The sequence below is a fragment of the Micromonospora haikouensis genome (genome assembly GCF_900091595.1).
Taxonomy (GTDB): Bacteria; Actinomycetota; Actinomycetes; order Mycobacteriales; family Micromonosporaceae; genus Micromonospora; species Micromonospora haikouensis.
On record NZ_FMCW01000036.1, the window covers coordinates 1 to 56,994 of the forward strand.

Sequence of the window (56,994 nt, forward strand, 5' to 3'; positions counted from 1 at the left end):
AGGCCCCCGCCGCCGGGTCGTCCTTCCCCCGGACTTTTCTTCGCGGTGCCGCCGCGCGTATCCCCCTTTCGCGGTGCCGTCTCCCCCGAGCAGAGGAGCACGCTGACATGCGTACCGATCTGATTCGTCGTACCGCTCTGACCGTTGCCGGTATCGCTGCGACCGCTGGTGGGATCGCGGGTCCGGCGCTGGCCGCGCAGGCCACCCCCGCGGAGCGGGCCGCCGCGTCGGTGCAGGCGGAGCGTCGGCCGGCGGGTGAGCGCCAGCTGGACGTGCGCTACGAGGCGCAGCCCAACTTCTACTACTGTGGCCCGGCGGCGGCGCGCAACGCGCTGAGCGTGCAGGGCAAGAACATCGACGTGGACACCATGGCCAAGGAGATGGGCACCACCGAGGCCGGCACCAACTCCATCAACGACATCACCCCCGTACTCAACAAGGAGACCGGCAAGCCCGACGCCTACCGCAGCGTCGAGATCCGCACCCACAAGGCCGACGACAAGCAGACCGACACCCTGCGGGCCGACATCGTCCGCACCGTCGACAACGGCCGCGCAGTCGTCGCCAACATCGCCGGCACCACCACCGACACCGACGGCGTCACCCACTCCTTCGAGGGCGGCCACTACATCAGCGTCGTCGGCTACCGCGACAACGGCCACACCGTCAAGATCGCCGACTCGGCCAACCCCGACCAGGCCAGCTACTGGATCACCGTCGACCACCTCGCCGACTGGATCGCCACCCGCGGCTACGCCACCTCCTGACCCGCAACCACCAGAAAGGGCCGGCCCCACCGAGGCCGGCCCTTTCCGCACCACTACGGCAGGATGACCACGTGGCGAAACGACACCGCAACCCGGCAACCCACCCCTGCCCGTGCGGCACCGGCCAGCCCTACCCCGACTGCTGCGGCAAACTCCACCGAGGGCAAGCCGACGCCGCCACCGCCGAAGCACTCATGCGCTCCCGATACAGCGCCTACGCCATCGGCGACACCGCCTACCTGCTGCGCAGCTGGCACACCTCCACCCGCCCCACCCACCTGCACCCCGAACCCGGCCAACGATGGACCCGACTCGACATCCTCCACACCGAACGCGGCGGCCTGCTCGACACCACCGGCACCGTCACCTTCCAAGCCCACTACCGACAGGCCGGCCGACCCGCGACCCTCACCGAACACAGCCGCTTCACCCGCGAAAACGGCCGCTGGGTCTACCTCGACGCCCAACCCGACTGAACCGCACCACCCCGGCCGACGCCAACAGCCCCCACCTCACCGTCCGACACCCCCGTCCGGCCGAGGAATCACCACCGTCGCCTCATCGTCACCCACCACCGCCTCGCGCCCGCCACCACGCTGCGCCAACGGCGGAACCGGCCGCGTCACCTCCGACCCCGCATACGGACCCACCGGCTGAGTACGCTCCGACTCCTCACCCACCCGAGGCACCACCTGCGTCCGATCCACATCCTCCCCCGCCACCGGCGCAGCCGCCGCAGCCAACCGCTCCTCCACATCCCGCCGCCCCGCCCGATACGCCCGCGCGTGCGTCGCCACCACCCGCGACTCCCGCTCCGCCCGGCTCAACCACGACTCCCACCGACTCTGCATCGGACGCACCAACCCACCACCGACACCGACCACCAGAATCCCGCCCACCGTCGCCAACACCGCCACCAACACCGGCGTCGTCACCGCCGTCGCCACGCCCACCTGATTCAACGCCGCGATCACCCCCAACCCGACGATGAACACCGACGCCACACCCGCCAACACCCGCCCGTACGACAACCCACCCAACGCACTGCTGATGATGTCCTTCACCGCCCGAGCAATCGCGGCAGCCACCACCACGATCACGATCGCCACGAACGCCCTCGGCAACCAGGCCACCACCGCAGCGATCAGATCCGAGATCGGATTCGGCCCCCACAAACCGAACGCCACATGCAACGTCACCAACAGCACCCCGTAGTACGCCAGCTTCGCCACGATCTCACTCGCGTCGTACCCCGACCGCGCCAACGCCGTCTTGATCCCCCCACGCTCCACCGCCCGGTCGAACCCGACCCGCGCCAACACCCTGCCCACCACCCGCACCACAGCCTTGGCGACCAACCACCCGACCACCAGGACCACCACGAAACCCACGGCCCTGGGCAGGAAAAGCAACACCCCACGCAGCACGTCGCCCACCGCGTCACCGAAATCGTCTCTCATCGCACAGATCCTTCACACCAGGGACAGCGAACAACCCGTCCGCTCTACCCTGACCCACCCGCGCGAAAACGGCACCCCCGGCCGACCGTCAACGACGACGACAGGCGTACCGAACCTCCGTACCCGCCTGCGTCACCGACGGCTCCACGATGTTGACCGTCGCCGTCTCCCGAGCCGCGCCCACACCCGTGAACGACCACTTCAACGGCAGACTCACCGACCGCTGCCCCCGGCCGACCCGCTCGCTGACCAACGCACCGGGCGGCGAACCGGAACGCAGCCACTGGTAACGGATCGTCCCGGCGTTGCCGTTCGTCCGCACCGTCGCCGCCACCACCACCGTCACGTCACACCGGGTCCCGGCCGGCTCGACCACCGCCACCGTGACCCCCTCGATCTCCAACGGGCTCAGCCGCTGCCACAGGAACAACCCCACGGCCACCAGCAACACCACCGTCAGCAGAGTGGACAGCACCGAAACCACCCGACGCCACACCGACCGCGACCGCACCCCCGCGCCCGCACCCGACTGCGGCCACGCCGGAGCCGCCGGCGGCCCCACCGGCACCCCCGGACCAAACCGCGTCTCACCCCCGGCCGCGGCCACCGGCTCGGTGGAAACCCCGACGGTACGAGACGACACCGCCCCCGCCACCGTCGCCTCCGAACCGGCCCCGGACACCTGCGTACGCCCCAGACCCACGGTGCTACCCAGGTCCACGGTCGGCTCCCCCGCACCCGCAACCGGAAACACCTCCGTCGGCGCACCGTCGGCAGGCAGCGCCGCCGTCGGCTCGTTCGGACTACTCAACGCCGCCCCCCATCAACCTCGACCCCACCCGCTCGACCGCCACCCGCGATCAACCCGGCGTGCAGAACGACTGCAGGCTCACGTACACCGGCCCCACCGGCCCGGCCGAGTTCCCCGCGGCGTCGACAGCCGTGACGGACACCGGGATACGAACCGTCGTCTCCGGCGCCGCGAACGGACCCAACGTGCCCTGGAAGACGCCCTCCCCCACCGACTCCATGCCCACCGACGTGGACAACCGACCCACGGTGTACCGGAACGTCACCCGCAACTCCCCCGCCTCCGAACGATCGTCGGTCACCGTCACCGTCACCGACGTCGACCTCGGCCCGTACTTGCAGCCCTCCGGCTCCAACGTCGTCACCCCGGTGCTCGGCGACCCCACCGAGGGCGCGGTGACATCCGACGGCGGGGACGACGTGCTCGCACTCGGGCTGGGAGTCGCCGACGCCGTCCGGGTGGGCCGGCTCGTCGGCGTCGACGACGGCGGACGCGTCGTGGCCGGCGCACCCGTGGTCGGGGCCGCCACCGTCGGACTCGCCGACGTCGGCGCGGGCGTCGGGGTACCGCCCGACGGGCTCACCGTGACCTCCGGCGCGACCGACGCGGAACCACCGCCCGAAAACGGCGTCACCGCCCCGGTCGGATCCTTCGCCTCCACCGGCGCCGCGACGTCGGGCTCCGCACCCGAGGCGTACCGGTAACCGGCACCGCCGACCAGCACCGCCGCCACCAACGCCCCACCGACCAGGGCCGTACGCGCCCGCCCCGTCCGCATCCGCCGACCGGTGCGGATCTCCCGACCCCTGCCGAACCCGGCGTCCGACCCGAGGACCGTGCTGGCCACGCTCGTGCTGCCGCCCGAGGAATCCGGAAACGGGAAGAACACGGCCAGCAGGGCGGCCCGCCGGGCCAGCTCCCGCACCCCGCGCTCCTCCCAGTCCGGCCCGTACGCCCCGCCCGCGATCTGCTCCAGGAAGCCGAGAAAGACCTGCGCCGGCTGCGGCCGGTCGTCGGGCCGCTTGGCCATCCCCCGGCGCAACAGCTCGTGCACCGGCGGCGGGGCCGGATCGGTGGGCACCGGCGCGCTGGCGTGCTGGTCACGCAGGGCCAGCAGGCTCCGCCCGTCGTACGGGGGACGGCCCGTCAGGCACTCGAAGAAGGTCGCCGTCGCGGCGTAGATGTCGCAGGCCGGGGCCGCCGCCGCGCCGGTCCACTGCTCCGGCGCCATGTAGCGGGGCGTGCCGCTGACGATGGTGGTCGACTCCCCGCCGATCGGCATGGCGATGCCGAAGTCGGCGAGCTTGCTCTCCCCCTGAGCGGTGACCAGCACGTTCTCCGGCTTGTAGTCGCGGTGCACCACGCCCCGGTCATGCGCGGCCGCCAGGCCGGCCAGCGAACCCTTGAGGACGCAGAGCGCCGCCTCCGGCCCGGTGGGCCCGTTGGCCCGCAGCATCTGCCGCAGCGAGACGCCGTTGACCAGCTCCATGACGATCGCCGCCCCGGTGGGCGACTCGACGTACTCGTAGAGGCGGGAAACGTGCGGGTCGTCGATGTCGGCCAGCAGGCGGGCCTCGGCGCGGAAGGACTCACGGAACGACGGGTCACCGCCGAGGCCACCGACGAGGTACTTCACAGCGACCGGGGTGCCGGTCGCGTCGTGGGTGGCCAGCACCACCCGACCCGACGCACCCGAGCCCAGCTCACGGACCTCGGTGTAGCCGGACACCAGCCAGCTGTTGGCGCTCATTCGACGGTCTCCACCGCTCCCCCGGGCCGCTGGCCCGCCCACACCCGAATCCGACGCCGCTCATTGTGACCGGCGCCGTCCAGTGGGCCATCGGCGCAACGGCTGCATCCCCTTCCCCGGGCGTGCTTTCGTTCGTCGGTGTCGGTCGGCTGTGGCGACGTGGCGCACGTCGCGTAAGGCATCCTAGGAGGCTAGGTGAAGTGGGCCGGACCGTCGGGGCGGCGACTAACCCCTGGCGCGCGACCCGCGTTGGCAATATCCTCCACATCACGCGTTGCTCCTGGAGCTCCTTTTCACTCATGCGCCGCCGTCGGCCACAGAGGAGATGCCATGCACTTCGACCATCCGGAGCTCGACCGCCGCACCCTGCTGCGGGCCGGGCTCGGCGCGGCCACGGTCGCCGTCGTCGGCACGCAGCTCGCGACCCCCGCCTCCGCGCGGGCGGCGTCCGGTGCGGACCTCGACTGGATCATTGGCTGCGACGAGTGGGACGCCCGGCCGCCGGCCGATCCGCTCTCGGTCAGCGAGATCGCCACCAACAAGATCATCGTGCATCACATGGCGTTCCCGAACGTCACCGACTACTCCCGCGAGCAGGCCGTGAAGCTGGCCCGGGACTGCCAGGACCTGCACATGGACGGCAACGGCTGGTCGGACACCGGCCAGCACTTCACCGTCAGCCGCGGCGGCTACGTGCTGGAGGGCCGGCACGGCAGCCTCGAACGGCTGGCCGCCGGCGACCGGCAGATGGTCTCCGCGCACTGCCCGGGCGAGAACGGGCGCGCCATCGGCATCGAGAACGAGGGCACGTACGTCGACGAGACCCCGCCGGAGGCGCTGCTGGACTCGCTGGTCAGGCTCTGCGCCACGATCGGCCGGCAGTACGGCCTGCACGCCCACGACATCTTCGGCCACTGGGACTTCCGCACCACCGCGTGCCCCGGGACGGCGTTCTACCGGCAGTTTCCGGAGCTGCGCAGGCGGGTGGCCCGCGAGCTGGGCACCAGCCTCGGCGACGTGCCGGCCCGGCGCTGGCCGGACCTGTGGCGGTTCGTCAGCTCCCCCTCGGTGCGGGTGGTGCAGTACCTGCTCACCCACCGGGGCTACGCGGTGCCCGTCAACAGCACGTTCGACGCCGCCACCGTCGCCGCCGTGCAGGACTGGCAGGCCCGCAACGGCATCCCGGTCGACGTGGACGCCACCCTCACCACGCCCACCTGGGAGACCCTCGCCCCCGAGCTGGGCCGGGACGCCAGCGGCGCGCCGGTCAGCGCCGTGCAGTTCATCCTCAACTGGAAGGGCTACGCCGACGTAGCGGTGACCGGCGAGTTCGACCACGCCACCCGCCGGGCCGTGCAGGACGTGCAGCGGCTGCACGGCCTGCCGCCCAACGGCAAGGTCGGCACGGGCACGTGGTGCGCGATCGTCGGCGGAGTGGTCCGGCAGTCGTTCCGGCGACCCTGACGGACCCGGCCGGGCGGACCGGCGACGGCGGTCCGCCCGGCATCGTCGCGCCCGCCCAGAGCGGGTGCGCATACCGGCCTGTCGCTGCGCAAAACGGATGATTCCCTGCCATGATGGACTTCTGTCGCCCGCACCGCAGCCGGAGGTCCACCATGGCCGAGCCACCGCCGGGCATCGAGGACGAGGCGGTGGCGGCGCTCCTGGCCGCCAGCGGCGCCCTCGTCGGGCTGACCACCCGGTCGCTGGCCGGGATCGGCCCGGAGGTCACCCTGTCCCAGTTCCGCACGCTGGTCGTCCTGGCCGCGCGAGGGCCCCGACGCGCGGCGGAGATCGCCGCCGAGCTCGGCGTCGCCCCCTCCGCGGGCACCCGGATGTGCGACCGGCTGGCCGCCAAGGGGCTGGTCCAGCGGACCCGCTCGGCCAGCGACCGCCGGGTGGTGCGGCTGCGGCTGAGCGTCACGGGGGCCGGCCTGGTCGACGAGGTGTTCCGCCGGCGGCGGGAGGCGCTGTCCCGCATCGTCGCGCAGACGGCCACGCACTGGTGCCCGGAGGCGGTCGCGGCCCTGACCGCGTTCGCGGTGGCCGCGGACGAGACGCCGGAGCGGCAGTGGTGCCACGGCTGGTCGCTGGCGCGGGAGCACGCCCCGCGTCCCCGCGCCGGCCGCGTGCCGACCGGGCCGGAGGCGTCGACCACCTGAGCCGGTGCGGATCAGCCGCCCGCCGGGTACGCGCGGGTCTCGGCGGCCTTCACCGCCGCCCACACCTGCTGGCCGGGGCGCAGCCGCAGCGCGGCGACGGCCGCCGGGGTGACGTCGGCGGAGACCGGCAGCGGGCCGTCCAACTCGACCCGCAGGTGGTCCCCGTGCCGCTGCACCCCGGCCACCCTGGCGGGCCAGGTGTTGCGGGGGCTGCCGTCGGGCCGAGCCGGGTGCAGGGCCACGGCGGCGGGCGGGAACGCGACGAACGCCTCCCCGACGACGCGGTCGACGGCGGTCAGGGTCAGCGCCCCGACGCGCACCTGGTGGCCGTCGGCCTGGCCCCGGTGCAGGTTCAGCCCGACCAGGCGGGCGACGTAGTCGGTGCGGGGGCGGGCGGTGACGGCGGCCGCGTCCCCCTCCTGGACCACCCGGCCGCCCTCCACGATGACCAACCGGTCGGCCAGCACCAGCGCATCGAGGGGGTCGTGGGTGACCAGCACGGTCGCGCCGGGGTGCGCGCCGAGATGGCGGTGCAGCTCGGCGCGGGTGTCCACCCGGGTGCGGGCGTCGAGGGCGGCGAGCGGCTCGTCGAGCAGCAGCAGGGTCGGCTCCACGGCGAGGGCCCGGGCCAGCGCCACCCGCTGGGCCTGGCCGCCGGAGAGCTCCCGGGGACGGCGGCGGGCGTAGCCGGCGAGGCCGACCCGGTCCAGCCAGGCGTCGGCGCGGGCGCGGGCGGCGCGCCGGTCCGCGCCGCGCCGGCGGGGACCGAAGGCGACGTTGTCGCGGGCGCTCAGGTGCGGAAAGAGCAGGTAGTCCTGGAAGACGACGCCGACCGGGCGGCGCTCCGGCGGGACCCACACCCGCCCGTCGGGGCGGTCGAGGTCGGCCCCGTCGAGGGTGAGGTGCCCGGCCGCCAGCGGGTGCAGGCCGGCCAGGGCGCGCAGCGCGGTGGTCTTGCCCGCGCCGTTGGGCCCGAGCAGCGCGACCACCTCCCCCGCCCGCACCCGCAGCGCCACGTCGAGGTGGAATCCGCCCCGGTCGGCGACGAGGTGGGCGTCGAGCAGCGGGGTCCCGGCCGCCCGGCGGCGCGGCCCGGCGGCGGTCACGGGCCGGTGACCCAGCGGTCGCGCAGGCCGGCGAGGATCGCCACGGAGACGGTGAGCAGCACCAGGCTCAGCACGATCGCGGCCTCCAGGTCGGTCTCCAGGGCCAGGTAGACGGCCAGCGGCATGGTCTGGGTGCGGCCGGGGAAGTTGCCGGCGAAGGTGATGGTCGCGCCGAACTCGCCGAGGGCGCGGGCCCAGCACAGCACCGCGCCGGCCGCCACACCGGGGGCGACCAGCGGCAGCGTGACGTGGGTGAACGTCGTCCACCGGCCCGCGCCCAGGGTGGCGGCCGCCTCCTCGTACCGGCTGTCGGCGGCGCGCAGGGCGCCCTCGACGGCGATGACCAGGAACGGCATGGCCACGAACGCCTCGGCGAGGACCACCCCGGCGGTGGTGAACGGCAGGGTGACGCCGAAGGTCGCGTCGAGCCAGCCGCCGAGCAGCCCCCGGCGGCCGAAGACCAGCAGGAGGGCCACCCCGCCGACCACCGGCGGCAACACCAACGGCACCGTGACCAGCGCCCGCACCAGCCGCCGGCCGGGGAACCGCACCCGCGCCAACACCCAGGCCAGTGGTACGCCGAGGGCGAGGCAGAGCAGCGTCGCTCCGGTGGCGGTCAGCAGGGACAGCCGCAGCGCGGTGAGCACCCCCGGCGCGGCGAGCCGCTGCGGCAGGGTGGCCCAGGGTGCACGGGCGAGCAGCCCGGTCAGGGGCAGCACCAGGAAGGCCAGCCCGAGGCCGGCGGGAACGAACAGGGCGACGGGCACCCGCCGGCCGGGGACGCGGCGGCGCGGGGCCGGGCCGGGTGGGCGTACCACCGGCGGTCAGGCCCGGGGCGGCTGGAACCCGGCGGCGGTCAACGCGGCCCGGCCCCGGTCGGACAGCACGTACGCGACGAAGGCCCGCGCGGCCGTCGGGTTGCCGGCCTGACGCAGCACGACGATCGGGTAGTCGTTGACGGCCCGGGCCGACTCGGGAAACTCCACGGCGTCCACCTGGGACGCGGCGGCGGTGGCGTCGGTGCGGTAGACCAGTGCGGCGTCGACCTCGCCGAGGCGCACCTTGGCCAGCGCGCCCTTGACGTCGGATTCGAGGGTGACCGGGGTGAGCGCCACGCCGGCGGCGTCCAGGGCGGTGCGGGCCGCCGCGCCGCAGGGCACCTGCTCGGCGCAGAGCGCCACCTTCACCCCGGGCCGGGTCAGGTCGGCCAGCGCGCCGACGCCCCCCGGGTTGCCCTTCGGCACGGCGATGACCAGCTGGTTGCGGGCGAAGGTGGCCGGCTCGCCGGCGGCGTTGCCGGCGTCGGTGACCGGGCGCATGGTGGCCGGGGACGCGGCGGCGAACACGTCGGCGGGGGCGCCCTGGTTGACCTGGGTGGCGAGGGCCGAGCTGCCGGCGAAGCTGAAGGTGACGGTGGTGCCCGGGTGGGCGGCCTCGAACTCGTCGCCGAGCCGGTGGAACGACTCCGTCAGCGACGCCGCGGCGAGGACGGTGACCGGGCCGCGCACCTCGGCGCCGCTCTCCCCCGGCGCCGGCCGGTCGGACCCGCCGGCGCAACCGGCGAGGGCGAGGGCCAGGGCGAACGCCCCGGCGAGGGCGGTGCGGGTCGTCGTTCCGGTCACGTGCCGGTCCTGCCTTTCGCAGCGGACGGCCGCTCCACCACGACCGTCGTCGACTTGATCACCGCAACGGCGATCGCACCGACCTCGAGGCCCAGGTCGTCGACCGCCTCGCGGCTCATCAGCGACACGACCCGGAACGGCCCGGCCTGGATGTCGACCTGGGCCATGACGGTGTCCTTGACCACCGCGGTGACGATGCCGCGCAGCCGGTTGCGCGCCGAGGACAGCTCGGCGTGCTCCTCGGGCGCGGCGGCCGCGGCCCGGACGAAGGCGGCCAGGTCCACGCCGTCGAGCACCCGGTGGCCGTGCGCGTCGCGGGTGGCGGCGAGGCGGCCGGCGTCGACCCAGCGTCGCACCGTGTCGGTGCTGACGCCGAGCAGTTCGGCTGCCTCGCCGATCCGGAACATCGCCACGCCGACACCCTACCGTGCCGCGCCTGCGGGGAAACCTGCGGGTTATGCGTGGCATCAGCAAGCCGACACGGGCCCTTCCCATTGCAGGTGCAGCAGGCGGCGGGGCGCGGACGAACCGTGCGGCGGCCGGCGGGTGCGGGGAGACTGGCGGCATGAGATGGGCCCGCCGAGTCGTACCCGCCGTCACCGCCGCCGTCGCGGCCCTCGCCGCCCGCGACGTCCTGCAACGCGACCACGCCCTGCTGCGCAACTTCCCCGTGCTCGGGCGGGCCCGCTACCTGCTGGAGTCGCTCGGCCCCGAGCTGCGGCAGTACATCGTGGTCGGCAACAACGAGGAGCGGCCGTTCACCCGCGACCAGCGGCGCTGGGTGTACGCGTCGGCGAAGCAGGAGAACAACTACTTCGGGTTCGGCACGGACAACGACATCGAGTACACGGCCGGCTATCCGATCATCAAGCACCGCACCACCGGCGCGGCGGGGAGCTGGTGTTCCAGCTCGGCACCGCATACTTCGGCTGCCGCGACGAGCGCGGCCGGTTCGACCTGGCCCGGCTCAAGGACCTGGTCGCCGGCGCGCCGGTGCGGGCGCTGGAGGTGAAGCTGAGCCAGGGCGCGAAGCCGAGCCTGGGCGGGCTGCTGCCGGGGGCGAAGGTGTCGGCGGAGATCGCCGCGACCCGGGGCGTCCCGCAGGGGCGCGACTGCGTCAGCCCGTCCCGGCACGCCGAGTTCGCCGACAAGGTGTTCGCCGAGCGGGGGCTGCACGAGCAGGTGGTGTTCGTCGGCGCCGGCAAGCTGGGCCTGCCCGACAACGCCGTGGTGGCGTTCGCCCTCGGCTGCGACATGGTCAACGTGGGCCGGGAGGCGATGCTGGCGATCGGCTGCATCCAGGCCCAGAAGTGCCACACCGACACCTGCCCGACCGGGGTGGCGACGCAGCACCCGTGGCTGGCCCGGGGCCTGGACCCGGCGCGCAAATCGGTGCGGGCGGCGAACTACCTGCGGACCCTGCGCCGGGACCTGGTGAAGGTCGCCGAGGCGTGCGGGGTGGAGCACCCGGGGCTGATCGACGCGGACTCGGTGGAGATCCTCGACGGGCGCACCTCCGCCACGCCGCTGCGCGAGGTGTACGGCTACCGTCCCGACTGGGGTCTGCCCTCGGCGGCCGACCAGGCGGAGATCGTCCGGCTGATGACCCCGCAGGCGCCCCGGGGCGGCACCGCGACGCCCTCCCCCACCGCCGTGTGCTGACGCCGCGCCGCGCCGGCGCTCCCAGCGGCGGTGGTGGGAGCGCCGGCGCGGTGGTCGGGCGTCACATGTAGAGGGTGTTGGGCTCCAGCCCGCACAGCACCCGGCCGTACAGCTCGGTGTTGACGTCGGGGACGACGAGGCCGTGCAGCGCGGCGGAGGTGATGTCCCGCACGATGCGCTGGATCGGGACGTCGCTGTAGATGGAGGTGCCGCCGCTGGCCATCTGGAAGGTGTCGGCGACCTCCTTGGCCAGGCGGGCCGCCTCGCCCTGGTCGGCGCGCACGCGGACCCGCTCCTCGACGGTCCACGCCTCGCCGCTGAACGCCTTGTGGTCGACGACCTCGGCGATCCGCCGGGCGTGGAACATCGCCTGGTCGATCTTGTGGGCGGCGGCCCCGACCCGCAGGTGGGTCAGCGGGGCCTCGGCCTGGCTCGGGTAGTCGGTGTAGATGATCTTCCGGTCGGGCAGCCGGTCGAAGAAGGTGTCCCACGCCGCCTTGGCGATCCCGACCAGCATGCCGACCCCGGAGACCGCGGCGACCAGCGTGGCCGGGGTGGAATAGATCGGGATGTTCCGGTTGGTCTCCGACAGAGTGTTCGGGGCGAGCGCCGCGCCCAGCGGAATGACCCGCTCGGCGGGCAGGAAGACGTTCGTGGCCACCGTCGTGATGCTGCCCGAGCCGCGCAGCCCGGTGGTGTGCCAGTCGTCGACGAGCTCCATGTCGGACATCGGCACCATGGTCATGACCGGCTCCGGCTCGGCGCCGTCGCGCAGGATCACGGCCGCCGCCTCCATCCAGTGCGCGTGGTGCGCCCCGCTGACGAAGGGCCACCGGCCGTTGAGGAGGTAGCCGCCCTCGACCGGCACCATCGTGCCCTTGGGGGCGTTGGTCCCGCAGACCCGCACGTCGGGGGTCGAGAAGACCTCGTCCTGCACCTGGTCGGGGAACATGCAGACCAGGTAGGTGGGGATCCAGTTCACCATCGCGACCCAGGCCACGGAGGCGTCGATGCGGCCCAGGGCCGCGCCGACCTCGACCAGCGTCGCGCCGTCGCACTCGTAGCCGCCGTAGCGCTTGGGCACCCGCATCCGGAAGATGCCCGCCTCGGCCATCGCCTCGACTGTCGCCTCGTGCAGCCGGCGGTTCTCCTCCGACCAGGCCACGTGCTCCCGCAGCACCGGCTCGGCCTTGGCGACGCGGCTGAGGATCTCCTCGCGCGTGGGGGTTTCGGTTACAGTCACCAGTCCTCCTTGGGAAGGCTCTCCGGTCTTGTGGACCTTGTCCGTCCCACGGTCGCACCCGTCGCCGTGCGGGCACTTCTTCCGTGTTGCGCCCCGCGCCTCCCGCCGCCGGCCGGCCGTCGTCCGCCGGCACGGCCGCCCGTCCCGGGGGCCGGCAAGGGCGGCGGCCCAGGTCAGGACGGCAGGCGCATGGTGCGCAGGAAGACCGGCAGCAGCCAGGGCCGGCGGCCGCCCACCCACAGCTTGCGGGCGAGGACCGCGCGCGGCCGGGACACCCGGCCGAACAGCATCAGGGTGAACACCGCCGGGTCGAAGGAGAGCCGGACGTCCGGACGGGACTCGGTCGGCGCCACCGTCACCCGGCCATCGGACAGGGCCATCGTCACCTCGGGGCCGAAGCGGTGCCGGAAGTTCACCGAGATGGTCCCCGGACGCACCGGGCCGTCCCGGTCCAGCAGCCGGCCGTAACCGCGCCTGGTCATGCCCACCATGAACAGGTCCACGAAGAGCGCCGCGTCGGCGGGATCGACGACCCAGCGCCGGCCGATCGCCCGGGCGATGTCCCAGGCGTGCAGGTTCAACTCGTTGAGCAGGTGGGCCAGCAGGCCCGTGACCGGCAGCCGGGCCCCGCCGAGCCAGGACACCTCGTGCTCCGGACCGGCCTCGTCGACCGCCCGCAGCACCTCCTCGACGTCGGCGCGCAGCCGGCCGGCCAGCACCGGCAGCCGCCGCTCGGTGAAGTGCCGCAGCACCTCGGCGTTCATCACCGAGATCGTGTCGACCGTGGTGCGCCGGCGCAGTTCGAGCAGGTCGGGCACCGGCAGGTCGGGCGGGCCGCCCCGGACCAGGGCCAGGCCCATCGCGGCGACGCCGCACAGGTGCGCCATGGTGTCCGCCACCGTCCAGTGCGCGGTGGCGGGCCGGTCGGGCGGGGCGTCGTCGACGAGGTCGAGCAGCCGCCCGAGGACGACGGGCACGGAGGTGCGGACGCGACGCCACTGGTGCGGGTTGACCGACATGTGTCCACGATGGAGGATGCGGGTGCGCGAACACTTGTTCGAGGTTGCCGTCCTGCCGGGGCGGATCGGGCAACCTCGAAGAAGTCGATGCAGTCACCCGTCCCCACAATCCATCCATGGCTGTCACCGAAAGAGGACGCGCGGTCCACCTCTCCGCGCACACCCACCCGCGCTCGCGCGGGATCGTCCTGGGCGGCGTCGCGGCGGGCGTCCTGCTGGCGGTGCTGTGGTCGTACGAGTTCGTCGACCACGTGATCGGCGACAACGTCGCCAACACCCTGCTGGGCCACGACGCGAAGAGCACCGCCATCGGTGGCACCGTCGCGGGCCTGGTCTTCGCCTTCGTCTCCGGCCTGGCCGGCACGTTCACGGCATGCAACATCGCGATGGCCGCCGCCGTCGGCCCGATGAGCCAGGCCGGCGGGGCGGGGGCGACCCGGGCCGGGCTGCGCGTCCTGCTGCGGCCGGTCGGCTGGCTCACCGTCGGGATGGTGGCGGTCGCCGCGACGTACGGCTTCGTCGGCGTGCTGCTCGGCGACCGGCTGCCGCAGCTGTCCACCGGCACCGTCGGCGGGCTGCCCGTGCGCCTGGTCCAGTCGATGGTCGTCTTCGGCGTGATCGGGCTCGCCTTCGTCTACCTCGGCCTGGCCGCCCTCGGCACGCTGCCGGACCCGTTCGCGCACCGCCCGGTCGCCCGGGTCGTGGTGCTCGGCGCGCTCGTCGGCGGGTTCCTCATCGGCCGGCCGTACCCGCTGTTCAACAAGCTGTTCCACTGGGCGGTGGACACCGGCAACCCGCTGTACGGCGCGGGCGCGTTCGTGCTCCAGTCGCTGGGCAACATCGTCATCGTCGCCGCCCTGTTCGCGCTGGTCATCGTGGTCACCCGGGGCCGGTTCGTGCAGTGGCTCGCCGCCAGCCCGGCGCGCACCGCCGCGGTCACCGGGGCGCTGCTGATCGCGCTGGGCGTGTTCATGGTCGTCTACTGGGACGTGCGATTGCCCGCCATGTTCGGCTACGGCTGGTTCCCCACCATGCCGTACAACGGTTAGGACGCGGGTCGTGCCGGCGGGCGCGGGGCCGCGCCCGCCGGGCCGGGGCCGCTCGGGCCTAGCCGACGTACCCGCCGACCTTGATCCGCTGCGCGGTCTCGGTGTAGGCCGACGGGTCCTCCGGCAGCCGGGTGCCGAGCCCGTCGACGTAGCGGTTGAACATGCAGAACGCGGCGGCGATCAGCACCGTGTCGTGGATCTCCAGGTCGGTCGCGCCCTCGGCGCGGGCCGCGTCGACCAACGCGGCGCTCACGGTGCGGCCGCCCGCCTGGACGGCGGCGGCGATCCGCAGCAGGCCGCGCAGCTTCGCGGAGACCTCCGCCGTGTCCGGGTCCGTCCGGACCTGGGTCACCAGCGGCATGCCGCCGTCGAGCTGGGCGGCGGCGAACGCCGAGTGCGACGAGCAGCAGAACGTGCACTCGTTGAGCCCGGAGACGTACGCGGCGATCAGCTCCCGCTCGCCGGCGCTGAGGGTGGGGTGCGGGGCGTGCAGCAACGCCTCGGCCAGGGCGTTGAGCGCCACGGCGGTCTCCGGCCGGTAACGCATCAGCCCGCTGATGCCCGGGTACTGCGTCTCGTCCAGACCCAGATCGATGTGTGCCACGTGTCTCTCCTCGGCGTGACAGGCCGCGGCCGGCGGCGACGCGGTCCTGCTGCGCATGGTGCCGGCCCCGCCGCCGGTCCGCTTCTTCGACCGTGCCCACCCCGACCGGCGTCCGCGGCCCGCGATCTCTTCGAGAATGCCGTCCGCGGGGCCGGCACCTGCGCCGACACGGAGGGCGACGAGCAGGGCACGGATGCGTATTGCCGCTGCACAGCAGCCGCTGCCACGATCGGCACCATGGTCGACACGACGCACATACGGCAGGGGGCCCGGGCGCAGTCCGGGACCATGGTGGACCGACTTCGCCAACTCGTACACGCCGAATCCCCGCCCGGGGCCGTGCGGCGCCTGCATGCCTGCGCCGACCTGCTGGAGAGCTGGATCAGCCCGCTGCTGGGCCGGCCCGCCGTGCGGGTCACCCGCGACGGGCTGCCGCACCTGCTCTGGCAGGCCGAGGACCAGCGGGTGCTGCTGCTGGGGCACTACGACACGGTGTGGCCGGAGGGCACCACGCGGGACTGGCCCTTCGCGCTCGCCGAGCACATCGCCACCGGGCCCGGGGTGTGCGACATGAAGTCCGGCATCGTGCAGCTGGTCACCGCCCTGTCCCTGCTGCCCGACCCCTCCCGGGTGGGGGTGCTGCTGACCTGCGACGAGGAGAGCGGGTCGCCGACGTCCCGGCCGCTGATCGAGCAGCAGGCCCGCCGGTCGCGGGCCGTGCTGGTGGGCGAGCCGTCCACCGAGACGGGCGCGCTCAAGGTCGCCCGCAAGGGCGGTTCGCGGTACGAGATCACCGTCCGCGGCCGGGCCGCGCACGCGGGCGTGGAACCGCACCGGGGGGTGAACGCGGCCGTCGAGCTGGCCCACCAGGTCCTCGCCGTACGCGCGTTCGCCGCCGAGGGCACCAGCGTCACACCGACGGTGCTCAGCGCCGGCAGCATCAGCAACCAGGTGCCCGAGTCGGCGACGTTCTGCGTCGACGTGCGCGCCTGGACCCGGGAGGAGCTCGACCGGGTGGACCGGCAGATGCACGCGCTGACCCCGCAGCTGGCCGAGGCCGCGCTCGTGGTGGGCGGCGGGATCAACCGCTACCCGCTGCAGGAGGCGGTGGCGATGCCGCTGCTGGAGGTCGCCCGCCGGGCGGGTCGCGAGCTGGGCCTGCCGCCGCTGGAGGCCGCGCACGCCGCCGGCGCCTCCGACGCGAACTTCACCGGGTCGCTGGGCGTGGCCACCCTCGACGGCCTGGGCGGGGTGGGCGGCGGGTCGCACGCCCGCAGCGAGTGGGTGGACGTCAGCCAGATGCCCGACCGGGCCGCCCTGCTCGCCGCGACCGTCGCCGGGGTGCTCACCCGGCAGCGGCGGGGCCCGACGCCCGCGGCCCGGGGCGTGCCCGCGCGCCTGTGAGGCGCGTCGCTGCTGTCCACGGGCCCGCACACCGTCCATAATGGTGTGTCATGAGCCGCAGCACGCGCCGGTCCCCGGCCCCGCCCCGTTTCGGGGTGGAGGAGGAGTTCCTCGTCGTCGACGCCGCCACCCGGGCCCCGGTGCCCCGGGCCGCCGAGGTCGTCGCGGCGGCGTCGGCGTCGCTCGGGGAGCGGGTGTCCGGGGAGATCACCACCCTGCAACTGGAGACCAGGACCCACGCCTGCGGCACCCTCGGCGAGCTGACCGACCAGCTCGGCGAGGCCCGCAAGGTCGTCGCGGACTGCGCCCGGGCGGCGGGTCTGCGGGTGGTGGCCGCCGGCACGGCCCCCGTCGCCGGGGCGGTGCCGCCGCCGATGACCGTCGGCCCGCGCCAGACCCGGGGCACCGAGACCTTCCGGGGGCTGCACGACGAGCTGGCGCTGTGCGCGCTGCACGTGCACGTGGAGATGCCGGACCGGCAGCGGGCCGTGCTGGTCGGCAACCACCTGCGGCCCTACCTTCCGCTGCTGCTGACCCTCACCGCGAACTCGCCGTACTGGGACGACCGCGACTCCGGCTACGCGAGCTGGCGCACCACGGTCTGGGGCCGGTGGCCGGTGGCCGGCCCGCCGCCGGTGTTCGACTCGGCGGAGCACTACGACGAGGTGGTGGAGCGGCTGTTGGACGCCGGCGCCCTCGTCGACCGGGCCACCATCTTCTGGGACGTGCGCCCCTCGGAACGGCACCCGACGCTGGAGGTCCGGGTGGCCGACTCGGCCCTCACCGCCGAGGACGCGGCGCGCTACGCGGCGCTGGTGCGGGCGCTCGTGGCGCACCTGTCGGCGGCGGTGGACGCTGGCGAGCCCGCCCCGCACGTCGCCGGGGAGCTGCTGCGGGTGGCCTACTGGAGGGCCGCCCGCGACGGCCTGGACGGCGCGGGTGTGGACCCGCGCACGGGCCGGCTCCGGCCGGCGGCCGAGCTGGCCCGCGAGCTGCTGGCCACGGTGGAGCCGGCGCTGCGCGCCCACGGCGACCACGACCCCGTCGCGCGGTGGCTGGAGCAGCTCGCCGCCGACGGCACCGGGGCGCGGCGGCAACGGGCGGTCGTGCACGCCGGCGGGACGCTCGCCGACGTCGTCGACCGGCTTTCGGAGTGGACGGCGGGCTGACCTGCCGCAGACCGGCGGGCCACCCGTCCCCCCGGCCGGACCCCGCGAATCTGGGCAATCGCGCACAACCGGCGGCGGGTGGCGTGGGTGATGCTGGAGGGGCCCGACCTGCTGATGGAGGCCGTTCATGGACCAGATCGCGACCGTCCCGTTCCACCTGCACCGGCTGGAACCCACGCTGATGAACCGCACCGCCCGGGCGTTCGCCGACCGGATGGCGGCCCGCCGGTCGGTGCGGCACTTCTCCGACGAGCCGGTGCCGCTGGAGGTCGTCGAGGAGGCCGTCCGGGCCGCCGCGACCGCCCCCAGCGGCGCGAACCTGCAACCCTGGCGGTTCGTGGTGGTGACCGACGCCGACCGCAGGCGGCGGCTGCGCGAGGCCGCCGAGGCCGAGGAGATCGAGTTCTACACCCGCCGCGCCTCCCGGGAGTGGCTCGACGCGGTGGCCCCGATGGGCACCGACTGGCAGAAGCCGTTCCTGGAGACCGCCCCGGTGGTCATCGTGGTGTTCGAGGTCCACCAGGGGCCGCAGACCCCGAAGCCCTACTACGTCAAGGAGTCGGTCGGCATCGCCGTCGGCGTGCTGATCACCGCCCTGCACCTGTCCGGGCTGGCCACGCTCACCCACACGCCGAGCCCGATGCGGTTCCTCAACGAGATCTGCGACCGCCCGGCCGAGGAGCGCGCCTGCCTGGTGATGCCGGTCGGCTACCCGGCCGAGGGGGTCACGGTGCCGGAGCTGACCCGCAAGTCGCTGTCGGAGGTCATGGTCCTGCGGTAGGCCTCAGCGCCCCAGGTCCGCGGTGAAGAACTCGCGCAGGGGCTGCACGTGCCGGTCCTGCCGGCGCCACTCGGCCAGCAGGTCCTCCAGCAGGTGCAGCTCCTCGACCAGTTCCCCGCCCCGGTAGCGGCGCACCACGGGGTGGATGAAGGCGCTCTCGGCGGCCCGGTCCGGCTGCGGGTGCCGCTCGATGGCGAACACGTCGCCGTACTCGTCGCGGCCCCAGCGCAGCGAGAACGTGTAGTAGTGGCTCTCGCCGCCGAACCGGGCGACCGCGTGGTCCTCGGGCAGGTCGTGGTAGTGGCGCACCACCCCGGCGGCCGCGTCGACGACGAGGACGTCGCAGAGGAACTCGAACTGCGTCCACAGCGCCGAGCTCCAGTTGACCCGGTCCAGCACCGCCTCGGTGAGCGCCTCGGCGTCCGCCGCCACCTTCTCGTACGCCAGCGGCGCGCCCTCGTACCGCTCGCGCAGCAGGGCCGTGAGCGTCCGCAGGTTGTAGCGGAAGCCGTCGATGAATGCGGACGACGCCTTCTTGAAGTCGCGGTCCTGGGCGAGCGTGCCGGCGAAGTAGAGCCCGTCGACGTCGACCGACTGCCAGTCGGGGCGGGTGGCGGGCAGCCGCCCGCTGGGCACCATGCCGGGGCGGCAGTTGTCGGCGAAGACCGAGGTGTCCATGGCGAAGCCGGTGCAGCGCAGCACCGACTCGTACTCCATCACGGCGGTCTCGCCGTCGGCGTGGGTGTAGGTCAGGTGCACCTCGTACTTGTCGCCCACCGGGCGGATCTCGTCGATGACGCAGTCGAGCACGGAGTGCAGGGTCTTGAACTGGTAGCTGTCCAGGACCGCGCCGTGGTGGCCGCGTACGTCGCCGGGGTGCTTGGTGTTCCAGGCCAGCCGCAGGGGACGCGGGCTGGCCAGGTGGATCATGGCGGCGTGCCCGAGGATCGCCGAGGCGGTCTCGAACGCCGAGTTGCCCTTGCCGAGGATGAGCACCCGCTGGTCGGCGTAGTCGGCCGGGTCGGTGGACATGTCCTCGTAGCCGATCGCGTGCTCGATGCCGCGTACGTCGGGGACGTTGGGCCGGCCCCAGCCGGCGGCCCACACCACGCAGTCGGCGTGCAGCAGCCGGCCGCCGGCGTGCACGAGGAAACCGGCGTCGGTCTTGGTGACCAGCTCGACGCTCGTGTCGTAGCGGACGGCGAGCCCGTGGTGGCGGGCGAAGTCGCCGAGGTAGCGGACCATGTCGTCGGCGGAGGGGAAGTATTCGCGGCTGTAGTCGGCGAACGGCAGGTCGGCCGGGGTGTGCAGCAGCGAGTTCCAGTCCCAGCGCAGCCGGATCTCGGGGTCGGTGCTGGTGGTGTGCACCTTGTTCAGGGAGATCAGCTTGCGGTGGCGGGGGAACCGGCGGAAGAACTCGCCGGGTTCGGCCGCGCGTTCCAGCGTCAGGTAGTCGCTGCCGGCCTGCTGGAGGTAGTAGCTCAGCTGAAGGCCGGCCGGGCCGGCGCCGATGATCAGGTAACGGTGGTGCTCGGTGCCCTCTGGCAAGTCGGTCATGGCTGCTCCCGCGTCGAGTACCCATGACCATTGTGGATAAATGCACTTAAGTCAATACATATCCGGGTTGGATGGTGCGGCCGAAGGACGGAGATCGACGGTCGGCCGCCCCCGCCGCTGCGGCGGGGGCGGCCGGCGCGCGGGCGGTGCGCTCAGGCGGGCTGGGCGGCCGGCTCACGGTGGCCGCTGACCTTCGCCGCCGGCATCGGTCCGCCCTTGGCGGTGCCGGTCATCTCGTCGCCGTCGATCGTCACGTCGAAGGCCAGGTCCATCCGCATCGGCTTCTTGATCGACTGGTACCAGGACAGCCGGTTGCCCTCCAGCGTGAGATCGTTCAGGGTGAGCGTCTCCTTCTCGCCGCGGGAGATGCCCTGCAGGACACCGTCCTTGCTGAACAGCTCCAGCTCGGTGCGGCGGACGCCGAACGGGGTGGACACGGCCACCTTCCAGAATCCCTCGACAGACACGGCGGCTTCCTCTCTTGCCGGGGTCCCGGGCGCGGGCGGTCCCGCGGGACGACGCCCGGGCGGCGCCTCGGGCAGCGCCGCCACCCACGCTAGCCATCGTGCCGACGACAGTTAGTCGCCATATTGCCGTCTTGGGCCGACGGGTGGACACAGCGGGTCAACGCGGTGAGATCGACCAATAGGGATCCGACGCGTCAAATCGTCCGCTATACGCGAACTAAACCGGCCGCATGCTGCGAAAACGTCGGGAGCAATGTGAAAGAAGCGCGCCCCGGCGCCACCGTCGCACGATGAACCTGGCCTGATCCGGTCGCCGAGCATCCACTTTTCCCGCCCGCCGCAGGAGGAAACCAGGCACGCCAGAAAGAAGATTCGCCGCGCCGACGGAAAATAGCTGGAGAAACGCCTTTCCCCGGCCGACCCGTCGCGCCGCGAAGCCCCCGACGTCAGGCGAAACTCCCCCACCCCTTACCGCGCAGCACCCCGGGACCGCCCGTGGAACACCGCCGCGGTGATGACGTCTGCCCTGTTCACGCCATCGGCTTTGGCAGAAGCCGATGGCTCTGTTGTAAGGAGACCGTACCGTGCTGGGTCAACGCGCACGCTCGTTCAGCCCCGGAATAGTCGCGATTCTACTCGCGGCCTCGCTCTTTTTCATCATCGACAGCCGAGTGTCGGTCGCCGGCGCCGACGAGGCCGCCACACGATACCGCTTCACCGAGCAGCCGATCGCCTACCCGGACGGCTACGACCAGCTGCCCAAGAAGACGATCCGGGACGTCAATCCGACGTACCACAAGATCCGGGCCTGGATCTCGTCGGTCGGCGCGAGCATCGCGCTCAACGACCTCACCGACCACGGTCGCGCCAACAGCATGTGCTTCGTGGACACGCGCACCAACCACGTGGTGGTCACCTACGCGCCCACGGCGCCGAAGGAGGACCAGTTCGCGCCGTTCATCCTCGACCCGGCGCCGCTGCCGATCGACGACACCATGGCGCCGATGGCCTGCGTGCCGGGCGACTACAACCTGGACGGCCGGATGGACCTGATGGTCACCTACTGGGGCCGGGTGCCGATCCTCTTCCTGCGCAAGGCCGGGGCCACGACGGTGTCCAACGCCACCTACCAACGCCAGGAGATGCTGCCGCAGAGCTCGCCGGACGGCCGCTACCACGGGCCCAAGTGGCACACCAACGCCTCCCTGGTCAGCGACCTCGACGGCGACGGCAAGCCGGACGTGGTGATCGGCAACTACTTCCCCGAGTCCGACGTGCTCAACACGCGGGGCCAGGACAACGTCGAGATGAACGACACCCTGTCCAGCGCCACCAACGGCGGCGGCCTGCACGTGCTGCGCTGGCACTCGGCGACCACCGGCGACAACCCGTCGGTGAGCTTCGTGGCCGAGCGCGGGGCGGTCCCGTTCAAGAAGTCCACCGGCTGGACGCTGGGCCTGGCCTCGGCCGACCTGACCGGTCGCGGGCTGCCGGACGTCTACGTCGCCAACGACTTCGGCCACAACCACCTGCTGCACAACGTCTCCTCCCCCGGCCACATCAAGTTCAAGGCGGCCATCGGCGAGCGCACCCCCACCACGCCCAAGTCGTTCGTGCTCGGCAACGGCTCGTTCAAGGGCATGGGCATCGACTTCGGCGACCTGGACCGCAACGGCAGCTTCGACATGATGGTCTCCAACATCACCACGGCCTGGGGCCTGGAGGAGAGCAACTTCGTCTGGATCAACCGGGCCCGCGACGAGCGCGACATGCTCGCCAAGCTGGGCAAGGGCGTCGCCCCGTTCACCCAGGAGGCCCGCCCGCTGGGCATGGCCTGGAGCGGCTGGGGCTGGGACGTGAAGTTCGGCGACTTCCTCAACAGCGGCGACCTGGAGGTCGTGCAGACCCTCGGCTTCGTCAAGGGAAAGATCAACCGGTGGCCGTGGCTGCAGGAGATGGCCATGATGAACGACGACCTGCTGTCCAACCCGGCCATGTGGCCGAACCTGCAGCCCGGTGACGACATCGCCGGCGACCAGCCGCTGGCGTTCTTCGCCCGCACGGCCAGTGGCGAGTTCGCCAACATCACCAAGGAGATCGGCCTGGACGTGCCGATCCCCACCCGCGGCATCGCCACGGCCGACACCCGCGGCACCGGGGCGCTGGACCTCGCGGTGGCCCGGCAGTGGGGCGCCCCGGCGTTCTACACCAACGACGCGCCCAGCAAGGGCAACTTCCTGAACCTGCGGCTCTACCGGCCGGCGGTCGGCGCCCCGGCGGGCCAGATGCTCTGCACCCCGGCGTACGGCGCCACCGTCACGGTGACCACGCCGGACGGCCGCAAGCAGATCTCCCAGCTCGACGGCGGCAGCGGCCACGCCGGCAAGCGCAGCTTCGAGGTGCACTTCGGCCTCGGGGACAGCAGCGGTCCGGTCACCGTCGACCTGCGCTGGCGCGACCTGAACGGCCAGCAGCACGCCACCAGCCAGCAGCTCACCGCCGGCACGCACACCCTCGTGCTGTCCGACCGCGTCGAGGAGGTTCCGAACCGATGACCACGATCGCCCCGCCCCCCAGCATCAGCACCGCCCCCGCGGCCCCCGCCGTCCCCGCGCCGGCCAAGCCCGAGCCCGACCGCCGCTACCTGGCGCTGCGCAACTTCGCCATCTCGATCAGCGTCTTCAACATCTTCGGCTACACGCTGCTCGGCTTCGAGCAGCCGTGGCTGTGGCCCATCCTCGCGGTGCTCACCGGCTATGCCACCGAGCTGACCTTCGAGCTGATCCGGGCTCGGGCCAAGAAGGAGACCCCCCGGTTCCTCGGCGGCGGCGGCCGCCGGGTGTACGAGTTCCTGCTGCCCTCGCACATCACCGCGCTGGCCTGCAACATGCTCCTGTACGCCAACGACATGTTCCTGCCGATCGCCTTCGCCGTGATCGTCGGCGTGACCGGCAAGTACGTCCTGCAGGCCCCGGTCTACGGCCGGATGCGGCACTACATGAACCCGTCGAACTTCGGCATCACCATGGCGCTGGTCTGCTTCGGCTCCTGGATCTCCATCGCCCCGCCGTACGAGTTCACGGAGAACGCCAACACCTACTTCCGGGTGATGATCCCGATCATCATCGTGACCGCCGGCACCGTGATCAACGCGCTGCTGACCCGCAAGGTCCCGCTGATCGTGGGCTGGCTCGGCGGCTTCGCCATCCAGGCGTTCCTCCGGCACTGGATCTGGGACGTGGCGCTGTTCTCCGCGCTGGGCGTGATGACCGGTGTGGCGTTCGTGCTGTTCACCAACTACATGATCACCGACCCGGGCACCACGCCGGTCAAGCCGATGAACCAGTTCATGTTCGGCTCCGGCGTGGCCATGACCTACGGCGTGCTGATGCTGTTCAACGTCGTCTACACACTCTTCTTCGCGGTGGTCGTCGTCTGTGGCATCCGTGGCATCGGCTGGTGGATCGCGGACATGCGCAAGAAGTCCCGGGCCGCCGCCAAGCTGACCCTCGACACCCCCAGGAGCATCGCGTGAGCGACCGGATAGCCGTCGTCGGGATCGCCTGCCGGTATCCCGACGCGGAGGACCCCAACCAGCTGTGGGAGAACGTGCTCACCGGCCGCCGGGCGTTCCGCCGGCTGCCCGACGAGCGGATGAACGCCGAGGACTACTACTCCCCCGACCCCACCGCGCCCGACCGGTTCTACTCGGCCAAGGCCGCCGTGATCGAGGGCTTCGAGTTCGACCGGGTCAAGTACAAGATCGCCGGGAGCACCTTCCGGTCCACCGACATGACGCACTGGCTGGCCCTGGACACCGTCGCCCGGGCCCTGGCCGACGCCGGCTTCGCCGACGGCGAGGGGCTGCCGCTGGCCACCACCGGCGTGGTCATCGGCAACACCCTCACCGGCGAGTTCAGCCGGGCCAACCTGCTGCGGCTGCGCTGGCCGTACGTGCGGCGCACGGTCGGGGCGGCGCTGCGCGAGCAGGGCTGGGACGACGCCGCGGTCGGCGCGTTCCTCGACGAGCTGGAGCCGCGCTACAAGGCGCCGTTCCCGCCGATCGACGAGGACACCCTGGCCGGCGGGCTGGCCAACACCATCGCCGGGCGGGTCTGCAACCACTTCGACTTCAAGGGCGGCGGCTACACCGTCGACGGGGCCTGCTCGTCGTCGCTGCTGTCGGTCGCCACCGCCTGCAACGCCCTGGCCCGGGGTGACCTCGACGCCGCCGTCGCCGGCGGCGTCGACCTGAGCATCGACCCGTTCGAGGTGATCGGCTTCGCCAAGACCGGCGCGCTGGCCACCGGCGAGATGCGGGTCTACGACCGCAACTCCAACGGGTTCTGGCCCGGCGAGGGCTGCGGCATGCTGGTGCTGATGCGCGACGAGGACGCCGTCGCGCGCGGCCTGCGCCGGCACGCCGTCATCGCCGGCTGGGGTTACTCCTCCGACGGCAAGGGCGGCATCACCCGGCCGGAGGCCAGCGGCCACCGGCTGGCCATCCGCCGGGCGTACGAGCGGGCCGGCTTCGGCATCGACTCGGTGTCCTACCTGGAGGGTCACGGCACCGGCACCGCCGTCGGCGACGCCACGGAGCTGACCGCGTTCACCGAGGCCCGGCAGGAGGCCGACGCGGCGGCGGCGCCCGCCGCGATCAGCACCGTGAAGGGCAACTTCGGCCACACCAAGGCCGCCGCCGGGGTCGCCGGGCTGCTCAAGGCGATCCTCGCCGTACGCCAGCAGGTCATCCCCCCGGCCACCGGGCACGTGGACCCGCACCCGGTGCTCGACGTGGCGGAGCCCGCCCTGCGGGTGCCCGCCACGGCGGAGCTGTGGCCGGCCGACAAGCCGATCCGCGCGGCCGTGTCGTCGATGGGCTTCGGCGGCATCAACGCGCACGTGGTGGTCGAGAGCGCGGAGAGCGGCCGGCGCACCCGCATCGGGGCGTCGACGACCGCGCTGGTGCGCTCCCGGCAGGACACCGAGCTGCTGATGTTCGACGCGCGTACCCCGGAGGAGCTGGGCTCGCGGCTGTCGGACCTGGCGCCGTGGGTGGGCCGCCTGTCGTACGCGGAGCTGGGCGACCTGGCGGTGGCCCTGGCCGGGAAGCTGGCCGGGCGACCGGTGCGGGCGGCGGTGGTCGTCGCCTCGCCCGAGCAGGCGCGGCAGCGCCTGGAGCGGCTGGTCGAGCTGGTCGACGCGGGCGAGCAGCGGGTGATCGACGCGGCCGGCGGCGTCTTCCTCGGCGCGGCGGGCCCCGCCCCGCGGATCGGGTTCCTCTTCCCCGGTCAGGGCGCGGGCCGGCGCGCCGACGGCGGCGCGCTGCGCCGCCGGTTCGAGGAGATCGACGCCCTCTACCAGGCCCACCAGCCGCCGCCCGGCGCGGACCTGGTGGCCACGGCCGTGGCGCAGCCGCGGATCGTGACCGGATCGGTCGCGGGCCTGCGGGCGCTGTCGATGCTCGGCATCCGGGCCACCGGCGCGACCGGGCACAGCCTCGGCGAGCTGACCGCCCTGCACTGGGCCGGCGCGATGGACGAGCAGACGCTCATCGCGACCGCCGGCGCGCGCGGGCGGATCATGGCCGACGCCAGCGCCGGGGACGGCACGATGGCCAGCATCTCCGCCGCCCCTGAGGTGGTGGAGCCGCTGCTGGCCGGCACGCCGGTGGTCATCGCCGGCTACAACAGCCCGCAGCAGACCGTGGTCTCGGGGCCGGTCGACGCGGTGCTGCAGGTCGGCGCGGCGGCCGAGCGGGCCGGGCTGTTCTGGACCCGGATCGCGGTGTCGCACGCCTTCCACTCCGAGGCCGTCGCCCCGGCGGCGGTCGCGTTCGCCGAGCACCTGCGCGGCGGGACCTTCGCGCCGCTGGCGCGGCCGATGGTCTCCACGGTCACCGGGGACGTGCTGCCGGCCGACACCGACGTGCCGGAGCTGCTGCGCCGGCAGGTGCTGGACCCGGTGCGGTTCACCCAGGCGGTGCGCCGCCTCGCCGACGACGCCGACCTGCTGCTGGAGGTCGGCCCGGGTCGGGTGCTGCGCGGGCTGGCCGCCGACATCGCCCCGCAGGTGCCGACGGTCTCGCTGGAGACCGACAGCCTCTCCCTCGCGGGCCTGCTCAACGCCGTCGGCGCGGCGTACGCGGCGGGCGCGGCGGTGAACCACGAGGCGTTGTTCCAGGACCGGTTCGCCCGGCCGCTGGAGCCGGGCCGGCCGCTGCGGTTCTTCGCCAGCCCCGCCGAGTCGGCCCCCGCCGGGGACTTCGCGGTGGCCCGTACCGCGCAGGAGCTGGCCGCCGTCGCGGCCACGCCGAGCGGCACGTCGGTGGCGGTGTCCGGGCCCGGCGCCACCCTCGACAGCCTGGAGCTGCTGCGCCGGCTCGCCGCCGAGCGGGCCGAGCTGCCGCTGGAGGCGGTGCGGCCGGACAGCCGGCCGCTGGACGAGCTGCACCTCAGCTCGATCACCGTCGGGCAGATCGTCAACCAGGCCGCCCGGGAGCTCAACGTGGCCGCGCCGACGCTGACCTCCAGCTACGCCACCGCCACCGTGGCGGAGATCGCGCAGATCCTCGACGACGCCGCCGGCGGTGCGGCCGGCGGCGACGAGCAGGAGGCGTCGATCGCCGGGGTGGCCCCGTGGGTGCGGGCGTTCGCCGTCGACCTGGTGCCCACGGAGGTGGGTCCGCGCGTCGGCGCCCCGGTCGACGGGGGGTGGCAGGTGTTCACCGCCGGGCACAACCCGCTCGCCGAGCCGCTGCGCACGGCGCTGCAACAGGCCCGGGTGGGCGACGGGGTGCTGCTGTGCCTGCCGCGCGACGGCCAGCCCGAGCACATCCCGATGATGCTGCGCGCGGCCCGGTCCGCGCTGGCGCAGGGCGGCGCAGGGCGGTTCGTGGCGGTCGGTGACCGTCGCACCGCCGCCGGCCTGGCCAAGACGCTGCACCAGGAACACCCGGAGATCGTCACCACGGTGGTCGTCCTGCCGCTGGTCGACGAGCCGGCCGAGGAGGCGCTGGCGGCCACGGTGGCCCGGGTGGTCGCCGACGTGGCGGCCACCGCCGGGTTCAGCGAGGTCCACTACGACCGCGACGGCAACCGGCACGTGCCGGTGCTGCGGCCGGCGGCCCTGCCGCCCAACGGCGGGCCGGGGCTGGGCGTGGAGGACGTGCTGCTGGTCACCGGCGGCGGCAAGGGCATCACCGCCGAGTGCGCCCTCGCGCTGGGCCGGGACACCCTCGCGGCGGTCGGCCTGATCGGCCGCTCCGACCCGGCGACCGACGCGGAGCTGGCGGCCAACCTCGACCGGCTCACCGCCGCCGGGGTGCGCTTCCACTACGCCCGCGCGGACATCACCGCGCTGGACGAGGTGAAGGCGGCCGTCAACGACATCGAGCGGGTCCTCGGCCCGGTCACCGGCGTGCTGCACGGCGCCGGCCGCAACGAGCCGACGGCGGTGGCCAACCTCGACGAGGCGACGTTCCGGCGGACCCTCGCCCCGAAGATCGACGGGCTGGAGGCCGTGCTCGCCGCGACCGACCCGCACACGCTGCGGCTGCTGGTCACCTTCGGCAGCATCATCGGCCGGGCCGGGCTGCGCGGCGAGGGGCACTACGCCACGGCCAACGACTGGATGACCGACCTGACCCGCAAGGTCGGCGAGGACTACCCGCACATCCGGTGCCTGGCGCTGGAGTGGTCGGTGTGGTCCGGGGCCGGCATGGGCGAGCGGCTCGGGGTGCTGGAGGCCCTCACCCGCGACGGCATCGCGCCGATCCCCGTGGAGGCCGGCATCGCCACGCTGAAGGAGGTGCTGGCCAGCCCGGCCGCGCCGCAGGCGCTGGTGGTGATGGGCCGCGCCGACGGCCTGGCGACGGTCACGCTGGAGCGGCGCGAGCTGCCGCTGCTGCGCTTCGTCGACCGGCCGCAGGTGCACTACCCGGGCGTGGAGCTGGTCGTGGACGCGGACCTCACCGCCGACGACGACCTCTACCTGGCCGACCACCTGCTCGACGGGGACCTGCTCTTCCCCGCCGTGCTGGGCATGGAGGCCATGGCGCAGGCGGCCTCGGCGCTCACCGGGCGCACCGAGGCGCCGGTGCTGGAGGACGTCGAGCTGCTGCGGCCGATCGTGGTGCCGCCCACCGGCAGCAACACGATCCGGATCGCGGTGCTCGCCGCCGCCGACGGCACGGTCGAGGCGGTGGTGCGCAGCAGCGACACCAACTTCGCCGCCGACCACTTCCGGGCCCGGCTGCGCTGGGACCGGCCGCTGCGGGTCGAGGCCCGGGCGGGCACCGCCGCGGCGGGGCTGCTGCCGATCGACCCGGCCCGCGACCTGTACGGCCCGGTGCTGTTCCAGGGGCGGCGGTTCCAGCGCCTGCTGGGCTACCTGGACCTGGCGGCGACGAGCTGCACGGCGCGGGTGTCCAACCGGCCGGTCGACGCGTGGTTCGCCCGGTACCGCCCCGGCGACCTGGTCCTCGGCGACCCGGGCACCCGGGACACGGTGATGCACGCGTTGCAGTGCTGCGTGCCGGACGCGACCCTGCTGCCGGGCGCGATCGAGCGGCTGCACCTGGCCGACCCGAAGGTCGCCGCGACCCTGGACACGGTCACCATCCACGCGGTGGAGCGGCTGCGCCAGGGCGACACCTACCACTACGACGTGGACGTCTGCGACGCCGACGGCAACCTTGTCGAGCGGTGGCAGGGGCTGCGCCTGCACGCCGTGCGCAAGCAGGACGGCACGGGGCCGTGGCTGCCGGCGCTGGTCGGCCCGTACCTGGAGCGGCGGGTCGGCGCGTTCCTGCCCGACGAGCTGCGCGTCGTGGTGCGGCCCGACGACTCCGCCGCCACCGGCACGCAGGCCCGCCGCCGGCAGACCGCCCGCGCGGTGAGCTGGGCGCTGGGCACGGAGACGACGGTGCGCTACCGGCCGGACGGCAAGCCGGAGGTCGACGCCGACGTCCGGATCTCCGCCTCGCACGGCGCCGGGGTCACCGTCGCCGTCGCCGGCGCCTCCGCGGCGGTGGGCTGCGACGTGGAGCTGGCCTCGGCCCGCTCCGCCGACGAGTGGGCCGGCCTGATCGGCGCCGACGGCCTCGCCCTGGCCACGCTGCTGGCCCGGGAGCAGGGCGAGGACCTGTCGGTCGCCGCCACCCGGGTCTGGGGCGCGGTGGAGTGCCTGCGCAAGAACGGCCACGCCCGGGTCGACCTGGTGGCCGAGCCGAACGGCACGGCCGGCTGGGTGGCCCTGCGGTCGGGGGCGGCGCGCGTCGCCACCTTCGTCACCGCGCTCAACGACGTCGCCGACCCGGTGGTGTTCACGATGCTGGCGGAAGGAAGCAGGTGAAGTCATGGAGTCCTACTACGAGTACCGGCACCTGGTCGGTTTCGAGGAGACCAACCTCGTCGGGAACGTCTACTACGTCAACTACATGCGCTGGCAGGGCCGGTGCCGGGAGATGTTCCTGCGGGACCAGGCGCCGGAGGTCCTGGCGGACATCCGCGACGACCTGAAGCTGTTCACCCTCAAGTGCGAGTGCGAGTTCTTCACCGAGATCACCGCGTTCGACGAGCTGTCGATCCGGATGCGGCTGGAGGACCTCACGCAGACCCAGATCGGCTTCGCCTTCGACTACGTGCGGCTGCGCGACGGGTTCGAGGAGCTGGTGGCCCGGGGGCGGCAGCGGATCGCGTGCATGCGCGGCCCGAACACCGACACCCGGCCGACCCGGGTGCCGGACACGCTGCGGGCGGCGCTGTCGCGGTACGCGGTGGCCCCCACCGCGGGCGGCCAGCGCAAGGTCCTCGAAGGCGTCGGGGAGGGCTGAGCGGTGACCAGAGCGGACCAGCGGCCGGCCGCCGGCGCGGTGACGGTGCCCCCGCCGGCGACGGCGGCCAACCACGCCGAGCTGCGGGCGGTGATGGGCATGTTCGCCACCGGCGTGACGGTGGTGACGTCGGGCCGGGACCTGCCGCACGGCATGACCGCGAACGCGTTCACCTCGGTGTCGCTGGACCCGGCGATGGTGCTGGTGTGCGTGAAGCGCAGCTCGGTCATGCACGACACCGTCCTGGCGCAGGGCTCCTTCGCGGTGTCCATCCTGGCCGCCGGCCAGGAGGGGCTGGCGCGCTACTTCGCCAGCTCCCGCCGGCCCCGCGACGAGCGGGAGTTCGAGACCGTGCCGTGCGAGGCGGGGCCGCACACCGGGGCGCCGATCGTGTCCGGGAACGTGGCCTGGGTGGAGTGCAAGCTGGCGGCCGTGTACGACGGCGGCGACCACTCCATCTTCCTCGGCTCCGTGCTCGGCACCGGCCGGGGTGACAGCAGCGACGCGCTGCTGTTCCACGGCGGCCGGTTCTGCGAGGTCGGCAAGGGTTGACCGGGTCGGCCCGGCGCCAGCCAGGGCCGACCACCCGACGGCCGGGCGGCCACGCACCCCGCGTGGTCGCCCGGCCGTCGCCGTGTCGCCGTCCGCCGCTGCCGCCATCGTCGTTGGCCGTTGGCCGTCGGCCGTCGGCCGTCGGCCGTCGCCGGGCGCTGCCGGGCAGCTCCACAAAGGGCGGCAGGGCCTGACGGGGGCGCGGTAGAGCCCCTACGAGTGCTGGAGTCCGGCGGGGGCTGGGGTTTGGCGGGGTCCTGGGGTCCGGCGGGGGCTGGGGTCCGCCGGGGTCCTGGGCACACGGCGAGGCGCAACCGGCCGGGGAGCACCGGTTGCGCCAGGTTCGCCGGGCAGGCGGGTCAGGCCTCGTGGACGTGCATCGGCAGGCCGCCGCGGACCCGCAGGGTCAGCATCGGCTCCGGCACCACCGGGTAGCCGGGCTGCAGCGACAGCCGCAGCTGCCGGGTCACGCAGGCGAGGACGAACACCGCCTCCATCAGCCCGAGGTTGTTGCCGACGCAGAAGCGCGGGCCGGCGCCGAACGGGATGTAGGCGTACCGCGGCCGGTCTGCGCGCCGGTCGGGGTCGAAACGGTCCGGGTCGAAGCGGTCCGGGTCGGGCCAGAACTCCGGGTGCCGGTGCAGGGTGTACGGGCAGAGCACCACGTCCGCGCCGGCGGGCACGTGCCAGCCGCCCACGACGTCGTCGCCCTGGGCGATGCGGGGCAGCAGCCACACCGGCGGGTACAGCCGCATCACCTCGTCGACCACCATCGCGGTGTACCGCAGCCGGTGCAGGTCCTCGTACGTCGGGTTGCGGTCGCCGAGCACCTCGACGGCCTCGGCGTGCATCCGCTCCCACACCTCGTGGTGCCGGTCGAGCAGGTAGAACGTCCAGGTCAGGGTGCTGGCGGTGGTCTCGTGCCCGGCCAGCAGCAGGGTGACCAGCTCGTCGCGCATCCGCTGCCGGGCCACCCGGGGGTCGGTCTCCCGGCTGGTCGACTCGATCAGCCGGGACACCACGTCGTCGCGGCCGGCGATCCCGCCGGGCTGCGCCCGCCGGTGCGCCACCAGCCGGTCGACGATCTCCTGCAGCTCGGCGCGCGCGCGGCGGAAGCGCCGCTGCCGGGGCAGCGGCACCCACGGCGGCACGGCGCCCAGCGACATCATCTCGAAGATCGCCTGGTCCTGCACCGCCTCGAACGCCGCGCCGATGCCGCCGAACTCGCCGAGGTCGGCGTCGAGCAGCGTACGGCCCAGCACGCCGAGGGTCAGCTCGGTCATCTCGTGGCGGATGTCCACCGGGCCGGCGCCGACGGCGCGTTGCAGCCGGGCGGCCATCCGCACCGACTCCTCGGCGACCGCGTCGGCCTGGCGGGCGATGCGGCGGGCCTGGAACACCGGCTGGATCACCTTGCGCTGCTTGGTCCACAGCTCGCCCTCGCTGGTGAGCAGGCCGTCGCCGAGGGTGCGGCGGGCGTGCACCAGCCCGATGCCCTTGTGGTAGTTGCCCGGGTTCTCGGCCAGCACGTGCTTGGCGTGGTCGGGGTGGTTGAAGAACCAGAGCGTCTTCGGCCCCAGCGGCAGCCGCACCGCGTCGCCGTGCCGGGCGGCGACCGTCCGCATGACGTCGAGGCGGTTGCGGGCCATCCGCCCGAGCAGCACCGGTGCGGTCCACGGCGAGGGGCCCGGCGGGCGCACCCGGGCGGGGTCGGCGACCGCGGTCACGGCTGCACCCGGGCGTCGGCCCGGAACCGCGCGGCCACGGCCCGCCGCCACACCTCGTACGCGGGCAGGCCGGAGGCGTCCGGGCCGGCGGGGATCAGCTCGTCGGTGACCCGGCCCGCGTCGGCGGCCGACGCCCGGCAGAACACCTGCGTGGCCAGCTCCGTGTGCGGCACCAGCAGCCCCGCCCGGATCCGGGCCTGTGCGGCGAACGCGCTGGCCTGGGCGACGAACGGGGCGTGCTCGCCGGAGCGGGCCAGGAACAGCCGCAGCTCGTCGGCGGTGCACCCGCCCGCGTACGTCGCGGCGAGCCCGGCCCCGCTGTAGAGGTCCTCGTGCCGCGCCGCCGGGAACCGGTCGATCAGGTCGGCGGCGACGGTCGGGTCGCAGCCGGCGACGAACCAGGTGGCCCGGCCGATGCCCTGGTCGACGGCGCGGGCGGCGTACGCGGTGGGGCCCTCGGGCGGCCACGGGAAGTCGGTCACCGCGCGCTGGCCGTGCACGTACTCGGCGGTGTGGAAGTACGCCTGGTGGAAGCCGTAGCCGTCGTGCACGAGCCAGCGCAGCAGCGGATCGGTGGCCCCCGCCAGGGCCCGCCGCCACAGGAGCTTCGGCAGCCGCGCCAGGGCCCAGCCGATCCCGACGTACGCCATGTAGACGTGCCGGTCGCCGGTGCCGGCGAGGAACTCGGCGCTGCGCCGGGGCGCGCCCGGGGTGAGCGCGTCGACCAGCGCGAAGCCCATGGCCGCGCCCTCGTAGGCGAACCCCTGGAAGCGGGTCGGCAGCGGGGCGAGGTCGGTGTCGACGTCAGTCACCCGGCGGGCGCCGGCGGCCGAGGAGAGCCCGGTCAGGAACGACGAGCCGACCGTCTCCAGGATGGTGCGTGACTCCGGGTTCTTGACGTGGAACCCCCGGGTGGAGACGAGGGTCTCCTTGACGTCGGGGGTGAGGACGCGGCGCCTGAGCGCCCTGATGGTGCCGGCCACCTGCTGCTCCCATTCATCCAGATTCGACGATTCAACTGCCCCATCCTCCCGGCCACCCGACGCCCGCAGCCACTTCCCGATTGCCCTCTGACCTGCGGCGAAGCGGCCGGGACAACGGCACGCTGGGAGTAGTGCGCCGACGCCACGCGGGACACGATCGAGCCGCCCGCCACCTCGGCGGCGGCGTCGCGCCGCGCGGCACGCGCCGGTCGCGGGCGGAGAGGAGCTCGCGATGTTGGTGCTCGTGACGGGCGGTACGGGCTTCGTCGGCGCGCACACGGTGGCGGCGCTCGTCGCGGCCGGGCACCGGGTGCGGGTGCTGGCCCGCGACCCGCGCCGGGTCGCCCCGGCCCTGTCCCCGCTGTCCGTGCCGGACGACGCGGTGCAGGTCGTCGACGGCGACGTCGTCGACGAGACGGCGGTCGCCCGGGCGGTTCGTGGCGTGGACGCGCTGGTGCACGCCGCGTCGGTCTACTCGTTCGACAGCCGGTCGCACGAGGCGACCCGGCGGACCAACGCCCGGGGCACCGAGGTGGTGCTGGCGGCGGCCCGCCGGCTCGGGGTGGGGCGCTCGGTGCACGTGTCGACGTTCGGCGCGCTGGAGCCGTCCCCGGCCGGGACGGTGGGCCCGCAGTCGCCGCCGACCACGGCCCGGGAGACGTACCTGGCGAGCAAGGCCGCCGCGGAGCGGGTCGCCCGGGGCCACCAGGCGCACGGCGACCCGGTGGTGATCGCCTATCCGCCCGCCCTGCTCGGGCCGCACGATGCGAAGCTCGGCGACCAGAACGCCCGGCTGCGCAACGTGCTGCGCGGCCTGATGCCAATGTGGCCCACCGGCGGCTTCCCGGTCGGCGACGTCCGGGACACCGCCGCGCTGCTCGCGGAGCTGGCCACCGCGCCGGGCGAGGACGGCGGGCGGCACCTCGGCCCGGGCCGCTACCTGAGCACCCGCGACTACGTGCGGGCCGTCCGCGAGGCGACCGGCCGCCGGCTGCCCACGTTGTTCCTGCCGGCCCGGGCGATGCTGCCCTTCGCCTACGCCACCGACCTGGTGCAGCGGGTCTGGCCGTGGCACATCCCCGCCGAGTACGGGGCCTGCTACGTCTGCGCCACCGACGCCCGCCCGCAGGACGTGGCCCGGTCGGCGGGGCCGGCGCCCCGGCCGATCGGCGAGACGCTCGTCGACACCGTGCGTTGGCTGCACCGCACGGGGCGGCTCACCGCCGGCCAGGCCGGCAGGGCCGGCACACCTGTCGTTCCCGTCGCGTCCGCGGCGGGTCCCGTCGAAGCCGCGGCGCCGCCGCGCAGGGAGGCACGATCATGACCATCGTCGAACCGCACCCGTCCCGGCCGTCCGGGACCACCGCCGTGGCGGCCTACCGTCAGGTCCGGGTGGCCACGGCACAGCTGCTGGCCGAGGCGCCGCCCGGAGCCGACGCGCTGCCGGTGGCGCACTGTCCGGGATGGACCGTACGGGAGCTCGTCGCGCACCTCGTGGAGGTCTGCGCCCGGGTGCACGGCCGGGTCACCGGCGACGTCCCCGGCCCGGCGCCCGACGGCGGGGTGCCGGAGCTGCTCGCCGAGTGGGAGCGGCTGAGCGGGCCGGTGGAGGGGTTCCTCGCCGGCCCGGGCTCGATGGACGGGCACATCCTGGTGATGGACGCGTTCACCCACGAGCTGGACCTGCGTCAGGCGCTGGGCGTCGCGCCGCCGGTCGCGCACCCGGCGCTGCCGGTGGCCTCCGGCGTCCTGCTGAAGGGGTTGTCCGCCTCGCTCGACGGCCACGGCCTGCCGCCGCTGACGGTGCGGACCGAGCACGGCGACGCGGTGGCGGGGACGGGCGAGCCGACGGTGACCGTGGCCGGCCCCTGGCACGAGGTCTATCTGGCGCTGGCCGGTCGGCGCAGCGCGGAGCAGATCCGGTCGCTGCGGTGGAGCGACGATCCGGGGCGCTGGCTGCCGGCGTTCACCTGGGGGCCGTTCCGGGTGCCGGAGTCGCCCGTCGCCGGCGCCGGGGGCTGAGCCTGCCGTACCGCTGTCGGCTGCCGGCCGGTGCCCCGGGGCACCGGCCCGCCGCCTTCTTGCAAGAGGGATCGATCTGGGCGCATCGCCGGGTCCCGTTCGGCGCGCGCCCTCATCCCCCGGTGGCGGCCGTGCCGCCCGATCCGCGGCCCCGTCGCGCCGGGCCGGGGCCCGGGGTCGGGGGTCGCCGCCGCCCGGGGGCGGCGGTCACGACTTGGCCCGGTGCAGCACCCGTGACGGCCGGGCGGTACGCCGGTCGTTGCGGGCGAAGCCGCGGCGATTGCGGGCGGCCGGGTCGGTGCTGTCCAGCTCGGGCAGCGCGATCAGGATGGGCAGGTCGAACACGCCGGTGTGGTGCAGCTCCAGGTCCACCGTGAGGTTGACGCCGGAGCCAACGGTGAGCGCGTCGTACGCGCCGACGGCGAGGGGGCGGCGCATGGACGGCCGGGCCGCGATGTCACCGAGCGCGATCGCCGCGGCGCGCAGGTACCACTCGCCCTCCGGCACGTCGCGCAGCACGTACTCGCCGGAGGCCTCCAGGATGTCGCAGGAGGCGGGCAGGCCCTGCACGATGGGGCTGTCGAAGACACCGACGTACACCTTGACCGGCACGTCGACCGGGGGCAGGACGAGGCGTCCGGAGATGGTGGCCCGGCGGCGCGGGCCGGTCGTGCGGGTGCGGGAGAGCTGCGGGATGCCGTTCTCGGCGAGCCAGCGGTAGCGGGCCGGCGAGATGCCCACGCTGCGGGTGAACCGGCTGATGAAGGTGCCCAGGCTGTTGTAGCCGACGGCGTAGGCGATGTCGGTGACGCTCATGTCGGTCTCGAGCAGCAGGTTCTTGGCCTTGTAGAGCCGGATCGCGGTCAGGAAACGGCCCGGCGAAGTGCCCGTCTTGGACCGGAACAGCCGAGAGAAGTAAAAGCGGCTGAGAAAGGCTGAATCGGCCATTGCATCGAGTGACAGAGGTTCGTGGTAACGATCCCACATGATCGAGATGGCTCTTTCGACGGCGTTGTGCACGGCCAATCACTCCATTCGGTGAACACGTTGGGGACACTCCGGCCACATCCGGGCACGACCTGCCCGGGTATGGTGCCGCCGGTCGCGGGGGTCCCCCGCGACCGGCGACGTTGCCCTGTCCTGGTCGCCACGACTCCGTTGTCGCACCGTGACGGAACAGGTGTTCGATCACCAGGCTTGAATTGTGGAGAAATGCCAGTCCACCGGCCTTGCCGGGTGGCGCGAGTGCGGACCGAAACACATCGGGCCGCGCTTACTGTGAGTGTCCTAAGTGGTCCGGATGGAGTAGGACGATACCATGTATGGAGATCAATCAATACGGAAGTTTCGAATGTTCCCAGAGGCGGCGAGGCGATTTAATCTGACAGACGCAGCGATTATCCGAATTGGTCGGCGATGCCAGCCCTGTCCGCAGTTTGATCACCGCGGGGCCGTGAGCTGGCCACCCAGCCAGCGGGCCGCGGCCATGGCCGACCAGGCGGAGACCTCGACCAGCGCCCGGTCGTCCAGGCCGGCCAGCCGGCAGCCGCGCACGACCGTCGCGTCCACCTGGTAGGACGCGAAGGCGACCAGCAGGGCCAGCCGGGCGACGGGCCGCTGGGGTTCGGACAGCCCCTCGACCAGCCCCTCCACCCAGGCCCGGCTGATCCCCCGCGGACCGCCGTGCCAGCCGACCAGGTTGACCAGCACCAGGTCGCGGACCGCCTCGGGCACCGAGCGCCGGCCCGCCTCCTCGATCGCGGCGCAGGACCGGCCGAACGCCTCCGCGATCGTCGGGCTGCCGGCCGCCCAGGACAGGTCCGCCGGCAGCGACGCGGCGGGCAGCAGGTCCAGCGAGAGACCCGGACCGTGCTGGTGTCGCGACGCGCTCATCATGGCCCAGCCGAGCACCCGCAGCACCATGGGCAGCGCCATCTCCGGCACCCCGGGCGGCAGCGGCACGTCGCGCAGGAACACGTTCACCACCCGGTTGAGGTAGTGCAGCAGCACCGCCACCCCGACCAGCTCCGGCGTCTGGGCGGCGGGGAACGGCGGCGGCTGCGGGGGGTTCCCGCCGGCCGGCATCGCCCAGCCGACGATCCCCTCCAGCTCCGCCGCGCCCGGGCCGGACCCCGGGTCGGGCCGGGTACGGCCGTCCACGCCGACGCCCACACCGACGCCGGTGAGCAGACCCAGCGCGTTGTTGTGGATGGTGGCGCAGTAGGGGCAGGTGTTGCCCAGCGAGACCGCCGTCGCCACCGCCTCCTTGGCCGCGCGCGAGGCGGCCCCGGGGACGACCATCGTCTCCCGCAGCAGCAGCCACGCGGCGGCCAGCACCTCCGGCGCCGGGGCGTGCAGGGCCATCGGTGGGGCCAGCACACCGAAGTCCCTTTCCACCTGCCTGTACACCTCGGCCACCAGACCGCTGGCCCGCCCCCGCCGCACCGGGTCGACGTAACGGATCTGCGTCAACCCGAGCGCGCCCAGCACCGGTCGCAGAACACTTGCCGGCATCACGTACCTCATCCGTCTCTGTGAATTGAAAACAGGTTATCGGCGAAAAGTGCCTTCAGCCAGTAGGCAGTACGGTCCAACCGCGCCGTCGGTTCAACCGCAGGACAGTTCCCGCAGTAGGCAATCTGGGAGAGCACTCCAGCAGCGACGACGTGCCATCATGGGCCAGCGGAATCGCTGCCCGACCGCCGTCGCCAGCGTTTCCGTGTCGCCCCGCAGCCCCGTCGGAGATTGCTGCGGCCAGCACCGACAGCGGCCCTACTTCGTCGTGGAACGCACCGTCGTCCGCCTGGCCTCAGATCGCCCGAGCAACGAGGAGATGGCTCATGGAAACGACGACGAGACAGCCGGGAATCAGAGTCCCGATGATTGACGAGGATCAGGCGCAGGGCCGCACCGCCGAACTCTACGAAGAAATCAAGGCGGTTACCGGGTTGCCATTCGTGCCCGACATGTTCCGGCTCACCTCCACCAATCCGCGGCTGCTCGCGGTGGTGCTCGCCGGCTACGGCGGCATCTTCGGCGGGGACACCCTGCCCCGGCAGCTCAAGGAGCTGATCTCGGCCTGGACGTCCAAGCTGAACGGCTGCCCGTACTGCGTCGGGACGCACAGCTGGTTCCTGAGCCAGTTCGGCGGCAGCGACGAGCTGCTGGAGGCGGTGTCGGACGCCGACAGCGTCGAGGACCTGCCCGTCGACGAGCGCACCATGCCGCTCATGCGGCTGGTGACGAAGGTGAGCACCGGCGCGTACAAGATCACCGACGCGGACTGGGAGCAGGCCGCCGCCGCCGGCTGGAGCGACGCCGAGATGCTCGAGGCGGTCTTCTGCGCCTGCCTGTTCGCGTTCATCAACCGGCTGGTCGACGCCACCGGACTGGGCTCCTCGGTCGACCGCAGCCGCATCGCGCGGCTGGGCGACGAGTGACCCGCGGCCGGGAAGGGACGCCATCATGACCCAGTCACGCGCCATCCTGCTGACCGGCGCCTCGTCGGGCACCGGCATGTCCTCGGGCAGCGGCAAGGCCACCGCGCTGCGGCTGCACCGGGCCGGCTGGCCGGTCTACGCCACCGGACGCAACGTGGAGGCCCTGGCCGACCTGGCCGACGAGGGCATCACGGTGCTCTACCTCGACGTCAACGACGAGGAGTCGATGACCGCCGCGGTCAAGCGGATCACCGACGAGCACGGCGCGGTCGGCACGCTGATCAACAACGCCGCGTACAGCCTCAACGGCACCATCGGCGAGACCCCGATGGACGAGGTCCGCGCCCAGTTCGAGACGAACGTCTTCGGGCTGTGCCGGCTCACCCAGCTGGTCCTGCCCGGCATGCGGGAGCAGGGCGGCGGCCGGATCATCATGATGTCGTCGATCTTCGGCATGTTCGCCACCCCGGGCCGGGGCTACTACCAGGCCACCAAGCACGCGTTGGAGGCCATCAGCGACTCGCTGCGCCTGGAGGTCGCCCCGTTCGGCATCAAGGTGGTGGTGCTCCAGCCGGCGCCCATCCTGGGCGGCTTCGTCCCCGACAGCGTCGCCGACCTGGGCATGGACACCCACGACAACCCCGCCCTGTACCGGGACTTCTGGGAGCACTTCGTCGACTGGCACCAGGCGTACCGGCTCAGCGACAACCCGCCGCTGCGCGGCAAGATCGCCGTCCGCGCCGAGAACGTCGCCAAGGTCCTGGAGACGGCGGTGTCCACCCCGAACCCGCGCATCCGCTACCGGCTCGGCATGCCGCCGCGCCTGCTGCCGAAGATGCGGGCGATGATCGGTGAGCGCGGGTGGGAGAAGTTCGTCCGCGCGTTCTTCCCCATCCCCTGACCGCCCGCACGAGCGGCGCCGACGGATCTCGTCGGCGCCGCTGCGCGTCGCCCGGGGTGCCGTCACGTGCCTCGCCCGTCAGGCCCGGGACTCGTCGATACGCAGGGACCGCGCCCGCCCGCCGCGCGGGCGCAGCCACAGCAGGGCGACGACCACGACCAGCACCACGCCGTCGACGAACAGCAGGAAGGCGCTGAAGCCGTCGATGCCGTGCCCGTGCGCGTCGACCACCACATTCGTGCTGGCCTGGCGCGCCGCGTCGTCCAGGGGGGCCGGCGCGACGCCGGTGCCCGCGCTGAACCGGTACGCCCCGGTGCTGGTCGTGCCGTCGGCGAAGGTGACGTGGTAGGCCACGGTGTAGTCGCCGGCGCCGTCGATGCGCAGCGGCAGCCGCAGCCGGGTGGAGCCGACGCGGGTCGGCTCGGCGTCGGTGAGCCGCCCGCCGGTGGCGTCGAGCACCGCGACGTGCGACTGTCCCTCGTCGACCTCGGCGTCGAAGCCCAGGGTCACCTCGGCCGGCGCGGTGGTGAGCACCGCGCCGGCCGACGGTTCGGCGGAGACCGGGCCATCGGCGGCCCGGGCCGCACCGGGGGTGAGCGCGAGCAGCCCGGCGACCGCCGCCGCCACGGCGGTGGCCGCCGCCCGGCGACGGCCACCGGACGGGCGGCTCAGCTCACGCGGCATGGGGGGCGAGGGACCGGCCGGCGACGCGGTGCCCGACGCAGCTGCACGTCATCAGCTCCTGCTCCTGCCGGTTCGGCCGCAGGTGCAGGTACATCGCGATCACCATGGGGATGAAGACCACGGAGTTGTAGAACAGGTGCAGCTCCACCCGCGGCAGCACGAGCTGCAGGATGCTGGTCGGCACCTTCTGGCCGAAGAACATGGTGCCGGACTGCACCTGCCACAGCAGCAGGAAGTGCTCGATGTGGTGCCAGAACTGGATGGCCAGCGCCACGGTCCACCAGGTGCGGGCGCGGCCGACGAAGCCCCGGCGCAGCGCGAAGAGGAAGACCAGCATCACGATGGCGTAGCCGTAGTGCAGCCACTCGGAGGAGACCAGCCACGGGTAGAACTGCCCGAGCACCCCCCGCGCCTTCGGCCGGGGCATCCCCAGGACCCAGATCTGGTACGCCTGGACCAGGTGCTCGGCCCAGTGCGCCAGCACGACGAAGAGGAAGACGTTGAGGGCGGCCCGGTGGTGGGCCCCGTTGAGCCGGCCGAGCAGCCCCGAGGACGGAGCAGCGGTGGAGAGGGGTTGGGACATCTTTTACACCTTCCGTAATGACGCGGGAGAGTGGAAACGCGGGAGAATCGCCATACGGCCCGTGTGAAGCGAGACAGCGGCTGCCGCGAAGCTAACCGGCCGACCCGCGCCGCAGTTCCTCCAGATTGCCCAGGTGCTGTCGGAAACCCGTCCGTTCTCCGGGCGTCGGCTCAGGAGCCGATCCAGTTGGCGTGGAATCCGCTGGGCACCCGGCCGGGCAGGTGCACGACGGCCACCGGCTCCCCGGTGAAGTCGCCGGCGTCGAGCACCACCAGGTCGCTGCGGCCGGTGCGCCCGTCGTGGACGTACGTCAACAGCCAGCCGTCGTCCTCGGCCGAGAGCGGCCCGCGCGGGACGAACACCGCCTCCCCGGCCTCCCGGTGCGGCCCGAAGTCGTGCACCGCCACCTCCCGGCGCTGCAGGTCGTGACGCAGCAGCGCCGAGCCGCCCAGCACCCCCGCGCCGGACTGCATGGCCACCGTGTAGGCGTACCGGTGCCGCATCGTCTTGCGGCGCTCGTCGATGCGGGGGAACTCCTGGGGGATGTCGTCGAGCTGCTCGGCGGCGACGGTGCCCCGGGTCAGGTCCAGCGTCCAGCGCCACAGCGTCGGCGCGGACTCCCCCGGGGCGTGCAGGTCGCGGTCGAAGACCCGGTCGTGGCGCACCACGTCGACCACGCAGGTGTCGTCGACCTCGTAGGCGTTGACGGGGTGGAAGACGTAGCAGGGGTCGACGTCGAACCAGCGCACGTCGGCGCCGCGCCCTTCGCGGGGCAGCAGCCCGAGCCGCGCCGCACGCCCGCGCTGCCACGCGTACGGGAAGCGGGAGCCCGCCCGGGCCAGCGTCGGCGAGAAGGTGACCGGAAGGTCGAACAGCACCGAGTGCCGGTCGGTCAGCGCCAGCGAGTGCATCAGCGGCGGCCCGGCGACCTCGATGCGCTCGCTGCGGCGCACCCGCCCCTCGGGGGTCAGCACGAGGTGCTCGACGTAGGGCAGCTCGTGGTAGTAGGCCACGGCGAACAGCTCGCCGGTGACCGGGTCGCACTCGGCGTGGGCGGCGAAGCCGTGCGGCAGGGTGGCGTCGAAGTCGATGCGGGCCACGGAGCCCAGTTCGTCGTCCAGCTCGACCGGCAGCACGCCGGCCTCGCCGAGGGCGAGGGTGCGCCCGCCGTGCCGGATGACGTTGGCGTTGGCGTTGTCGGACAGCCCGTGCCGCGGGCCGGGAAGGGCCAGCTCGCCCAGGGCTCGGGTGGTGCGGTCGGTGCGGATCCACCGGTTGCGGTACCACAGCGCGCGGCCGGAGCGCAGGCGCACGCCGTGCACCATGCCGTCGCCGACGAGGGCGTGGCCGGGCCGGTCGCCGCCCACCGGGTTGGGCCCGATGCGCACGAAGCAGCCGTCCAGCTCGGCGGGCAGCCGCCCGGTGACCGTCAGGTCGAGCTCCGTCGCCTCGGTGGCGACGGGGCGCCGGTTGTCGTTGCGGTAGGGGGTTCTGGGGGCGAGGGCGACGACGCTCATTGCGGCCTCCACGAGCTGGGGCGATCTTTTTGCGTATCGCGGTTACGTAACAGCGTTACTTCATCGAAGGTACGCCGGGCGTGAGATCATGTCAACGTGAGTCCGCGCCGAATCGACCCGACCCTGGCGACCGCCCTGCTGGAGGCCGCGGCCCGGCTGCTGGCCGAGGAGGGCGCCGCCGGCCTCACCACGCGCCGCCTCGCCGCCGCCGTGGGCGCCTCGACCACGGCCGTCTACACGCACTTCGGCGGGATGGACAACCTGGTCCGGGCGATGGTGCACGAGGGCTTCGCCCGGCTGCACCGGCGGATGTCGACCGTGCGGGCCACCTCCGACGCGGTCGCCGACGTGATGGCCCTCGGGTACGCGTACCGGGCCAACTCCCTCGACCACCCGCAGCTCTACCAGGTCATGTTCGGCAGCGCCGCGCTCGGCGGGTTCGCCCTGTCCGAAGGCGACCGGCAGCACGGCAAGTACACGCTCCAGCCGCTGGTCGACGCGGTGGCCCGGGCCACCGAGCAGGGCCGGTTCCGGGCCGGGGACCCGCTGCTGGTCGCGCAGAACATGTGGATCGCCCTGCACGGGCTGGTGAGCCTCGAACTCGGCGGCTACCTGATCGACCCGTACGACGCCGACGTCTGCTTCGAGGCGCAGCTGCGCTCGCTGATGGCCGGCGCGGGCGACGACTACGAGGCGACCGCCGCCTCGCTGGCCCGGGCTCGCCGGCGGCGCTCCCCCCGCGCCTGACAGCGCGCCGACGGCAGCGCACGGCAACGGCGGAGAAGCGACGCGCATCCCCCGGTGTGATGCTCAGGACGGGTCCCGAGCACGTCCGCAATGGAAGCGCATCCACTCCTGTCCGCCCACGCCGGCAGGATCGCCCATCCCCCACGCACCGAAGGACGCCGATGATGCACGGAATCGATTATCTGGTGGTCGGATCCGGCTCCGCCGGAGCCGCGCTGGCCGCCCGGCTCAGTGAGGACCCCGCCCGCCGGGTGCTACTGCTGGAGGCGGGCCCCGACTTCGCGACGGTGGCCGAGACGCCGACCGACCTGATCGACGGCAGCGCCATGTCGATGGACCGCCACGACTGGCACTTCAAAGCCGAGATCACCGACCGGCGGCGGATCATCTTCCCGCGCGGGAAGGTCACCGGCGGCTCCTCCGCCGTCGGCGCGACCATCGCGCTGCGCGGCACCCCGAACAACTTCGACGAGTGGGCCGAGCTGGGCAACCCGGCCTGGGCCTGGGACGAGGTGCTGCCGTTCTACAAGCGGCTCGAGGACGACCAGGACTTCGACAACGAATACCACGGCAAGGGCGGCCCCATCCCGATCCACCGGTTCACGCCCGACGAGATGACCCCGGTGCAGCACGTGTTCCGCGACGCCTGCGTCAAGGCCGGCTTCCCCGAGGTCGAGGACCACAACCACCCGGAGGCCACCGGCGTCGGCCCCATTCCGTCCAACCGCCAGGGCAGCCACCGGTTCTCCACCGCGATGGGGTACCTGGCCGAGGCACGCGGCCGGGAGAACCTGGAGATCCGCTCCGGGGTCCAGGTCAACCGGGTGCTGTTCACCGGCAACCGGGCGCGCGGCGTCGAGGTCGCCAAGGCCGGCGGCGGCACGGAGGTGATCGAGGCCGGCACCGTCGTGCTGGCCGCCGGGGCGGTCAACTCGCCCGCCATCCTCATGCGCTCGGGCATCGGCCCGGCCGGTGACCTGCGGCGGCTGGGCATCGACGTGGTGCTGGACCGGCCCGGGGTGGGCGCGGACCTGATCGACCACCCGCGCACCGGCGCGTTCATGGTGCCGCAGGAGGGGAGCTTCAGCCCCGAGGACCCGTTCCTGCAGACGATCCTGCGGACCACCGCGCCGGGTTCGACGGAGTTCAACGACCTCCAGTACTACATGATCAACCACTTCGACCTGACGCTCTTCCCCGAGCTGCAGATGCTGGCCGCCGCGAAGACGATCTTCGGGGTGATGGTCGTGCACCAGCGGCCCGAGTCCCGGGGACGGCTCACCCTCACGTCGGCCGATCCCACCGCCCCGCCGGACGTCGTGCTCAACTTCCTCGACACCGAGCGCGACATCCAGACCCTCGTCGACGCCGTGCGCCAGTGCTGGCAGTTCATGCAGACCGCGGGCATCAACGACCAGGGGCAGCGGTTCGTGGTGCTCGGCGAGGACATGGTCGCCGACGACGAGCTGATGCGCCACTACGTCAGGCTCAGCCTCGACAGCGGCTACCACCCCGTCGGCACCGCCCGGATGGGCGCGGCCGGCGACGAGGGGGCGGTGGTCGACGAGCGGCTGCGGGTGCACGGCACCGAGGGCCTCTACGTCTGCGACGCCTCCGTCATGCCGTCGATCGTCAACTGCAACACCAACCTCACCTCCATCATGATCGGTGAGCGGCTCGCCGACTGGCTCCGGCAGTCCTGACCGGTCCCCACCGACACGGGCGCCCCGCGGTGCGAAACCCCGCGGGGCGCCCGTCTCACTGTGGGCCCTGGGGGGTCGGGGCCTGCCTGGGGTCTCGTGGCCTGGGTCTCGCGACCTGGGGCGGTCCGGGAACGGGCACGGTGGCCGGCGACGCGACGCGGCGCGTGCCGCCTCCGGCACACTCGCGTGCCGACTAGGGAGCTGAGTCAGCTACGACATCACGTCGGATCACGCCGGCCAGCGCGGTGCCCCGGGGGCCGGGCCGGTGCTGCCCGGCTCGCCGGCAGGCACCACGCTGGCCGGTGATGTCGTAGCTGACTCAGCTCCCTAGGCGCCGGCGGGACCAACCTCTACCGACCGCTGCAGGCGGGGCCGACCACTGTAGGCGGGTCCCCGCGCGCCCTCAGGCCGACACTGCCGGCAGGCCGGCACCGCAGCCGCCTGAGACAGGCAGCGCCCGACAGCCGCCGCCCGACACGACGCGGGCCGCCCGCCGGATGGCAGACGGCCCGAGGCGCGACCACGCGGTGTACGGAGCGCCCAGGGGGGTGTGGGACCGACGCTCCGTACACCGCGGTCGACAGGCGCGCTGGGGGCGCCTAGACCGTGTTCTCGCTGACCTTTCGCGGCACGGGCACCGGCGCGGGCTGCTGCGCCTCGGCCGTGGGCACCGGCTCCTGCCGCTCGGCGGCGGACGACGACGGCCCGGCCGGGACGCCCCGGTCCCGCAGGCCGATCCAGATCAGCGCCACGGACACCAGGATCACCACGATCTGCACCTGCATGGCGAAGTGGACGCCGTCCAGCACGTCCGTGCGGGCGGCCACGAGCGCCCCGAAGATCGGGATGCCGATGGTGACCGCAATCTGCTGGGCCAGGGTGGCCAGGCCGGTCGCCAGGCCCTGCTGCGAGTCGTCCAGGCCGGAGGTGGCGGTCACCGTGTAGGCGACGACGGCCGTGACGTGCCCGAAGTACATCAGGAACAGCGACGGCACGATCAGGGCTAGGCTCGGCGTGGTCGACGTGCCGGTCAGCAGCAGCGGGACGGTGGTCAGGCCCTGCGCCAGCAGGCCGACGGCGAGGACGTTGCGGTAGCCGTACCTGCCGATCATGCGGCCGGCGATGACGCCGGCGACGACGGCCACCAGGCCCGGCCCGCCGAACACCAGACCGGTGGTGAACGGGGCCATCTTGAGCACGTCCTGCATGTAGAGGGTGAGGCCGAAGTTGACGCCGCTGGCCATCACGAAGGCGACGATGCCGCCGTAGTTGCCCCACTTGATGTTCGGCCGGTTGAGCAGGGTCAGCGACACCAGGGGCGCCTTGGCCTTCAGCTCGACGAACCAGAAGGCCGCGATGAGCACCGCGCCGATGACGAGGCCGATCCAGCTCTGCATGCTCACGCCGTAGACCAGGGCGAGCAGGCCGGCGGTGACCGTGACGGCGCCCGGCACGTCGAGCTTGATGCCGGCGGGACGGACGCTCTCCTTGATCACCAGCGGGGTCAGCACCATGATGGCGACCGCCACCGGCACGTTGATCCAGAACGCCCAGCGCCAGTCCAGGGCGCTGACCAGGCTGCCGCCGACCAGGGCGCCGACGGTGAAGCCACCGGAGAGCAGCGCGCCGTTGAGGCCCAGCACCCGGGCGCGGGCCCGCTCGTCGGAGACGGTGGTGATCAGCAGCGCCATCGCGGCCGGGATGGCGATCGCGTTGGCGAAGCCCTGCAGCACGCGGGCGCTGAGCAGCATCGTCGCGTTGGTCGCGAAGCCGCCGAGCAGCGAGGCCACGGTGAGCAGCGCGATGCCGGTCAGGAACAGCCGCCGCCGGCCGAACAGGTCGGCGACCCGGCCGAACAGGAGCGTGAAGCCGGCGGCGGGCAGCGCGTACGCGCTGGCCACCCACGGCAGGTCGGCCAGCGAGAGGCCGACGCCCTCCCCCATGCGGGGCAGCGCCACGTTGAGGATGGAAAAGTCGACCGACAGCATGAACTGCGCGCCGAGCAGGACGAATAGGGCAAGTTTCTGCGCGGAGCTGAGCTGCTCCGACGTGCTCTGGTTCTCCGCCATGACCACGAACCCTAGGTAGCCGCGGCCCTGCTACCTATCCCCCTGCCATGCGTACCACTGGCAGTGGCACCCTCGGCACCCGCCGTGCCGGTCCCGTTCCACGCTACCCGCACGGCGCTCTCTTCGAGCTTGCTCTATTTCCCGCCCGCCGTCGAGAGGCACCGGCTGCCCGGGGACCGCGACCCCGGGCAGCCGGCGGGCGATCAGTCGACGAGCACTCCGCATCCGACGGTGGTGATCGAGCCGGTGAGGCCGCTGGACAGGTCCGAGGCGAGGTACACGGCGGTGCCGGCCACGTCGGCCAGGGTCACCGCCCGGCCCAGCAGCGGGTTCGGCATGCCCGGCTTGGCGGCGAGCATGTCCTCCAGCGTCGCCCCGTTGGCCTCGGCCGCGCGCCGCCACGTCTCGCGGACGTACGAGCCGTGCTGCACGCTCTCCGGGATCGCGTCGGGCCGCAGGCAGACCACCCGCACCCCGAACGGGCCCACCTCGCCGGCCAGTTCCCGGGCCAGCGACTCGATGCCGGCGCAGGCCACGCCGAAGCCGCCCGAGGGCATGGGCGCCCGCGCGGCGGACGTCGACAGCACCACGATGGCCCCGCTGCGCTGCTCCACCATCCGCCGCGCCGCCGCCGCAGTGGTGAGGAACTGGGTGCGCACGAAGGTGTTCATCGGCAGCAGGAAGTCGTCCAGGGACAGCTCGCGCAGCGGGACGCCCTGCACGTGGTCCAGGCCGACGGCGTTGAACGACACGTCGATGCTCCCGGCCCGCTCGGCGACCAGCTCCGCGTGGGCGTCGACCGCCTCCGGGTCGAGCGCGTCGACCTGGTGGGCGTACGCCCGGCCGCCGTCGGCGGCGATCTCCTTGGCGAGCATCTCGACCCGGTCCAGGTGGTGGCCGGCCAGGTACACGGTGGCGCCCTCCCGGGCGTAGGCGCGCGACACCGCGCTGCCCAGCGCGCCCGCGGCGCCGTAGACGATCGCCGTCCTGTTCTCCAGCAGCATGTCTGATCCCCTCGTCGTGGGCGGGTCCGGCGGCGCCGGACCGGGTTCGTCAGACCGACGGGCGACCCTCGGGGAAATATACATTTGCTGCCGATTTATTTGGCTTGATCCGCAGAGGTGCCGGTCACCTCCGCCAGGCGGTCCCGCAGGTAGCGGCGCTCGACGTCGTTGCCGGCGAGCCCGAGCGCCCGCCGGTACGCCCCGGCCGCGTCGTCCCGCCGGCCGAGCCGGCGCAGCAGGTCGGCGCGGACGGCCGGGACGAGGTGGTGACCGGCCAGCTCGCCGGAGCGCTCCACCTGCTCCAGCAGCTCCAGCCCGCGCAGCGGGCCGTGCGCCATCGCGACCGCCACCGCCCGGTTGAGCAGCACCACGGCCGAGGGCGTCAGCTCGGCCAGCTCGGCGTAGAGCCCGGCGATCTGGGCCCAGTCGGTGCGCGCGGCGTCGGGGGCGCTCGCGTGGCAGGCCGCGATCGCCGCCTGCACCTGGTAGGGGCCCGGCCGCCCGTGGCGCAGCGCCCGCTCCAGCAGGTCCATCCCCTCGGCGATGCGGCCCCGGTCCCACCGTCGGCGGTCCTGCCGCTCCAGCGGCACCAGGTCGCCGTGCGCGTCCGTGCGGGCGTCGCGCCGGGCGTCGTGCAACAGCATCAGCGCGAGCAGCCCGAGGGTCTCCGGGTCGTCGGGCAGCAGCCGGGCCAGCAGGCGGGCCAGCCGCACGGCCTCCGCGCACAGCCCGCGCCGCAGCAGGTCCGCGCCGGCCGTGGCGGCGTACCCCTCGGTGAACAGCAGGTACAGCACCGCGCGCACCGCCGCGGCCCGGCCGGGCAGCTCGGCGGCCGGCGGCAACTCGCCGCGCAGGCCGGCCTCGCGGACGCCACGCCGGGCCCGCACCAGCCGCTGCGCGAGGGTGCCCGGCGTGACCAGGAGGGCGCGGGCGATCTCGTCCGGGCCGAACCCCACGACGGTACGCAGGGTCAGCGCGACCTGCGACGTCAGCGACAGCGCGGGATGGCAGCAGGTGAAGATCAGCCGGAGCTGGGCGTCGCGGATCACCGGCGGCACCGGCGGGGCGTCGTCGTACGCCGACAGGGTGACCGCGGCCTCGCGCAGCCGGGCGGCGGCCATGCTCTCGTGCCGCAGCCGGTCGACGGCCCGGTTGCGTGCCACGGTCGTCAGCCAGGCCCCGGGCCGGCGTGGCACTCCCTCGCCGCGCCAGCGCTGCACCGCGGCGGCGAACGCGTCCTGCACGCAGTCCTCGGCCAGGGCCCGGTCCCCGGTGAGGGCGACCAGTGTGCCGACGAGCTGGCGGTATTCCCGGCGGAACGCCGCGGCCACGGCGGCGTCGACCGTGAAGGTCACCGGCTCCAGACCGGCCTCACCTCGATGACGCCCAGCTCGGCGAACGGGTGCAGGGCGGCCAGCTCCGTCGCCTCGTCGAGGTCGGCGCAGCGCAGCAGGACGAACCCGCCCACCTGCTCCCGGGCCTCGACGAACGGCCCGTCGGAGACCAGCGTGGCACCGGCCCGGGAGCGCACCGTGCGGCCGGCGCGGCCGGGGCGCAGGCGCTGCCCGCCCGCGAACGCCCCGCGCCGGCGCACCTCGTCGAGCCAGGCCCGGTGCCGGGGGTGGTCGTCGATCTCCGCGGGGCTCAGCTCGCCGGCCTCGTCGTGATAGATCACCAGTGCGTACTCCACCCTCGCCCTCCCAGGTCCGCGCATTACAACGAGGCAGCACGCAGGAAGAAGCGGGGGGTGTTCGGCTCGGCCAGTCTTGGTGCAATCCATGCCCGCCGAGGAGGCATCCCATGCGTCAATCACAGGTCACCGTCAACGGTGTCGACATCGCATACCGTGAGTTCGGCGAGGGCCCCCTGGCCCTGCTGGTGCACGGTTTCCCGTTCACCCCCAACTCGTTCCGGCACCTGGTGCCGGTGCTGGTCGACGCCGGCTACCGGGTGGTGACGCCGTGGACCCGCGGCTTCGCCCCCAGCTCCGTCCCGCCGCCGGGCCGCGAGCACATCCGCGACATGGTGGCCGACGTCAACGCGCTGCACGAGGTGCTCGGCGGCGACGAGCGGGCGGTGCTGATCGGGCACGACTTCGGGGCCGCCGTCGCGTGGGCCGCCGTGGTGCAGGCGCCGGAGCGCTGGTCGCGGCTGGTCGCCTGTGACGTGCCGCCGTTCCAGTTCTTCGGCGAGTACCTGCTCGACCCCCGGGGCATCAACGTCCAGGCCCACTTCTGGTTCTTCCAGATGGCCGCCGCCGACGAGCTGGTCGCCGCCAACGACCTGGCCTTCCTGGAGTTCATGCTGCACAAGTACTCCCGCGACGGCTACGACGTCACGCAGGACCTGGCCGACATCCGGGCCGCCCTGGGCAAGCCGGAGAACCTGCACGCCGCCCTGGGCATGTACCGGACCAACTTCCCGCCGGCGACGTTCGGCACCCCCGAGTGGGGGGCCGAGCAGGGGGCGCTGTGGGGCGCCCTGCCGACGCAGCCGACGCTGAACATCTTCGGCGTGCAGGACGTCGCCTTCGCGATGAACGAGGAGAAGCTGGCCCGGATCGTCGAGGCCCTGCCGAAGGGGTCGGCCGGCGCGCTGGTCCCCGACTCGCGGCACGTCCCGCTGACCGAACAGCCGGAGATCACCAACGCCCACATCCTGCGCTTCCTGACCGAAACGGCCTGACCGTCCGATCAGGACACTAGTCCGGCTCCGGCCGGGTCCGGCGGACTCCGCCCGCCCGGCCGGAAACCGTTGGTACTCCTACGGTGGGTACCACTGACAGTGTCATGCTCGTCGGTCATACTGAGTCGCATGAATCCGCTGGGCGAGTTCCTCCGATCGCGACGCGGCGTCATCCGCCCGCAGGACGCCGGCCTGACCCGCTACGGCGAGCGCCGGCGGGTCTCCGGGCTGCGCCGCGAGGAGCTGGCCCAGCTCGCCGGGGTCAGCGTCTCCTACTACACCCGGCTGGAGCAGGGCCAGGCGCACAACGTGTCCGACGAGGTGCTCGACGCGGTCGCCCGGGCGCTGCAGCTCGACGGCGACGAGCGGGCCCACCTGTTCGTGCTGGCCCGCCCCGGCCGGGCGACGACCGGCCGGGCCACCCGGTCCCACACCACGCCGCCGGCCCTGCACCAGATGCTCGCGATGATGCCCGACGTGCCGGCGATGGTGCTCGGCGCCGCGACCGACGTGCACGCCTGGAACCCGCTGGGCCACGCCCTGCTCGCCTGGCACCTCGACGAGGCGCCCAACATGAGCAGGTCGGTCTTCCTCGACCCGCGCATGCGCGAGCTGTACGCCGACTGGCCGGGCAAGGCCCGCTCGGTGGTGGCCTACCTGCGGATGGCCGTGGGGCGCTACCGGGGCGACCGCCGGGTCGTCGGGCTGGTCGAGGAGCTGCTGTCGCGCAGCCCCGAGTTCGCCGGCATGTGGGCCGAGCACCCGGTGAGCACCTGCGAGACGATGACCTACGACATGGCCCACCCGGTCGTCGGGGCGCTGACGGTCAACCAGCACACGCTGCGGCTGGAGGACACCCCCGACCTGATGCTGGTCACCTTCACGGTCGAGGCCGGCTCGCCGTCGGCGGCGGCGCTGCGGATGCTCGGCGGCATCCCCCGCCGCGCCCCCGCCCCGGTGCCCCCGCCCCGGCACAGCGTCACCGTCCCCTGAGTCGTCCGCGCACCCGGTGCCGCCCGCACCCGCGGGAATCCACCCCTCGGGGCCGCCCGCGCACACGGCGGCGGCCGGCTCCCCGGGGACGGCCTGCGCCGCCCGGCCGGGAACCGGCCGCCCCGACGGGTGGAGCGCCGCCGCGCCCCACCACACCGGCGTCACTGCGTCCCGGCCTCCGCCGGCTGCGCGGGCGCGCCGTCCTGGCGCACCCGGAACTTGTTGACCCCGGTCCACCAGTTCTCACCCGGGTTGACGGCCTCGTCGGAGTCGTAGCGGTCGTGGTGACGCCACCAGTCCCACGGGTGGGCCAGCCCCTCCTCCTGCCGCCCCAGCGGGGTGACGTCGAGGTAGTTGTAGGTGTTGATGAAGACCTCGCCGCCCCGGTCGAACACCGAGCTGGCGTGGTAGATCTTCTCGCCGTCGCGGATGAACGAGCTGACCGCCGGCAGCTCGCCCTTCTCCATCGAGACGTTGAAGTCGTAGTTGAAGTCGCTGCCGAACGACGAGACCCACGGGATGTGGCTCCAGCCCATCCGGGCCTTGAACTGCTCGATCTTCTCGATCGGCGCGCGGGCGATCATCACGAACGAGGTGTCCCGCGCGTGCATGTGCGACAGGTTGCCGACGTTGTCGGCCTGCATCGAGCAGCCGACGCAGCCCTCCTTCGCCTCCGGGGCGAACATGAAGTGCCGCACGATGAGCTGGCGGCGGCCCTGGAACAGGTCGAGCAGCGTCACCCGGCCCGACGGCGAGTCGAACACGTACTCCTTCTCCACCGGCACCACGGGCATGGCCCGGCGGGCGGCGCTGAGCTGGTCGCGGGCGCGGGTCAGCGCCTTCTCCTCCTCCAGGAGCTGCTCCCTGGCGGTGGTCCATTCCTCACGCGAGACGATCTGCGGAAAAGCCATCGTTCCTCCCTCAACGGTCGCCGCCGGGCCGGGGGAAGGCCGGGCGACACCTGCGAGCCTGGCACGGGCCCCGCATGCCGACTTCTCCCCTCGTGCCCTTCCGCGTCCGGTCGTCCTGTATGGACGCCGGGCAATCCGGAAGAGGTTGCGGCGCGCGGAGTGTGACAGCGTCGAGGGCGCCTGGCCGACACGACCCCGGTCGATCCGGTCGCCCCGTTGAGGAGGACACGTGTCCACGACCACCGAAGCACCCACCCACGAGGAGCTGGTCCAGCGGGCGGCGGGTCTCGTCCCGCTGATCCGCAAGCACGCGGCGTGGCAGGAGGAGAATCGTCGGCTGCACGACGAGACGGTAGCCGCGATCGAGGAGGCGGGGCTGTTCAAGCTCCGCACGCCCCGCCGCTACGGCGGGTACGAGGTGGACACCCGCACGCTCGTGGCGGTCGCCACCGAGCTGGGCCGGGGCGACGCCAGCACCGCCTGGGTCACCTCGGTGCTGTGGATCCCCACCTGGCTCGCCGGCCTGTTCCCCGACGAGGCCCAGGACGAGGTGTTCGCCGTCCCCCACGCCCGGGTGTGCGGCACCAACAGCGTCGGCGGCACGGCCGTGCCCACCGGAGGGGGATTCGTCGTCAACGGCAGCTGGCACTTCATCAGCGGGGCCCACCACGCGCAGTGGCAGGAGATCGCGGTGGTCGTGGTGCGCCCGGACGCGGAGCCGGAGCCGATCATGGCGCTGGTGCCGATCGGCAGCCTGGAGATCGTGGACGACTGGTACACCACCGGCCTGACCGCCACCGGCAGCGTCACCACCGTGGCCCGGGACCTGTTCGTCCCGAGCAGCCACATCATCCCGATGAGCGCGGCGATGATCCCGCAGGGCCTGTCGCAGGGCAACGCCGACTCCCCCGTCTGGCGCACCCCGGCGGCGCTGAACGCGGCGGCGTCGGGCGTGGGCGCGGCCGTCGGCGTGGCCAAGTCCGCCCGCGACGAGTTCTTCGACCGGCTGCCCGGTCGGAAGATCACCTACACGGAGTACGAGAACCAGAGCGAGGCCCCGGTCACCCACCTGAAGGTCGGCACCGCGCTCATGAAGATCGAGCAGGCCGAGTTCCACGCGTACCACGCCGCTGACCTGGTCGACACCAAGGCGGCCACCGGCGCCGAGTGGACCCTCGAGGAACGGGCCCGGGTGCGCGCCGACCACGGCTGGGCGACCCGGCTGGCCAAGGAGGCGGTGGACATCTTCGCCTCCGCCAGCGGCGGCACCTCCATCTACCGGGACGTGCCGATCCAGCGGATCGTCCGGGACGTCAACGCGATGAGCCTGCACGGGCTGATCAACCCCGACACCAACACCGAGCTGTACGGGCGGGTCGTCTGCGGCCTGGGCCCGAACACCCTGTTCGTCTGAGCCGTCCCGCGCGGCTCCCCCAGCCTCGCCGCGCTCTGTCCTGAGCCTTCCCCACACGTGGCGGGCCGCCCGGCGCACCCCCTCGCCGGGCGGCCCGTCGCACCATCAGCGCACCACCGTGACGCCGGCCCGCGGCGGCGTCAGCCCAGCGCGGCGACCCGGGGGCGCAGCCCGTCGATCAGCTCCGGCGGGGCGGCGAGGACCCGGCTGCCGCTCACCTCGACGGCCGCGCCGGCCTCGACGGCGATCACCAGACCGGCCGCCCAGTCCCACCGGAAGGCGCGGTCCTCGACGTACGCGTCGCAGCGGCCCGCCGCGATCCAGGCCAGGGCCAGCGCGGTGGAGCCGAGCATCCGCACCCCGCGCACGTCGCCGGCCAGGTCGGCGACCACGGCCGCCTGCACCCTGCGGTGGGCCACGTCGTAGGCGTACCCGGCGGCGAGGATGACCTCGTCGAGCGCGGTGCTGGCGGGCCGGGCCAGCGGGACGTCGTCGCGGAACGCGCCCCGGCCCCGGACGGCGTGGAACAGCTCGTCGTGCACCGGGTCGAGGACCACCCCGACGACCGGCCGCCAGCCGTCCGGCGTCTCCTCCTCGCAGGCCACGCTCACGCACCAGAACGGCATGCCGGAGATGTAGTTGACGGTGCCGTCGAGGGGGTCCAGCACCCAGCGCAGCCCGGAGCTGCCGGTGTGGCCGCTGCCCTCCTCGGCGAGGATGCCGTCGTCGGGCCGGCGGGCGCGCAGCAGCTGGACGATGTGCGCCTCGCTGGCCCGGTCCGCCTCGCTCACCAGGTCGGTGGAGGCCGTCTTGTGGTCGACCCGCCCGTGGTCGCCGAAGCGCCGCAGCAGCTCCCGGCCGCCGAGCCGCGCCGCCTCCTCGGCGACCCGCCGGCAGTCGTCCAGCTCGGCACCGCTGACCATCGTGTTCTCCTCGTGTCGGCCGCAGGGACGGTCGCGATCGTCGCACCGGAAGCGGTCCCGGCACCAGCTCACGCGGATGGCCGACCGCCGCGCCGTCCCTTGGCCGCGTGGGGCACACTGGGGTCGGCGCTCGGGACATCGACGCCCGCCGACCTGCCCCGACACCGCCACGGGGAGGCAGTTCGCCATGGGCACGTTGGGCGCGTCAAATACGGCAGACCGGCTGTTGGCCCGGATCCGGGACGGGATCGTCGGTGAGGGCGAGGTGCTGGACGGCCCCTACGGGCCGCGCCGGATCACGTACGCCGACTACACCGCCTCGGGGCGTGCCCTGGACTTCGTGGAGGACGCCGTCCGGGACTGGGTGCTGCCCCGCTACGCCAACACCCACACCGAGAGCTCCGCCACCGGCCTGGCGACGGGACAGTTGCGCGAGGACGCCCGGCGGATCGTCCACGACGCCGTCGGCGGCACCGACGAGCACGTCGTCGTCTTCTGCGGTTCGGGGGCCACGGCGGCGGTCGACAAGCTGATCGGGATGCTCGAACTGCGGCTGCCGCACGGGCCGACCCACCGCCACGGCCTGCTCGACCGCGTCCCGCCCGGGCAGCGTCCGGTGGTGTTCGTGGGCCCCTACGAGCACCACTCCAACGAGCTGCCGTGGCGCGAGACGTACGCCGAGGTGGTCGTCATCGGCGCGGACGCCGACGGGCACATCGACCGGGCGGAGCTCGCCGCGCGACTGGCCCGGTACGCGGACCGGCCGCTGCGCATCGGCAGCTTCTCCGCCGCCTCCAACGTCACCGGCATCCTCTCCGACACCGATGCGATCGCCGCGCTGCTGCACGCCCACGGCGCCCTGTCGTGCTGGGACTACGCCGCCGCCGGCCCGTACGTGCCGATCCGGATGGGCGAGTCGGCGCCGGGGGCCGCCGACGGCAAGGACGCGGTCTTCCTGTCGCCGCACAAGTTCGTCGGCGGCCCACAGACGCCCGGCGTCCTGGTGGTGCGCCGGGACCTGGCCCGCAACCGGGTGCCGACGACCCCGGGCGGCGGCACGGTGGCGTTCGTCGACCCGGTCGGGCACCGGTACCTCGACGACCCGGTCGCCCGCGAGGAAGGCGGCACGCCGGCGATCGTCGAGTCGATCCGGGCGGGGCTGGTGTTCGCCCTCAAGCAGGCCGTCGGCACCGAGGTCATCCGGGCCCGCGAGGAGCGGCTGTGGGCGCGGGCGCTGCGCCGCTGGTCGGCGAACCCGGGGATCGAGGTCCTGGGCGGCACCCGGGCCCGGCGGCTGCCCATCGTGTCGGTGCAGATCCGCCACGGCGACCGTCACCTGCACCACAACTTCGTCGTCGCGCTGCTCAACGACCTGTTCGGCATCCAGGCGCGCGGGGGCTGCTCCTGCGCGGGGCCCTACGGGCACCGCCTGCTGGCGATCGACGAGGAGCGCTCCCGCGCGTTCCGGGAGGAGATCGCCCTCGGCTGCGAGGGGATCAAGCCCGGCTGGGCGCGGATCACCTCCAACTACTTCATCTCCGACGTGGTCGCCGACTATCTCGTTGACGCGGTCGACCTGATCGCCCGGCACGGGCACCGGCTGCTGACCGACTACCGGTTCGACGTCGGCAGCGGCCTGTGGCGGCACCGCCGCGGCCCGGAGCGGCC

The 56,994-nt window shown here is 73.5% G+C and carries 49 protein-coding genes (1 of these 49 only partly in view); 24 read left to right on the forward strand and 25 right to left on the reverse strand.

Annotation, left to right across the window (positions count from 1 at the left end):
* The first annotated feature begins 107 nt into the window (after nt 1-107).
* Both GA0070558_RS28100 and GA0070558_RS28105 read left to right on the forward strand, forming a co-directional pair.
* Nucleotides 108-767: a C39 family peptidase gene (locus GA0070558_RS28100; RefSeq protein WP_091285201.1), complete on the forward strand. Its 660-nt coding sequence runs from the start codon at nt 108-110 to the stop codon at nt 765-767.
* Between the two features lie 71 nt (nt 768-838).
* The gene (locus tag GA0070558_RS28105; protein WP_091285206.1) at nt 839-1,243 is read left to right on the forward strand and encodes a YchJ family protein; all 405 of its coding nucleotides are present in this window, start codon (nt 839-841) and stop codon (nt 1,241-1,243) included.
* 36 nt (nt 1,244-1,279) lie between these two features.
* On the opposite strand, the gene GA0070558_RS28110 is transcribed toward GA0070558_RS28105, so the two are convergent.
* The 3 genes from GA0070558_RS28110 to GA0070558_RS28120 all read right to left on the reverse strand — a co-directional run bounded on the left by GA0070558_RS28110 (nt 1,280) and on the right by GA0070558_RS28120 (nt 4,788).
* A complete protein-coding gene (locus GA0070558_RS28110; RefSeq protein ID WP_091285210.1) occupies nt 1,280-2,227 on the reverse strand; it encodes a mechanosensitive ion channel family protein in 948 nt (315 codons plus the stop codon).
* Between the two features lie 88 nt (nt 2,228-2,315).
* Nucleotides 2,316-2,702: a hypothetical protein gene (locus GA0070558_RS34670; protein ID WP_256092165.1), complete on the reverse strand. Its 387-nt coding sequence runs from the start codon at nt 2,700-2,702 to the stop codon at nt 2,316-2,318.
* A gap of 385 nt (nt 2,703-3,087) precedes the next feature.
* Nucleotides 3,088-4,788, reverse strand: coding sequence for a serine/threonine protein kinase (locus tag GA0070558_RS28120; RefSeq protein ID WP_091285217.1), 1,701 nt, complete (start codon nt 4,786-4,788; stop codon nt 3,088-3,090).
* Between the two features lie 330 nt (nt 4,789-5,118).
* Here GA0070558_RS28120 and GA0070558_RS28125 point away from each other — a divergent pair, with 330 nt between their 5' ends.
* Nucleotides 5,119-6,252 (forward strand): peptidoglycan recognition protein family protein, encoded by a 1,134-nt coding sequence (locus tag GA0070558_RS28125; RefSeq protein ID WP_091285222.1) that lies wholly within the window; start codon nt 5,119-5,121, stop codon nt 6,250-6,252.
* A 152-nt stretch (nt 6,253-6,404) separates the two neighbouring features.
* On the forward strand, nt 6,405-6,950 hold the full coding sequence (locus GA0070558_RS28130; RefSeq protein ID WP_256092166.1) for a MarR family winged helix-turn-helix transcriptional regulator: 546 nt from the start codon (nt 6,405-6,407) through the stop codon (nt 6,948-6,950).
* Nucleotides 6,951-6,961: 11 nt separating this feature from the next.
* Here GA0070558_RS28130 and GA0070558_RS28135 read toward each other — a convergent pair whose 3' ends face one another.
* From GA0070558_RS28135 to GA0070558_RS28150, 4 genes are read right to left on the reverse strand one after another with little or no spacing between them, the layout of a single operon-like run.
* Entirely contained in the window at nt 6,962-8,056 is a 1,095-nt protein-coding gene (locus tag GA0070558_RS28135) for an ABC transporter ATP-binding protein (RefSeq protein WP_176734409.1), read from the reverse strand.
* Nucleotides 8,053-8,874 carry an ABC transporter permease gene (locus tag GA0070558_RS28140; RefSeq protein ID WP_091285225.1) on the reverse strand — a complete coding sequence of 274 codons (822 nt, stop codon included), beginning with the start codon at nt 8,872-8,874 and terminating at the stop codon, nt 8,053-8,055. The genes GA0070558_RS28135 and GA0070558_RS28140 overlap by 4 nt, the downstream gene beginning before the upstream one ends.
* Nucleotides 8,875-8,880: 6 nt before the next feature.
* Nucleotides 8,881-9,678: a molybdate ABC transporter substrate-binding protein gene (modA, locus tag GA0070558_RS28145; RefSeq protein ID WP_077940259.1), complete on the reverse strand. Its 798-nt coding sequence runs from the start codon at nt 9,676-9,678 to the stop codon at nt 8,881-8,883.
* A complete protein-coding gene (locus GA0070558_RS28150; RefSeq protein WP_091285228.1) occupies nt 9,675-10,091 on the reverse strand; it encodes a TOBE domain-containing protein in 417 nt (138 codons plus the stop codon). Before GA0070558_RS28150 ends, modA begins: the two co-directional genes overlap by 4 nt.
* Before the next feature lie 157 nt (nt 10,092-10,248).
* Between GA0070558_RS28150 and GA0070558_RS28155 the strand changes: the two genes are divergently transcribed.
* Complete coding sequence (locus GA0070558_RS28155; RefSeq protein ID WP_256092167.1) at nt 10,249-11,340, forward strand: glutamate synthase-related protein; 1,092 nt, start codon at nt 10,249-10,251, stop codon at nt 11,338-11,340.
* A gap of 61 nt (nt 11,341-11,401) precedes the next feature.
* Here the strand turns inward: GA0070558_RS28155 and GA0070558_RS28160 are convergent, their stop codons facing one another.
* Both GA0070558_RS28160 and GA0070558_RS28165 read right to left on the reverse strand, forming a co-directional pair.
* A complete protein-coding gene (locus tag GA0070558_RS28160; RefSeq protein WP_091285232.1) occupies nt 11,402-12,583 on the reverse strand; it encodes an acyl-CoA dehydrogenase family protein in 1,182 nt (393 codons plus the stop codon).
* Between the two features lie 173 nt (nt 12,584-12,756).
* Nucleotides 12,757-13,602: a maleylpyruvate isomerase family mycothiol-dependent enzyme gene (locus tag GA0070558_RS28165; RefSeq protein ID WP_091285235.1), complete on the reverse strand. Its 846-nt coding sequence runs from the start codon at nt 13,600-13,602 to the stop codon at nt 12,757-12,759.
* A 116-nt stretch (nt 13,603-13,718) separates the two neighbouring features.
* On the opposite strand from GA0070558_RS28165, the gene GA0070558_RS28170 reads away from it, so the two are divergent.
* The gene (locus GA0070558_RS28170) at nt 13,719-14,651 is read left to right on the forward strand and encodes a hypothetical protein (RefSeq protein ID WP_091285240.1); all 933 of its coding nucleotides are present in this window, start codon (nt 13,719-13,721) and stop codon (nt 14,649-14,651) included.
* A gap of 58 nt (nt 14,652-14,709) precedes the next feature.
* Here the strand turns inward: GA0070558_RS28170 and GA0070558_RS28175 are convergent, their stop codons facing one another.
* On the reverse strand, nt 14,710-15,255 hold the full coding sequence (locus GA0070558_RS28175; RefSeq protein ID WP_091285243.1) for a carboxymuconolactone decarboxylase family protein: 546 nt from the start codon (nt 15,253-15,255) through the stop codon (nt 14,710-14,712).
* Between the two features lie 339 nt (nt 15,256-15,594).
* Here GA0070558_RS28175 and GA0070558_RS28180 point away from each other — a divergent pair, with 339 nt between their 5' ends.
* The 3 genes from GA0070558_RS28180 (at nt 15,595) to GA0070558_RS28190 (ending at nt 18,609) form a co-directional block, all read left to right on the forward strand.
* On the forward strand, nt 15,595-16,659 hold the full coding sequence (locus GA0070558_RS28180) for a M20/M25/M40 family metallo-hydrolase (protein ID WP_228986237.1): 1,065 nt from the start codon (nt 15,595-15,597) through the stop codon (nt 16,657-16,659).
* A gap of 50 nt (nt 16,660-16,709) precedes the next feature.
* Complete coding sequence (locus GA0070558_RS28185; RefSeq protein WP_091285246.1) at nt 16,710-17,828, forward strand: carboxylate-amine ligase; 1,119 nt, start codon at nt 16,710-16,712, stop codon at nt 17,826-17,828.
* Nucleotides 17,829-18,009: 181 nt separating this feature from the next.
* Nucleotides 18,010-18,609, forward strand: a complete 600-nt coding sequence (locus GA0070558_RS28190) for a nitroreductase family protein (RefSeq protein ID WP_176734412.1) — start codon at nt 18,010-18,012, stop codon at nt 18,607-18,609.
* A 3-nt stretch (nt 18,610-18,612) separates the two neighbouring features.
* On the opposite strand, the gene GA0070558_RS28195 is transcribed toward GA0070558_RS28190, so the two are convergent.
* Nucleotides 18,613-20,166 carry an NAD(P)-binding domain-containing protein gene (locus GA0070558_RS28195; RefSeq protein WP_091285253.1) on the reverse strand — a complete coding sequence of 518 codons (1,554 nt, stop codon included), beginning with the start codon at nt 20,164-20,166 and terminating at the stop codon, nt 18,613-18,615.
* 152 nt (nt 20,167-20,318) lie between these two features.
* The gene (locus GA0070558_RS28200; RefSeq protein ID WP_091285256.1) at nt 20,319-20,633 is read right to left on the reverse strand and encodes a hypothetical protein; all 315 of its coding nucleotides are present in this window, start codon (nt 20,631-20,633) and stop codon (nt 20,319-20,321) included.
* A gap of 584 nt (nt 20,634-21,217) precedes the next feature.
* Here GA0070558_RS28200 and GA0070558_RS28205 point away from each other — a divergent pair.
* From GA0070558_RS28205 to GA0070558_RS28225, 5 genes are read left to right on the forward strand one after another with little or no spacing between them, the layout of a single operon-like run.
* Nucleotides 21,218-23,188: a CRTAC1 family protein gene (locus tag GA0070558_RS28205; protein WP_091285260.1), complete on the forward strand. Its 1,971-nt coding sequence runs from the start codon at nt 21,218-21,220 to the stop codon at nt 23,186-23,188.
* Complete coding sequence (locus GA0070558_RS28210) at nt 23,185-24,168, forward strand: enediyne biosynthesis protein (protein WP_091285264.1); 984 nt, start codon at nt 23,185-23,187, stop codon at nt 24,166-24,168. Before GA0070558_RS28205 ends, GA0070558_RS28210 begins: the two co-directional genes overlap by 4 nt.
* The gene (locus GA0070558_RS28215; RefSeq protein ID WP_091285266.1) at nt 24,165-29,987 is read left to right on the forward strand and encodes a type I polyketide synthase; all 5,823 of its coding nucleotides are present in this window, start codon (nt 24,165-24,167) and stop codon (nt 29,985-29,987) included. The genes GA0070558_RS28210 and GA0070558_RS28215 overlap by 4 nt, the downstream gene beginning before the upstream one ends.
* Nucleotides 29,988-29,991: 4 nt before the next feature.
* Entirely contained in the window at nt 29,992-30,468 is a 477-nt protein-coding gene (locus tag GA0070558_RS28220) for an acyl-CoA thioesterase (RefSeq protein ID WP_091285269.1), read from the forward strand.
* Nucleotides 30,469-30,507: 39 nt separating this feature from the next.
* Nucleotides 30,508-31,020 carry a flavin reductase family protein gene (locus GA0070558_RS28225; protein WP_077940251.1) on the forward strand — a complete coding sequence of 171 codons (513 nt, stop codon included), beginning with the start codon at nt 30,508-30,510 and terminating at the stop codon, nt 31,018-31,020.
* Between the two features lie 359 nt (nt 31,021-31,379).
* Here GA0070558_RS28225 and GA0070558_RS28230 read toward each other — a convergent pair whose 3' ends face one another.
* Together GA0070558_RS28230 and GA0070558_RS28235 are read right to left on the reverse strand one after the other, a co-directional pair.
* Complete coding sequence (locus GA0070558_RS28230; RefSeq protein ID WP_077940248.1) at nt 31,380-32,747, reverse strand: cytochrome P450; 1,368 nt, start codon at nt 32,745-32,747, stop codon at nt 31,380-31,382.
* Nucleotides 32,744-33,730, reverse strand: a complete 987-nt coding sequence (locus GA0070558_RS28235; RefSeq protein ID WP_091285273.1) for a DUF1702 family protein — start codon at nt 33,728-33,730, stop codon at nt 32,744-32,746. Before GA0070558_RS28235 ends, GA0070558_RS28230 begins: the two co-directional genes overlap by 4 nt.
* A 232-nt stretch (nt 33,731-33,962) precedes the next feature.
* On the opposite strand from GA0070558_RS28235, the gene GA0070558_RS28240 reads away from it, so the two are divergent.
* On the forward strand, nt 33,963-35,054 hold the full coding sequence (locus tag GA0070558_RS28240) for an SDR family NAD(P)-dependent oxidoreductase (RefSeq protein WP_091285276.1): 1,092 nt from the start codon (nt 33,963-33,965) through the stop codon (nt 35,052-35,054).
* The gene (locus GA0070558_RS28245; protein ID WP_091285285.1) at nt 35,051-35,752 is read left to right on the forward strand and encodes a maleylpyruvate isomerase family mycothiol-dependent enzyme; all 702 of its coding nucleotides are present in this window, start codon (nt 35,051-35,053) and stop codon (nt 35,750-35,752) included. Before GA0070558_RS28240 ends, GA0070558_RS28245 begins: the two co-directional genes overlap by 4 nt.
* Nucleotides 35,753-35,959: 207 nt before the next feature.
* Here the strand turns inward: GA0070558_RS28245 and GA0070558_RS28250 are convergent, their stop codons facing one another.
* Both GA0070558_RS28250 and GA0070558_RS28255 read right to left on the reverse strand, forming a co-directional pair.
* Nucleotides 35,960-36,739 (reverse strand): helix-turn-helix transcriptional regulator, encoded by a 780-nt coding sequence (locus GA0070558_RS28250; RefSeq protein ID WP_255700159.1) that lies wholly within the window; start codon nt 36,737-36,739, stop codon nt 35,960-35,962.
* 453 nt (nt 36,740-37,192) lie between these two features.
* Nucleotides 37,193-38,266, reverse strand: coding sequence for a carboxymuconolactone decarboxylase family protein (locus tag GA0070558_RS28255; protein ID WP_091285289.1), 1,074 nt, complete (start codon nt 38,264-38,266; stop codon nt 37,193-37,195).
* 365 nt (nt 38,267-38,631) lie between these two features.
* On the opposite strand from GA0070558_RS28255, the gene GA0070558_RS28260 reads away from it, so the two are divergent.
* Nucleotides 38,632-39,192, forward strand: a complete 561-nt coding sequence (locus GA0070558_RS28260) for a carboxymuconolactone decarboxylase family protein (protein ID WP_228986231.1) — start codon at nt 38,632-38,634, stop codon at nt 39,190-39,192.
* A gap of 25 nt (nt 39,193-39,217) precedes the next feature.
* Complete coding sequence (locus GA0070558_RS28265; protein ID WP_043969044.1) at nt 39,218-40,093, forward strand: SDR family NAD(P)-dependent oxidoreductase; 876 nt, start codon at nt 39,218-39,220, stop codon at nt 40,091-40,093.
* A gap of 78 nt (nt 40,094-40,171) precedes the next feature.
* Here the strand turns inward: GA0070558_RS28265 and GA0070558_RS28270 are convergent, their stop codons facing one another.
* The 3 genes from GA0070558_RS28270 to GA0070558_RS28280 all read right to left on the reverse strand — a co-directional run bounded on the left by GA0070558_RS28270 (nt 40,172) and on the right by GA0070558_RS28280 (nt 42,877).
* Nucleotides 40,172-40,777 carry a copper resistance CopC family protein gene (locus GA0070558_RS28270; protein ID WP_077940240.1) on the reverse strand — a complete coding sequence of 202 codons (606 nt, stop codon included), beginning with the start codon at nt 40,775-40,777 and terminating at the stop codon, nt 40,172-40,174.
* On the reverse strand, nt 40,767-41,360 hold the full coding sequence (locus tag GA0070558_RS28275; RefSeq protein WP_043969043.1) for a hypothetical protein: 594 nt from the start codon (nt 41,358-41,360) through the stop codon (nt 40,767-40,769). Before GA0070558_RS28275 ends, GA0070558_RS28270 begins: the two co-directional genes overlap by 11 nt.
* A gap of 170 nt (nt 41,361-41,530) precedes the next feature.
* Nucleotides 41,531-42,877: a carotenoid oxygenase family protein gene (locus tag GA0070558_RS28280; RefSeq protein WP_091285291.1), complete on the reverse strand. Its 1,347-nt coding sequence runs from the start codon at nt 42,875-42,877 to the stop codon at nt 41,531-41,533.
* Nucleotides 42,878-42,973: 96 nt separating this feature from the next.
* Between GA0070558_RS28280 and GA0070558_RS28285 the strand changes: the two genes are divergently transcribed.
* The gene (locus GA0070558_RS28285) at nt 42,974-43,624 is read left to right on the forward strand and encodes a TetR-like C-terminal domain-containing protein (protein ID WP_077940239.1); all 651 of its coding nucleotides are present in this window, start codon (nt 42,974-42,976) and stop codon (nt 43,622-43,624) included.
* Nucleotides 43,625-43,788: 164 nt separating this feature from the next.
* Nucleotides 43,789-45,327, forward strand: a complete 1,539-nt coding sequence (locus GA0070558_RS28290) for a GMC family oxidoreductase (RefSeq protein ID WP_077940247.1) — start codon at nt 43,789-43,791, stop codon at nt 45,325-45,327.
* A 599-nt stretch (nt 45,328-45,926) separates the two neighbouring features.
* Here the strand turns inward: GA0070558_RS28290 and GA0070558_RS28295 are convergent.
* The 4 genes from GA0070558_RS28295 to GA0070558_RS28310 all read right to left on the reverse strand — a co-directional run bounded on the left by GA0070558_RS28295 (nt 45,927) and on the right by GA0070558_RS28310 (nt 50,090).
* The gene (locus GA0070558_RS28295) at nt 45,927-47,396 is read right to left on the reverse strand and encodes an MFS transporter (protein ID WP_077940238.1); all 1,470 of its coding nucleotides are present in this window, start codon (nt 47,394-47,396) and stop codon (nt 45,927-45,929) included.
* A 203-nt stretch (nt 47,397-47,599) separates the two neighbouring features.
* The gene (locus GA0070558_RS28300; protein WP_176734410.1) at nt 47,600-48,400 is read right to left on the reverse strand and encodes an SDR family NAD(P)-dependent oxidoreductase; all 801 of its coding nucleotides are present in this window, start codon (nt 48,398-48,400) and stop codon (nt 47,600-47,602) included.
* A 95-nt stretch (nt 48,401-48,495) separates the two neighbouring features.
* Nucleotides 48,496-49,755 carry an RNA polymerase sigma factor gene (locus tag GA0070558_RS28305; RefSeq protein WP_091285299.1) on the reverse strand — a complete coding sequence of 420 codons (1,260 nt, stop codon included), beginning with the start codon at nt 49,753-49,755 and terminating at the stop codon, nt 48,496-48,498.
* Nucleotides 49,752-50,090: a YciI family protein gene (locus tag GA0070558_RS28310; protein WP_091285302.1), complete on the reverse strand. Its 339-nt coding sequence runs from the start codon at nt 50,088-50,090 to the stop codon at nt 49,752-49,754. The genes GA0070558_RS28305 and GA0070558_RS28310 overlap by 4 nt, the downstream gene beginning before the upstream one ends.
* A 110-nt stretch (nt 50,091-50,200) precedes the next feature.
* On the opposite strand from GA0070558_RS28310, the gene GA0070558_RS28315 reads away from it, so the two are divergent.
* Both GA0070558_RS28315 and GA0070558_RS28320 read left to right on the forward strand, forming a co-directional pair.
* Nucleotides 50,201-51,085 carry an alpha/beta fold hydrolase gene (locus GA0070558_RS28315; RefSeq protein WP_077940234.1) on the forward strand — a complete coding sequence of 295 codons (885 nt, stop codon included), beginning with the start codon at nt 50,201-50,203 and terminating at the stop codon, nt 51,083-51,085.
* 129 nt (nt 51,086-51,214) lie between these two features.
* A complete protein-coding gene (locus GA0070558_RS28320; protein ID WP_256092170.1) occupies nt 51,215-52,078 on the forward strand; it encodes a helix-turn-helix transcriptional regulator in 864 nt (287 codons plus the stop codon).
* 161 nt (nt 52,079-52,239) lie between these two features.
* Here the strand turns inward: GA0070558_RS28320 and GA0070558_RS28325 are convergent, their stop codons facing one another.
* The gene (locus GA0070558_RS28325) at nt 52,240-52,989 is read right to left on the reverse strand and encodes a DUF899 domain-containing protein (RefSeq protein ID WP_043969032.1); all 750 of its coding nucleotides are present in this window, start codon (nt 52,987-52,989) and stop codon (nt 52,240-52,242) included.
* A gap of 229 nt (nt 52,990-53,218) precedes the next feature.
* Between GA0070558_RS28325 and GA0070558_RS28330 the strand changes: the two genes are divergently transcribed.
* Nucleotides 53,219-54,403 carry an acyl-CoA dehydrogenase family protein gene (locus tag GA0070558_RS28330; protein ID WP_091285305.1) on the forward strand — a complete coding sequence of 395 codons (1,185 nt, stop codon included), beginning with the start codon at nt 53,219-53,221 and terminating at the stop codon, nt 54,401-54,403.
* A gap of 140 nt (nt 54,404-54,543) precedes the next feature.
* On the opposite strand, the gene GA0070558_RS28335 is transcribed toward GA0070558_RS28330, so the two are convergent.
* Entirely contained in the window at nt 54,544-55,326 is a 783-nt protein-coding gene (locus GA0070558_RS28335) for an inositol monophosphatase family protein (RefSeq protein ID WP_176734411.1), read from the reverse strand.
* 187 nt (nt 55,327-55,513) lie between these two features.
* On the opposite strand from GA0070558_RS28335, the gene GA0070558_RS28340 reads away from it, so the two are divergent.
* Nucleotides 55,514-56,994, forward strand: partial view of an aminotransferase class V-fold PLP-dependent enzyme gene (locus GA0070558_RS28340; RefSeq protein ID WP_091285311.1) — the 5' portion only. 241 nt of this gene lie beyond the right edge of the window; only the first 1,481 of its 1,722 coding nucleotides appear in the window; the start codon lies at nt 55,514-55,516; its stop codon lies beyond the right edge, outside the window.

Bases quoted from the DNA above. Each gene is read 5' to 3' on its own strand.
- GA0070558_RS28190 (WP_176734412.1), top strand. From the start codon at position 18,010: ATGAACCGCACCGCCCGGGCGTTCGCCGACCGGATGGCGGCCCGCCGG.
- GA0070558_RS28195 (WP_091285253.1), bottom strand. From the start codon at position 20,166: ATGACCGACTTGCCAGAGGGCACCGAGCACCACCGTTACCTGATCATC.
- GA0070558_RS28165 (WP_091285235.1), bottom strand. From the start codon at position 13,602: ATGTCGGTCAACCCGCACCAGTGGCGTCGCGTCCGCACCTCCGTGCCC.
- GA0070558_RS28130 (WP_256092166.1), top strand. From the start codon at position 6,405: ATGGCCGAGCCACCGCCGGGCATCGAGGACGAGGCGGTGGCGGCGCTC.
- GA0070558_RS28260 (WP_228986231.1), top strand. From the start codon at position 38,632: ATGATTGACGAGGATCAGGCGCAGGGCCGCACCGCCGAACTCTACGAA.
- GA0070558_RS28170 (WP_091285240.1), top strand. From the start codon at position 13,719: ATGGCTGTCACCGAAAGAGGACGCGCGGTCCACCTCTCCGCGCACACC.
- GA0070558_RS28110 (WP_091285210.1), bottom strand. From the start codon at position 2,227: ATGAGAGACGATTTCGGTGACGCGGTGGGCGACGTGCTGCGTGGGGTG.
- GA0070558_RS28220 (WP_091285269.1), top strand. From the start codon at position 29,992: ATGGAGTCCTACTACGAGTACCGGCACCTGGTCGGTTTCGAGGAGACC.
- GA0070558_RS28300 (WP_176734410.1), bottom strand. From the start codon at position 48,400: ATGCTGCTGGAGAACAGGACGGCGATCGTCTACGGCGCCGCGGGCGCG.
- GA0070558_RS28295 (WP_077940238.1), bottom strand. From the start codon at position 47,396: ATGGCGGAGAACCAGAGCACGTCGGAGCAGCTCAGCTCCGCGCAGAAA.
- GA0070558_RS28250 (WP_255700159.1), bottom strand. From the start codon at position 36,739: ATGTGGGATCGTTACCACGAACCTCTGTCACTCGATGCAATGGCCGAT.
- GA0070558_RS28270 (WP_077940240.1), bottom strand. From the start codon at position 40,777: ATGCCGCGTGAGCTGAGCCGCCCGTCCGGTGGCCGTCGCCGGGCGGCG.
- GA0070558_RS28320 (WP_256092170.1), top strand. From the start codon at position 51,215: ATGAATCCGCTGGGCGAGTTCCTCCGATCGCGACGCGGCGTCATCCGC.
- GA0070558_RS28335 (WP_176734411.1), bottom strand. From the start codon at position 55,326: ATGGTCAGCGGTGCCGAGCTGGACGACTGCCGGCGGGTCGCCGAGGAG.
- GA0070558_RS28325 (WP_043969032.1), bottom strand. From the start codon at position 52,989: ATGGCTTTTCCGCAGATCGTCTCGCGTGAGGAATGGACCACCGCCAGG.
- GA0070558_RS28125 (WP_091285222.1), top strand. From the start codon at position 5,119: ATGCACTTCGACCATCCGGAGCTCGACCGCCGCACCCTGCTGCGGGCC.
- GA0070558_RS28100 (WP_091285201.1), top strand. From the start codon at position 108: ATGCGTACCGATCTGATTCGTCGTACCGCTCTGACCGTTGCCGGTATC.
- GA0070558_RS28245 (WP_091285285.1), top strand. From the start codon at position 35,051: ATGACCATCGTCGAACCGCACCCGTCCCGGCCGTCCGGGACCACCGCC.
- GA0070558_RS28155 (WP_256092167.1), top strand. From the start codon at position 10,249: ATGGGCCCGCCGAGTCGTACCCGCCGTCACCGCCGCCGTCGCGGCCCT.
- GA0070558_RS28120 (WP_091285217.1), bottom strand. From the start codon at position 4,788: ATGAGCGCCAACAGCTGGCTGGTGTCCGGCTACACCGAGGTCCGTGAG.
- GA0070558_RS28255 (WP_091285289.1), bottom strand. From the start codon at position 38,266: ATGCCGGCAAGTGTTCTGCGACCGGTGCTGGGCGCGCTCGGGTTGACG.
- GA0070558_RS28265 (WP_043969044.1), top strand. From the start codon at position 39,218: ATGACCCAGTCACGCGCCATCCTGCTGACCGGCGCCTCGTCGGGCACC.
- GA0070558_RS28280 (WP_091285291.1), bottom strand. From the start codon at position 42,877: ATGAGCGTCGTCGCCCTCGCCCCCAGAACCCCCTACCGCAACGACAAC.
- GA0070558_RS28275 (WP_043969043.1), bottom strand. From the start codon at position 41,360: ATGTCCCAACCCCTCTCCACCGCTGCTCCGTCCTCGGGGCTGCTCGGC.
- GA0070558_RS28315 (WP_077940234.1), top strand. From the start codon at position 50,201: ATGCGTCAATCACAGGTCACCGTCAACGGTGTCGACATCGCATACCGT.
- GA0070558_RS28185 (WP_091285246.1), top strand. From the start codon at position 16,710: ATGAGCCGCAGCACGCGCCGGTCCCCGGCCCCGCCCCGTTTCGGGGTG.
- GA0070558_RS28210 (WP_091285264.1), top strand. From the start codon at position 23,185: ATGACCACGATCGCCCCGCCCCCCAGCATCAGCACCGCCCCCGCGGCC.
- GA0070558_RS28290 (WP_077940247.1), top strand. From the start codon at position 43,789: ATGCACGGAATCGATTATCTGGTGGTCGGATCCGGCTCCGCCGGAGCC.
- GA0070558_RS28240 (WP_091285276.1), top strand. From the start codon at position 33,963: ATGTTGGTGCTCGTGACGGGCGGTACGGGCTTCGTCGGCGCGCACACG.